This is a genomic window from Leclercia sp. M50 (assembly GCF_037150775.1).
Lineage (GTDB): Bacteria > Pseudomonadota > Gammaproteobacteria > Enterobacterales > Enterobacteriaceae > Enterobacter.
In genome coordinates, this window is record NZ_JBBCPK010000037.1 from 1 (window position 1) to 41,416 (window position 41,416).

Sequence of the window (41,416 nt, forward strand, 5' to 3'; positions counted from 1 at the left end):
GCTCGTAGTGACCCAGGTCCAGGTCGGTTTCAGCGCCGTCTTCAGTAACGAACACTTCCCCGTGTTGGATCGGGCTCATGGTACCTGGATCGACGTTGATGTACGGATCCATCTCTGATTCTGACGATTCTCGCAGGCGCCGCCACCTTTATCGGCGCCCTGCTCGGCGTGCTGGGCCAGAAGCCCTCGAACCGCGTGCTGGCATTTTCGCTCGGCTTTGCCGCCGGGATCATGTTGCTCATCTCCCTGATGGAGATGTTGCCCGCGGCACTCGGCACCGAAGGGATGTCGCCGGTGCTCGGCTACGGGATGTTTGTTTTTGGCCTGCTGGGCTACTTTGCGCTGGACAGAATGCTGCCCCACGCGCACCCGCAGGATCTGATGCAGAAAGGGAGTCAGCCGCTGCCCCGCAACCTGCGACGTACTGCGCTGCTGCTGACCCTGGGCATCAGCCTGCACAACTTCCCGGAAGGCGTTGCGACCTATGTGACCGCCAGTAACAACCTGGAGTTAGGATTCGGTATTGCGCTGGCGGTGGCGTTGCACAATATCCCGGAGGGGCTGGCGGTCGCAGGCCCGGTCTATGCGGCCACCGGTTCAAAACGTAAAGCGGTCTTCTGGGCGGGTATTTCCGGCATGGCGGAGATTGCAGGCGGCGTACTGGCGTGGCTGATCCTCGGCAGCCTGATCTCGCCGGTGGTGATGGCGGCGATTATGGCGGCAGTGGCAGGGATTATGGTGGCGCTGTCGGTGGATGAGCTGATGCCGCTCGCCAAAGAGATCGATCCCAATAACAATCCCAGCTACGGCGTGCTGTGCGGGATGTCGGTAATGGGGCTCAGTCTGGTGCTGCTCCAGACGGCAGGAATAGGGTAAAAAAAACGCCGGGTTAACCCGGCGTTTTTTATGCTGCGTTATCAGCTGGCTTTGCGCTCGTGCGCCTGGCGATACGCCACCAGATCTTCAATGGTGACCACAGCCATGTTGTGTTTCACCGCGAAGTCAATGCACTCCGGCGCGCGGGCCATAGAGCCATCATCATTGGTCAGTTCACACAGGACACCGGCGGGTTTGAAACCGGCCAGCGTTACCAGATCGATAGTGGCTTCGGTGTGGCCGCCGCGAGTCAACACGCCGCCCGGCTGCGCGCGCAGCGGGAAGACATGGCCCGGACGGTTCAGGTCAGAAGGTTTTGCACCGTCGGCAATGGCGGCACGCACGGTGGTGACGCGGTCAGCGGCAGAGACACCGGTGGTCACGCCGCTGGCGGCTTCGATGGTGACGGTAAAACCGGTGCCGAAGGCGCTGGTGTTGTTCTCTACCATCATAGGCAGTTCCAGCTGTTTACGGCGATCTTCGGTGATACACAGGCAAACAATACCGCTGCCGTGACGGATGGTCAGCGCCATCTGCTCAACGGTCATGGTTTCGGCGGCGAAAATCATATCGCCTTCGTTTTCACGGTCTTCATCGTCAAGCACCATCACGCCGCGGCCTTCGCGAAGCGCAGCAAGCGCCTGCTCAACACGGTCAGTAGAGGTACCGAAAGAGGAAAGGAGCGTCTGATTCATGGTAAAAAAACCTCATTAAAATTATGGTTACCAGAATCAGGGCAGTCTTAGGAGCGCCGGAGTACGGCAAAAAAATAACGTGAGCGGGCCTCGCCCGACTGGTTCGTTACTCTCTCCCATCCGGACTTTAACCGTCGGCCCCGGAATTACACCGGATCTGCTGACCTTTGAGTATGCACCCAAAGCGCTCGCGGGCTTTCAACATGGTGTTGATTTACCGCCGGTGGGGAATTTCGCCCCGCCCTGAGAATAAGCGGGATAACTATAACGCTAATGATAATGTTCGGCAACGCATAAGCTTCACACAATTCTGGTTTAAGGATCCCCGTAACGCGCTACAATGGTTCTAAACATCTTTACTTCAAGGGAACTATGATGATCGACCCAAAAAAAATTGAACAACTTGCTCGCCAGGTCCATGAATCCATGCCAAAAGGCGTACGTGAGTTTGGTGATGATGTTGAGAAGAAGATCCGCCAGGTGCTGCAGGCGCAGCTGATGCGTCTGGATCTGGTCAGCCGTGAAGAATTTGACGTGCAGACGCAGGTTCTGCTGCGCACCCGCGAAAAGATTGCCCTGCTGGAGCAGCGCCTCACCGAGCTGGAAAACCGCGGTGTTGTTGTTGATGAAGTGAAACCGGCCCCGGCGATCCCACCGGTAGACAACGTGGAATAATTCACAACTGTTACCGTAGGCCGGGTAAGGCGAAGCCGCCACCCGGCAAAAAAACGGGCCTTTCGGCCCGTTTTTTATTTCTCGCTATCTTTCTGGATCTTTTTGATGATGTTGGTGGTTGAACACCCGTCCTCAAAATTGAGCACCATCACTTCCCCGCCGTTGGCCCAGACCTCTTCGCTGCCCGCGATTTGCTCAGGCTTGTAGTCACCGCCTTTCACCAGCAGGTCCGGCAGGATCCCGGCAATCAGGCGCTGCGGGGTATCCTCTTCGAAGGAGACGACCCAGTCCACCGCTTCCAGCGCGCCAAGCACAATCATACGCTGCTCAAGCGGATTCACCGGACGGGTTTCACCCTTAAGACGTTTGGTGGAGGCATCGCTGTTCACCGCCACGATCAGGCGGTCGCCCAGCTTGCGCGCGTTGGCAAGATAGGAGACATGGCCCGCGTGCAGAATGTCGAACACGCCGTTGGTCATTACCACTTTCTCACCACGCTTACGCGCGGCGGCAACGGCCACTTTCAGCTCTTCTTCACTCATCACGCCAAAACCGGTATCAGCACGGCCACGCACCGCATTTTCCAGTTCGATAGGGGAGACGGTTGAGGTCCCCAGCTTGCCGACCACCACGCCTGCGGCAGCGTTGGCAAAGTAGCAGGCCTCTTCAAGGGTATTACCGGCCGCCAGCGTCGCCGCCAGCACGCCAATCACCGTATCGCCCGCACCGGTGACGTCATACACTTCCTGCGCCTGGGTTGGCATATGCAGCGGCGCTTTGCCCGGTTGCAGCAGGGTCATCCCCTGCTCGGAACGGGTCACCAGCAGCGCGGAGAGATCGAAATCGGCGATGATCTTCATGCCGCGCTCAACGATCTCATCCTCGGTTTTGCATTTGCCCGCCACCGCTTCAAACTCGGAGAGGTTAGGCGTCAGCAGCGTCGCGCCGCGATAGCGTTCGAAATCGGTGCCTTTCGGGTCGATCAGCACCGGCACACCGGAAGCGCGGGCCAGCTTAATCATCTGCTGGACGCTCGCCAGCGCCCCTTTGGCGTAGTCGGAGAGCACCAGCGCGCCGATGTTGCCCAGGGCCTGGTTGATGCGCTCGTGCAGCGGCTCCGGATCTACCCCTTCAAAGCCCTCTTCAAAGTCGAGGCGGATCAGCTGCTGATTGCGCGACAGCACGCGCAGCTTGGTAATGGTCGGGTGCGTTGGAACAGAAACGAAATCACATTTAACGTTCACATCCGCCAGCGTCTTGCTCAGCGCCCGCGCCGCATCGTCGATGCCGGTCAGACCGACCAGACGCGAATGTGCGCCGAGAGAAGCAATGTTCATCGCCACGTTTGCCGCGCCGCCAGGACGCTCTTCAATGGTATCCACCTTCACCACCGGGACCGGGGCTTCCGGGGAAATGCGGCTGGTTGGCCCATACCAGTAGCGATCCAGCATCACATCGCCAACTACCATAACTCCAGCACGTTCAAACTCTGGCAGTGTTACTTTCATTCCTGACTCCAGAAAGATTCACAATTTGCGCGCGATAATATCACACTTGTTTTGTTACGCACGGTTCCACCAGCCACTTCTGCCAGCAGGCGCGCACCAGCTCCCGCTCGGCGTTAAAGCAGTCGAGCGGCAGATGACCAGGCTGCTCCTGCAACGCCAGATGGTGCAGTTCATCGCGCAGCGTGGTGTAAGCGCGGGTGAGCGCCAGCGCCTCCTGCTCATCCATAATGTCGTTCTGCGCCAGCAGTTCCAGAATGCGCACGTTATCCGACCAGCGGGTCAGCTTCGGTTTGGCGTGGGCGTCACGCAGCACCAGATACTGGGTGATAAATTCGATGTCGGTAATACCGCCTTCGTCGGCTTTAATATCAAAGCGATCACGATGTTTATTTCCCAGATGGGCGCGCATTTTTTCACGCATCTCGCGCACCTCGGTCTGCAGCGTCTGGCCTTCACGCGTGGCGGTCAGCACGTCGCGCCGGATAGCATCGAACTGCGCCTTCAGCTGCGGATCGCCATAGACCACCCGGGCGCGCACCAGAGCCTGATGCTCCCAGGTCCAGGCTTCGTTCTTCTGATACTCGGCGAACGACTCGGTGGAGGTGACCAGCATGCCCGCCGCCCCGGACGGACGCAGGCGGGCATCCACTTCATACAGAATGCCCGACGACGTGCGGGTGCTGAACAGGTGCATGATGCGCTGGGCGAGGCGCAGGTAGAACTGACGCCCGTCGATCTCACGCTCGCCGTCGGTCATCACATCTACCGGGCAGTCGTGAAGGAAAATGAGATCCAGATCGGAGCTGTAGCCCAGCTCCCAGCCGCCCAGTTTGCCATATCCCACCACCGCAAAGCCGCGCCCTTCCCGATCGGCCAGGTGTTTCGGCTGGCCATAACGCGCCACCATCTGTACCCACGCCTGATGGACAACGGCATCAATAATCGCCTCCGCCAGCCAGGTTAAGTGATCGCTCACTTTCATCACCGGCAACGTTCCGGCGATATCGGCGGCAGCCACACGCAGCAGCTGCGCCTGTTTAAATTGACGCAGCGCCTCCAGTTGCTGCTCCTCATCCTCCTCCGGCACGCGCAGCAGATACTGGCGCAGCTCGTCCCGGTAGGCGTCGGTCGCCGTCGGCTGGTAAAGGGTATTGGGATCGAGCAGCTCGTCCAGCAGCAGCGGATAGCGCGCCAGCTTGCTGGCGATCATTGGCGAGGCGGCGCAAAGGGAAATCAGGTGCTTAAGCGCGCCCGGGAACTCGCTTAACAGCTCCAGATAGGTGGTGCGGGTGATGATCCCGCTGAGCAGCGGGGTCAGGCGCGACAGCGGCACCGGCGCATCGGCGCGGGAGCAGACGTCGCTGAGCAGGTGCGGCATCAGGTGATCGAGCACCTGACGTCCGCGCGGGCCAATGGCGCGCTTGTTCAGCTCCAGGCGGAAATCGGCAATCAGCGCCACCACCCGGTGACGGTCATCATTGCTGAGGTGGGCCAGCACCGGGGTAGTATCGTCCTCCTGCAGCGCATCCTGCCACAGCTCGCGCCAGTGCTCCGACAGCTCATCATCCTGTGATTCGCTCTCATCGTCGCCAATCAGGTCGTTAAAAATCCGCCGCACCGCGGCCATGTGCGCATCCAGCGCCTCGGTCAGCGCCTGCCAGTCGTCAAGGCGCATCCCCCAGGCGAGGCGGGCGCGATTAAGCTCATCCCCCGGCAGGGTCTGGGTTTGTTCGTCGTTAATGCTCTGCAGCAGGTTCTCCAGCCGACGCAAGAAGAGGTAGGCCTCACGCAGGATCTGCGCATCCCCTTCCGCCAAAAGGTTCAGCTGTGCAATTGCCGCAAGCGTTGGCAGCAGGGAGCGGGATTGCAGCGACGGCTCGCGCCCGCCGCGGATCAGCTGGAACACCTGGACGATAAACTCGATCTCCCGGATACCGCCCGCCCCCAGCTTGATGTTGTCTTTCAGGCCACGACGCCGCACTTCCCGGGCAATCATCCCTTTCATGTTGCGCAGCGACTGGATGACGCTGAAATCGATATAGCGGCGGAACACGAACGGGCGCAGCATGGCGCGCAGCTCGCTGGCATAGGCGCCGTCGTTATCGCCCATGATCCGCGCCTTCACCATCGCGTAGCGCTCCCAGTCGCGCCCCTGCTCCTGGTAGTAGTCCTCCAGCGCGGCGAAGCTCAGCACCAGCGGGCCGCTGTCGCCGAACGGACGCAGGCGCATATCCACGCGATAGACAAAGCCATCCTGGGTGGGTTGATCCAGGGCCTTAATCAGCCGCTGCCCCAGGCGGGTAAAGAACTGGGCGTTGTCCAGCTCACGGCGTCCGCCACGGGTGGCACCCTTCTCCGGCCAGGCGAAGATGAGATCGATGTCTGAGGAAAAGTTGAGCTCGCCGCCGCCGAGCTTGCCCATCCCTAAAATCAGCAGCGGCTGCGGGGTGCCCTCCTCACTGCATGGCGTCCCCCATTCACGACAGCAGGCGTCGTACAGCCAGTCGCGCGCGGTGACGATCAGCGTCTCCGCAAGGTGACTCAACTGCTGCAACGTGCTCTCTTCACTCACCAGCATCAGCGCCTGCGCCCAGGCGATGCGCACCATTACCCGGCGGCGGAAATGGCGCAGCTCGCGCATCAGCGCGGCTTCATCGCTGACATCTGCCAGCGCGTCGCGTAACCACTGCGCGTAGTGCTGCCACTCGTCCGCCTGCGGCGGCGCGGCCTCAAGCCCGGTCAGCCAGTCAGGATGTGCCGTAACGCTCTCCTGCACAAAGTCGCTAAACGCCAGCACCTGCCGGGCCTGCTCGCTTAATGACGAGGCGGGTAATGTTTCCGGCAGACGCTCACATACCGTCTGCCACTGCTGCTGTAAGGGTGAAGAAAGCGGCATCATTGGGGTTCCTTGCCTGCGTTAACGTTTTCCGCTGTGCAGCCAGAATGGCTCCTGCGAAATGGCTTCGTTACGGAAATGCTCAATTTCAATGTGCTGGCGCGTCTTAATGGCATGCAGCAGCCCTTGCCAGTTTTCCAGCCAGGCGCGGGCCACCGGGCCGTCATAGGCCCCTGCCAGCAGCAGCATGCTGTCGATGTTACGCGCCAGACGAATCAGCTGATCGCCATACTGATCCCCCAGCGGATGGGCGAAGGTGGTTTTCAGTTCAGCGGCGTGACGGGAGAGGTGAATATCGGCGAAGCGCTTAAAGTTATCCGCCATTTTGCTCTGCGCCTTCGCGTCGAGGAAGGTGCGCCAGCCGCGTGTCACCAGAAACTCGGTCAGCGCCAGTTTCGCGGTGGCGGTTTGCGGGCTGTAGACCGCCGTCTCGGCAGAGACATCCGACGCCATCAGGGTTTCGGTCTGGGTCAGCAGATCGCGTAAGTGAGCACTCGCTTTACGTGGCACAATGCCGCCGAACAGCGTCAGGCTGTGACGTACCAGCGCCATCGCCGCCAGTACCTCGGCTTTCGCCCCTTTCACACCGCGGACCCACAGCTCCTCGTGATACTGCCACTGGCTGAGGGCCAGCTCCAGCGAGGCTTCAAATCCCTGCTCGATGGAGGATTTCGGCGCGACGCGCATAATCTCCAGCGGTTTCAGGGTGCGCAGGGCATTGCCCTGGGCCAGATGATAGCCGCGGGCGGCTTTGCTCAGGCTCCCCTGACGCAGACCGCTCTGGGTCACCAGCTTACGCGCCAGCTTCAGCACGTCATCGGCGTGGCCTTCCAGCAGCTCAAGCTCCAGCTCGCAGATCGGCTCCTGGAACTCGCCCGCTTTTACCTCACCCCGGTCGAGGGCAATTTCAATGCGGCTTTTACCTTCGTTCACCAGCCACTTTTCACGCCAGAAATCGGTGCTGAACAGCGGGCTGGCGCTCTCTTCCAGGCCCTCGGGGAGTTGGCCTTCCGGCCACACTTCCGCCGGAAAGCGCGCCAGATCCAGCGCAGGCTGGTCAATATCAATGTTGTATTCCGGGCGCTGATGCAGACCGCCCACCACGCGACCACCAATTTTCATGGTCATCTCGTAGCGGCCATCAACGCCGCGGATGCGCAGCCCCCTGTCATGGCGACGCAGCCACAGGTCCTGAGTTTCGTAATAGATGTTGAGCAGTTGCACCGGCTCGTGATGTTCAGCTGTCAGCTGGTGCAGATGGTTTTTCAGCGCGTCGACGCTCTCATTTTCAACGATAAACTTTAATTCGATTTCCTGAGCCATGGCCTTGTTCTTTTGATTGCAGCACTGCGGGGTAAATTTAGGCGAACTTACTCGCCACTTTTTTGTCAGTAGATAGTATTTTGCGCCAGATTGCCACGCAATGAGCAATTTGACGGGCGTAAAGTTTGTTAAAGTGGCAAACCCTACACGGAGGATTCCGAATGCTGACGAATCCTTTGCGTGGAGAAGCCGTTACCACTACTATCGTTCCACTTTTTACGAAAATAACGACTGCCTGATGCTTAAATTACGCCTAATCGGACTGACATTACTTGCTTTTAGCGCCGCAACAGCGGTTCACGCTGAAGAGAAACGCTACGTTTCTGACGAACTGAATACCTGGGTACGTAGTGGTCCGGGTGACAATTATCGCCTCGTGGGTACGATTAATGCCGGCGAGGAAGTGGTGCTGTTACAGAGCAATGCCGACTCTAACTATGGCCAGGTGCGCGACAGCAGCGGCCGTACCGCCTGGATCCCGTTGAAAGAGCTTAGCACCAGCCCAAGCCTGCGCACCCGCGTGCCGGATCTGGAAAACCAGGTCAAAACCCTGACCGACAAACTGACCAATATCGACGCCACCTGGAACCAGCGCACGGCTGAAATGCAGCAGAAAGTGGCGCAGAGCGACGGGGTGATCAACGGTCTCAAAGACGAAAACCAGAAGCTGAAGAACGAGCTGATCGTCGCCCAGAAAAAGGTGAGCGCAGCCAACCTGCAGCTGGATGACAAACAGCGCACCATTATTATGCAGTGGTTTATGTATGGCGGCGGCGTGCTGGGTATGGGTCTGCTGCTGGGTCTGGTGCTGCCGCATCTGGTACCGAGCCGTAAGCGTAAAGACCGCTGGATGAACTAAATCGCTATCTCTGCCACACTTACGTATTATTGCCATTTTTAATACGGGAGAGTGTGGCGTGAAGATTTATCTGGTCGGTGGTGCGGTTCGTGATGCGTTTTTAGGTCTGCCGGTCAAAGATAAAGACTGGGTGGTGGTAGGCGCCACACCTCAGGAGATGCTCGATGCGGGCTACCAGCAGGTAGGCCGCGATTTTCCTGTCTTCCTGCATCCGCAAAGCCGCCACGAGTACGCGCTGGCGCGTACCGAGCGCAAATCCGGCGTCGGTTATACTGGCTTCACCTGTCATGCCGCCCCGGACGTCACCCTTGAAGAGGATTTGCAGCGCCGCGATCTGACCATTAACGCCCTCGCCCAGGATGAACACGGCCATATCATTGATGCCTATGGCGGCCAGTCGGATCTGCAGAACCGCATTCTGCGCCATGTTTCCCCCGCCTTCTCTGAAGATCCGCTCCGCGTGCTGCGCGTGGCGCGTTTTGCGGCCCGCTATGCCCACCTGAGTTTTCGCATCGCCGATGAAACGATGGCGCTGATGGCCGCCATGACCAGAGCGGGCGAGCTGGAACACCTTACCCCCGAACGCGTGTGGAAAGAGACCGAGAATGCGCTCACCACGCGTAATCCACAGGTTTACTTCCAGGTGCTGCGCGACTGCGGGGCGCTGAAGGTACTGTTCCCGGAAGTGGACGCCCTGTTTGGCGTGCCGGCCCCGGCGAAGTGGCACCCGGAAATCGATACCGGCATCCATACCCTGATGACCCTGAGCATGGCGGCGATGCTGAGCCCGGAGGTAGACGTCCGCTTTGCCACGCTCTGTCACGACCTCGGGAAGGGGTTAACGCCGCCCGAACTCTGGCCGCGCCACCACGGCCACGGTCCGGCGGGCGTGCGGCTGGTTGAACGCGTCTGCCAGCGGATGCGGGTCCCTAACGAGATCCGCGATCTGGCGAAGCTGGTTGCCGAGTTCCACGACCTGATCCACACCTTCCCGATCCTTAAACCGGCCACCATCATCAAGCTGTTCGACAGTATTGACGCCTGGCGCAAACCGCAGCGCGTGGAGCAGATCGCCTTAACCAGCGAAGCCGACGTGCGCGGGCGTACCGGGTTTGAAGCCAACGATTATCCGCAGGGGCGGTTGCTGCGTGAAGCCTGGGAAGTGGCGAAAGCGGTGCCGACAAAAGCGGTCGTCGAAGCTGGATTTAAAGGAGCAGAAATCCGGGAAGAGTTAACGAAACGGCGGATCCGGGCCGTCGCAGCCTGGAAGGAACAGCATTGCCCTCAGCCGAAAGACTGAGGGCGGGCAATCAGAAGAAGACCACGTATACCGCGGCCGCCACGATAAAGCGATAGATGGCGAACGGGATAAACGAGATGTGCTTGATCAGTTGCAGGAAGGTTTTGATGGCGATCAGCGCCACGATAAAGGCGGTGACAAAGCCCACGGCAAACATCGGGATGTCGCCCGCGGTCAGGAAGTGATAGCTCTTGTAGAGATCGAGCACCGTGGCGCCCATCATCATCGGCACCGCCAGCAGGAATGAGAACTCAGAGGCCGCATAGCGGCTCACGCCCATCAGCATCCCGCCTGAAATCGTCGCCCCGGAGCGAGAGAAGCCCGGCCACAGTGCCAGACACTGGAAGCAGCCAATCATAAACGCCTGACGGTAGGTCATGTCGTCCAGACCCGCCGCGCGGGGCTCTTTCGGCTTCAGCAGCTCGGCGGCAATTAGAAGGATACCGCCGACCACCAGGGCATACATGACGTTAATCGGGTTAAACAGCGACTTGATGGTGTCGTGGAGTAACAGACCCAGCACTACCGCCGGAATCATCCCGAGCAGAATGTGCAGCAGCGTTAAACGCCCTTTACCTGTGCCTTCATGCGGCGGATGACCAAAGTGGATGCCAATCAGGCCGAACAGGCGACGCCAGAACATCACCACCACCGCCAGAATGGATCCTAACTGGATCACTACCTCAAAGGTTTTCGCCGTTTCGCCTTCGAACCCCAGCAGATGGCCGACAATGATCATATGGCCTGTACTGGAAACCGGCAAAAACTCTGTCAATCCTTCGACCACACCCAGTATTGCTGCCACCAGCAGGGAGTGCATATCGCTCATCAATTAACCCCTAAAAGACAGAAAAAAGGGCTACCCAGGGGGTAACCGTAAAAGGAACAGCTCTAAGACTGATTTAACAGGAATTGGTTTAACTATTATACCTTTAAATGTTTCCTTTCAGATTTTGGCTACGTTCGATAATGACGCCCACATTGGCCGCCCGCGCAACCGCCCCCGGCTTGCTGACTTTGATACGCACCCATGGGGAGTTGAAGCGGCTGAGCAGCAGCTCCGCGACTTCTTCCGCCACGCGCTCCACCAGCGCAAAACGCTGGCCTTCCACGTGACTGATGACCGCGTCACTCACGTCGGCATAGCTCAGACAGTCGTTCACATCGTCGCTTTTTGCCGCGGCGAGATTATCCCAGCCCATTTCGATATCGAACACGAGTTTCTGCTCGATGGTCTGCTCCCAGTCATACACCCCGATAGTGGTGATTACCGAAAGTTGCTCTATAAATACTATATCCATCACGACCTGCCTGGTTTTTGGCTAAACCGGATACCACTCCCGGCGAATTATGCGTATTATCCACAGATGCTAAGTACAAAACGACATTTTCAAAACGGAACAGCGTTATGAGTGCAATCGCGCCTGGAATGATCCTCCTCGCCTACCTTTGCGGCTCAATTTCCAGCGCCATTCTGGTCTGCCGTATCGCCGGGTTGCCTGACCCACGCGAGAGCGGCTCCGGGAATCCGGGAGCGACCAATGTACTACGAATTGGCGGCAAAGGAGCAGCCGTAGCGGTTCTGATTTTTGACGTTCTGAAAGGAATGCTTCCCGTCTGGGGCGCGTATGCACTGGGCGTCACGCCGTTCTGGCTGGGGCTGATTGCCATTGCCGCCTGTCTGGGCCATATCTGGCCGGTTTTCTTTGGTTTTAAAGGTGGAAAAGGCGTCGCCACCGCGTTTGGCGCCATTGCCCCCATTGGCTGGGATCTGACCGGCGTGATGGCCGGCACCTGGCTGCTCAGCGTGTTGCTGAGCGGCTACTCTTCGCTTGGCGCCATTGTGAGCGCGCTGATTGCACCATTTTATGTCTGGTGGTTTAAGCCGCAGTTTACCTTTCCGGTGTCGATGCTCTCTTGTCTGATCCTGTTGCGTCACCATGACAATATTCAGCGGTTGTGGCGGCATCAGGAGACGAAGATCTGGGCGCGGTTGAAGCGGAAGAAGAAAGAGACGCGGTAGCTTATATTGAGTTTAGTGGAATAGTTCCGTTCACTTTACGACCAACAGAATATGACGTTCCGGAACCCGTGAACGTGATAAGGGGGCCACCGCGGCCCCCTTATCAATCCCCGCGGCCCCGCGACGAAATCGGTGCTTCGCACTGCGCTCACCTCACGACCTGCTGCCTGCGGTCGGCTCAACTCGACATCCTGTCTCGATTCGCCTCTGGCCGCCATCCCTGGCGTCCAGCCCTTGTCATCCGGTCTCCGGTTCGCCGATTTCAGCGGGGACTCAACACCCGTGCTACATTCCGGCAATAAAAAAATTTGCAGAGAAATGACGTTCTGTTTCATTCAGGCCGCAGCGAAGGCTGAGGGAGCGTGAGTCCGGCTGAAAATCGCTGAGGCGTTGACCGCAGGCCGGGGCGAGGCGCAGGGATGCGCCGAGAGGGCGTGACCTACATGGATGTAGGATCACGCCCGACCCGTTAGCCGGAGGGAATAAGCCGAAGGGACCGCGAAGCGGCGATTTTCTTTGCCGGGAGCCGGGATTGTTAAGGGGGCGGCGGCAGCCCCCTTAACACGTTCACCGCAGCGGGGCGTACATAACGCAGAGAAGTCATAGTGAACGGAACAATTCCACCATTCCAGAAAATAAGTGGGCGCTTAGCAACCCCCCCATCCATAAGCGACTCATATGACAGCCTTCATTTCCGCCAGGGCATACTAAAAAAACCCGACGGCGAGCAGATGGATAAAGCATGTCAGCAACTCAGGCGCATGAAAAAACAGTAAAAGGCTGGCAGGCATCCCTTGCCCTGCACTTTTCCCACTCGCCTGAGAAAACCCTCCTCCACTCTGCCCGCCACGTCGGGCCACTCACCGTGCAGCGCCCCTTTTATCCCGAAGGTGAAACCTGCCACCTCTATCTGCTGCATCCCCCAGGCGGGATTGTCGGCGGGGATGAGCTGGCGATTACCGTTCATCTTGCGGCCCATAGCCACGCGCTGATCACCATGCCCGGCGCCAGCAAGTTCTATCGCAGCAACGGCGCCCTGGCGCGGCTGGATCAGCACTTCACGCTGGACGAGAACGCCATGCTGGAGTGGCTGCCGCAGGACACCCTTTTCTTTCCCGGGGCACAGGCCGCCCTGCGCTCGGTGTTCCATCTGCAGCGCAGCAGTACGCTGCTGGCCTGGGAGCTGTTTTGCCTGGGCCGCCCGGTGATTAATGAGCCCTTCAGCCACGGTCGTATTGAGAGCCGTCTCGAAGTCTGGCTTGAGGGTGAGCCGCTGTTAATCGAGCGCCAGCACCTGGCCGACGGCGATCTGACCCCCGTGGCGGAACATCCGTGGATCGGCACCCTGCTGTTTTACCCGGCGAGCGAAACACAGCTGGAGGAGGCCCGCGAAGCCCTGGCACCGCTGGAGCATTTCGCTGGCGCGACCCTCACCGACGGCCTGCTGTCGGTGCGCTTCCTCGCGCACGACAACCTGATTTGCCAGCAGGCGATGCGTGAGATCTGGCAGCGCCTGCGTCCGCAGCTTACCGCCAAAGCCCCCTGTTCGCCCCGAATCTGGCACACCTGAGAGAAGCACGATGGAACTGACCCCCAGAGAAAAAGACAAGCTGTTGCTGTTTACCGCCGCGCTGGTCGCCGAGCGTCGTCTCGCCCGTGGCGTAAAACTCAATTACCCGGAATCGGTGGCCCTGATCAGCGCCTTCATTATGGAAGGGGCGCGCGATGGGCAGACGGTTGCGGAATTAATGGAAGCGGGCCGCCATGTCCTGACCCGCGCCCAGGTGATGGAGGGCGTACCGGAGATGATCCCGGACATTCAGGTGGAGGCCACCTTCCCGGACGGCTCCAAGCTCGTCACCGTTCACAATCCGATCCTGTAAGGGGGCAACATGATCCCAGGGGAATATCAGATACAACCCGGCCAGATCGTCATTAACGCGGATCGCGATACCCGGACGGTGATCGTCGAGAACCACGGCGACCGCCCGATCCAGGTCGGATCCCACTACCATTTTTTTGAGGTGAACCCGGCGCTTAAGTTCGATCGTGAGGCGACCCGAGGCTACCGGCTGAACATTGCCGCCGGTACCGCCGTGCGCTTTGAACCGGGGCAGAAGCGCGCCGTCACGCTGGTACAGGTGGCAGGCGCGCAGCGTATTGTGGGCTTTCGTGGCGAGGTGATGGGTGAGGTCAACCATGGCTGAGATTTCACGTCAGGCGTATGCCGACATGTTCGGCCCCACCACCGGGGATAAAGTCCGTCTCGCCGATACCGAGCTCTGGATCGAGGTGGAAAACGATCTGACTACCTACGGCGAAGAGGTCAAATTTGGCGGCGGAAAAGTGATCCGCGACGGCATGGGCCAGGGGCAGATGCTGGCACAGGACTGCGTGGATCTGGTGCTGACCAACGCGCTGATCGTCGATCACTGGGGGATCGTCAAAGCCGATATCGGCGTGAAGGAGGGCAGGATCTTCGCCATCGGCAAAGCGGGTAACCCGGACATTCAGCCCGGCGTAACCATCCCCATTGGCGCGGCCACCGAGGTGATCGCCGCCGAAGGGAAGATCGTCACCGCAGGCGGGGTCGATACCCATATCCACTGGATCTGTCCGCAGCAGGCGGAAGAGGCGCTGGTCTCCGGCGTCACCACCATGATTGGCGGCGGTACCGGACCGGCCGCAGGAACCAACGCCACCACCTGCACGCCAGGGCCGTGGTATATCGCCCGCATGTTGCAGGCGGTCGACACGCTGCCGGTGAATGTCGGCCTGCTGGGTAAAGGCAACGGCTCCAACCCGGATGCCCTGCGCGAGCAGGTTGCCGCGGGTGCGATTGGCCTGAAAATTCATGAGGACTGGGGTTCCACCCCTGCGGCGATCGACTGCGCCCTGACGGTGGCGGATGAGATGGATATCCAGGTGGCGCTGCACAGCGACACCCTTAACGAGGGCGGGTTTGTCGAGGACACCCTGGCGGCCATCGCCGGGCGCACCATCCACACCTTCCACACCGAGGGGGCGGGCGGCGGCCATGCGCCGGATATCATCACCGCCTGCGCGCACCCTAACATTCTGCCCTCCTCTACCAACCCCACGCTGCCCTACACGGTGAATACCATCGACGAACACCTGGACATGCTGATGGTCTGCCACCACCTCGACCCGGATATCGCCGAGGATGTGGCCTTTGCCGAATCGCGTATTCGCCGGGAGACCATTGCGGCAGAAGATGTGCTGCACGATATTGGCGCCTTCTCGCTCACCTCGTCCGATTCACAGGCGATGGGCCGGGTGGGAGAGGTGATCGTCCGCACCTGGCAGGTGGCGCACCGCATGAAGATACAGCGCGGCCCGCTGGCGGAGGAGTCGGGCGATAACGACAACCTGCGCGTAAAACGCTATATCGCCAAGTACACCATCAACCCGGCGCTGACCCACGGCATCGCCCATGAGGTCGGGTCGGTTGAGGCGGGGAAACTGGCGGACCTGGTGGTCTGGTCCCCCGCCTTCTTTGGCGTCAAGCCAGCCACCATCGTCAAAGGCGGGATGATCGCCTGCGCGCCGATGGGGGACATCAACGCCTCGATCCCCACGCCGCAGCCGGTGCATTACCGGCCCATGTTTGGCGCGCTGGGCGCCGCCCGCCACGCCACCCGTCTGACCTTTCTCTCGCAGGCTGCCGCCGATAACAACATTTCGCAGCAGCTGAACCTGCAGAGCGCCACTGCGGTAGTCAAAGGCTGCCGGACGGTGAAGAAGGCCGACATGATCCACAACGGCCTGCAGCCGAACATTACCGTCGATGCGCAAACCTATGAGGTGCGCATTGACGGGGAGTTGATTACCAGCGCACCGGCAGAGGTTCTGCCGATGGCGCAACGCTATTTCCTGTTCTGAGGAGGACTCATGATCACCTTAACCCAACGCCTTGATCATCCCCATCCCGTTACCGCACACGTCACGCTGCCCATTGATGTGCGGGTAAAGAGCCGCGCCCGCGTAGTGCTTAACGATGGCCGTGACGCCGGGCTGATGTTGCCCCGCGGTCTGTTGCTGCGGGGCGGCGACCTGCTTGCCAGTGACGATGGTCATGAAGTGGTGGAGGTCATTGCCGCCCCCGAGCCGCTGTCGGTGGTGCACTGCGCGGACCCGTTCCTGCTGGCCCGCGCCTGTTATCACCTGGGCAACCGCCACGTCCCGCTGCAGGTCATGCCCGGCGAATTGCGCTATCACCACGATCACGTGCTGGATGAAATGCTGCACCTGTTGGGCCTGGACGTCACTTTCGCCACCCTGCCCTTTGAACCGGAAGCGGGCGCTTATGCCAGCGAAGGGCACTCCCACTCTCACGCTCATTCACATTAAGGATTAATTATGCGTAAGTTGTTACCCCTGCTTCTGCTGGCCTTCTCCCTGCCCGCGCTGGCCCATCCGGGACACGGCAGCGACAGCTTTCAGGCGGGCTTTTTCCATCCCCTGACCGGGCTTGATCATCTGCTGATGTTGACCGGCGCAGGCGTGCTTGCCGCCCTGAGCGGCCGCAGGCTGCTGATGCCCTTTGCCACTCTCGGCATGATGCTCACCGGGGCGATTGCAGGCAGCCTGCTGGGGGGCTTTAGCGGCATGGAGATGCTGATTATCGCCTCGCTGGCGGTGTGTGGTGCCATGATGTTCAAAACCGAAAACCGCCTGCTGCTGGCGGTGCCCGCGCTGGCGATGTTCCACGGCTGGGCGCACGGGGTGGAGATGGCAGGCCACAGCTTCTGGCTGTTTACCAGCGGCTTTATGCTCGCCAGCGCCGCGGTGCTGTGCGCAAGCTTTGCGGCAGGCCTGCTGCTGCGCCGTCACGACGGGCTGCGTAAAACCCTCGGCGGCGGGCTGATCGCCTCTGCCCTGCTGGCGCTGATGAGCTGATGGAGCCGTCCCGCCAGTGGTTGCGCCTGATGCAACTCGCCAGCAGCAGTCTGCCGGTGGGCTCTTTTACCTGGTCGCAGGGGCTGGAGTGGGCGGTGGAAGCGGGCTGGGTCACTACCCCGGCGGCATTCAAAGCCTGGCAGTGTCAGCAGATGGAGCAAGGCTTTTTCCGCGTCGATCTGCCGCTCTTTTCCCGCCTGTACCGCGCCTGTGAACAGCAGGATCTGGCGAGCGCCGCGCACTGGACGGCGTACCTGCTGGCCTGCCGGGAGACCCGCGAGCTGCGGGAAGAGGAGCGCAACCGCGGGGCGGCGTTTACCCGGCTGATCAAAAGCTGGGAGGCGGATTGCCCACCTGACTGGCTGGCGCTGTTCCCGCAAAGCCAGCTATGCGGTATGGCGTGGCTCGGTGTGCACTGGGGCATCGGCCTGCGCGAGATGGCGCTGAGTCTTGGCTACAGCTGGATCGAGAGCGCGGTAATGGCGGGCGTCAAGCTGGTGCCCTTTGGGCAGCAGGCGGCCCAGCTGTTGATCATCGAACTCTGCGATCGCTTTACCGACGGGCTGGCGCAGGCGCTGTTGCTTTGCGATGACGAACTGGGGGCCGCCACGCCGCTGTCGGCCATCGCCTCGGCGCGCCACGAAACCCAATATTCACGATTATTCCGTTCCTGAGGAGTCTCTATGTCTGAGTACAAACACCCCCTGCGCGTGGGCGTGGGCGGCCCGGTGGGGTCGGGTAAAACCGCCCTGCTGGAAGCGCTGTGTAAAGCGATGCGCGACACCTATCACCTGGCCGTCGTCACCAACGATATCTACACCAAAGAGGATCAGCGCATCCTCACCGAGGCGGGCGCGCTGGAGCCGGAGCGCATTGTGGGGGTGGAGACCGGCGGCTGTCCGCACACCGCCATTCGTGAAGATGCCTCGATGAACCTGGCGGCGGTAGAAGCCCTGAGCGAGAAGTTCGGCAACCTGGATCTGATCTTTGTCGAGAGCGGCGGCGACAACCTGAGCGCCACCTTCAGCCCGGAGCTGGCAGATCTGACGATCTACGTGATCGACGTGGCGGAAGGGGAGAAGATCCCGCGCAAAGGCGGGCCGGGGATCACCAAATCCGATTTTCTGGTGATCAATAAAACCGATCTCGCCCCTTACGTGGGGGCCTCGCTGGAGGTGATGGAGCGCGACACCAACCGCATGCGCGGCGAGCGTCCGTGGACCTTTACTAACCTGAAAGCGGGTGACGGGCTGGCAAACATCATCGCGTTTCTGGAAGAGAAAGGCATGCTGAAGGTCTAAAAAAAGCCTGGCGTGACGCCAGGCTTGCCGATCATTTACAGGTGTTGTTCGACGCCCCCTCTTCACGCCATACGCCCCAATTGCTGAAGCCTTTGCCCGGCTCTTCCTGGCCCGGGTTGACGTACCACTGGTTAAACCAGATTTTACCGTTGTGGGACACTTTGGTGCATTTCACCGGATAGGCAATTTTTGGGTTATAGGCCGGAACGGTCTCTTTGGCTGGGGTTTCATCCTGGGCCGGAGTTTCATCCTGGGCCGGGGTTTCGTCCTGGGCCGGGGTCTCGTCCTGGGCCGGGGTCTCGTCCTGGGCCGGGGTCTCGTCCTGGGCCGGGGTCTCGTCCTGCGCCGGGATGGCCGGCTTGCTGACCTTAATAGTCATGCTGTCCTGCGCTGTGCGGCCGTCCGCGCCGGTGGTGGTCAGGGTAAAGACCGCATCGCCCTCGGTATTCGCCGGGATCACCGCGTAGGCATGGGCGCTGTTCACGCTGCTGCTCAGGGTACCGTTCAGGTTCTGCTGCACAAAGAAGGTGCCAGCGCCTTTGGTCACGCTCCAGTTATACGATTTTGCATTGAGGCTTTGGCTGCCGTCCAGCGGCCAGGTTTTCACCCCCGACGTGGGTGACTCCATGCTGTAATCCGCGCCCGCTGCTGCCGTCGGCGCCGGCAGGGTATCGCCCCCATCCTTCAGGGCCAATATTTTGGCCGCCGCCCGCGCCATATCCGGCTGGGTGCCGATGGTCTGCCCGGTGCCGCTGGCGGCCGGTGTTCCGGTCTCCTGGAGGATTTGACGCATCTGTAGCGGCGTCACGGTGATCCCATGCGCTTTGGCGATCCCAGACAGGCTGGCCACCACGCCCGCCACGATGGGCGTTGCGGATGAGGTGCCGTTGAAGCTGCTGGTATAGTTGGCGTTAGGGGCGTTATAAAGCGGGCCGTAACCGGTGGTGGTGACATCGTTGCAGCCCCAGGAGGAGCTGGTGACGCGCTTGCCGTAAGTACTGAAGTGGGCGCGTTTACCATCTTTGGCACAAAGCGCGCCGACGATAATCGCCCCGGAATCGCGAACGTTGGTATCCCACTTGCCGTTAAAGCCCGGCGCATCCAGGTTGATATTGCCGTTGCCTGCGGCGGTGACGACAAACACCCCTTTGTCAGTCAGGGCTTTGATAACATTGAAGTAGCTCTGATCGTTTTCAATCGGTATGTAGCAGTTTTTTTGACAGGTACCGGCCACTTCACCGCCGTAGGTCTGCATGTTCAGCGACACCACGTCCCCGGCTTTGAGCTGAGGGATCAGCTTATACAGATTGCTTGAAGGCCAACCGGCATAGCCCACCTTGCTCTTCCAGCTCAGCCCACGCACCCCGGCCCCGATATCCCGCCCGGCCAGAATACCCATGGAGGCTGTTCCATGTTCCCGCTCAGAGCAGGTGGCACTGGTGCTGGTGGCACTGCCCTGGCTGAACGCGATGGGCGGTAAATTGACATGTTGCGGGTTCCAGGCGCAGTTTTCTGAAGAGACAAGGGTAATATCTTCCCCCTCATTGCCTTTATAAAGGTTGACACTGTCGCGGTTAACCCCGCCCATAAAATAGCCCGCGCGCTTTTCATCCGGCGCTTTTAAATAATCCTGGAGATGGCGAAAATCCGGCACTGAAACCGCACCGAGGCTGCCGCTGGATGCTCTTAAGCCAGGTCTGACGGCGCTGTTCTCTCCCTGCTCCTCTTCCAGCGAAACGGGAAGTGATTCCGGATAGACCGCTTCAATATTTTGATTATGTTCCAGCTCGCTAATAATGCTGTTGATGTAGTTCTTATCCTGGTTCTTATCGCCCGGCAGATTAATACGCAAATAGCGATCGAAGCCGTAGCGCTTATTTATCGCCGCCATTTCGGTGGTATTTTTATCGGCGGGATACATGGCGGTGGCTGCCAGTGAAGGGTCGCTCAGGGTCAGCGAAGGCTGGGCGCCCGCGTCTGTCGACGGTTTCAGCTTAACAATGATCGCATCGTAGGCAACGCCCTCCTCCGCCAGGGTGGCCTGAGGTAAGGTATCGGCCCAGGCGGTGCTGGAGACGATCGCACAGATCAGTAACGATAAAATTCTTTTTTTCATTTTTGCCAACGTTCCTTAATGACATTTATTTATGTGAAATCCCTTTTTTCACAATGAAAGAAAATCATCATCCAGCCAATAAGAGCCTTCTTCTAATAAATAAGAACTGTCTCTACGTGTATTAGTTTCCCGATCTTTTTTGAACGCGAAAATGTCAACCGCAACGCAGAGTAAAAATAACCAAAATAATATGCATAACGCGAAAACAACAGGCACTCAGGCGAATAATACCAGCCGCCATAGCGCAAGACATTTCTAATATTAAAAATATCTTCCAAAGGATAATTAATACGCTCTCGCGGGGGTTAAAATTGGTTTTATAAATACGCTGGCCGTTATCGTCTCAGCGTTCAATGCTGGAGAATTACGATGCGATTAAATTTAACCATTGCCGATGAGCACCCGCTGATTCGCCGGGGCGTCCGGGCGATGATCGACGACATGAATAGCGCTGGCGCAGCGATTGCAATCAACGATGAAACGGAGTCGACATCCGATCTGCTGAAAACGCTGACCCGAGAGCTTCCCGATATCCTGCTGCTGGGCTACACGCTTAACGGCGCCCACAGCGCCGATCCGCTAAGCCGTATGGAGGGGCTGGCGCTGGTAAAAGGCCTGCGCCAGCGTTTTCCGGGGCTCAAAATACTTCTGCTGGCCCGCTACAAAAATCCGCAGCTTCTCCGTCTGGCCATTGAGACAGGAGCAAAGGGGTACGTTAGCCACAATATAAACGCGAAAACCCTTCGCGACGCGCTCACCTGCTTAATGAATGACGACGTCTACGTCGAACCGGCGCTGCTGGAGCTGCTCTTCCCCGGTGAAAAGCCGGCCGCGGAGACGCTCTCCGCCAGAGAAGTGGACGTGCTGCGTTTACTTTGTAAAGGAGGGAGCCTGACGGATATCTCGCGCCGCATGCACCTGAGCATTAAGACCGTGAGCGCGCATAAAATTCGGGCGATGGAGAAGCTGCGGGTGAAAAATGACTGCCAGCTCTACTGCCTGCTGGCCCGCACCCGGATGTTTGATATTACCTTTTAACATCCGGGCCGGGTGAAAGATCAGGCCGCAGGCAGTTCGGACAGTGGCCAGCGCGGGCGCACGGAGACGCTGAGATCCGCCGTGGCGTTCGATTTCAGACGCACCATACCGGCATAGGCGATCATCGCCCCGTTATCGGTACAAAATTCCGGGCGGGCATAGAAGACTTCACCGCGGCGTTTTTGCATCATCTCAGCGAGCTTCGCGCGCAGCGTGCGGTTGGCGCTAACGCCCCCCGCCATCACCAGGCGCTTAAAGCCGGTCTGATCCAGCGCGCGTTTGCACTTGATCATTAAAGTATCCACCACCGCATCTTCAAAGGCGCGGGCGATGTCAGCGCGTGTCTGCTCGTCGTCGTCATTATTCCGGATGGTATTGGCGGCAAAGGTCTTCAGACCGGAGAAGCTGAAATCCAGACCCGGACGGTCGGTCATTGGCCGCGGGAAGACAAAGCGCCCTTCGGTGCCCTGCGAGGCCATTTTCGACAGCATCGGGCCGCCAGGGTAATCGAGCCCCAGCAGCTTGGCGGTTTTGTCGAACGCTTCACCCGCCGCATCGTCAATGGACTCGCCCAGCAGTTCGTACTGGCCAATACCGGTGACGCTGATCAATTGCGTATGACCGCCGGAAACCAGCAGCGCCACAAACGGAAATTCAGGGGGATTCTCTTCCAGCATCGGCGCCAGCAGATGCCCTTCCATATGGTGAACCGCGATAGCCGGAACATCCCACGCGAACGCCAGCGAACGTCCGATAGTGGCGCCCACCAGCAGCGCCCCCACCAGACCCGGACCCGCCGTGTAGGCCACAGCGTCAATATCTTTTGCCGTAAAGCCAGCCTCTTTCAGCGCCGCCTGGATCAGGGGCACCGTTTTACGCACATGGTCGCGAGAGGCCAGTTCTGGCACGACGCCACCGTAGTCGGCATGCAATTTTACCTGACTATACAATTGGTTGGCGACCAGCCCTTTTTCATCGTCGTAGATCGCGATGCCGGTTTCATCGCAGGATGTTTCAATACCCAGTACACGCATGACTTGTTTTACCTCACTCAGATACCGCGCAGTGTAGAGCCTGGGCGGGTTGATGTAAAACTTTCCTCACCCCTGGAGTTCACTTCGTGTATACTCCTCACCCTTATAAAAGTCCCCTTTCAAAAACGGCCGCGGTGCTTTACAAAGCAGCAGCAATTGCAGTAAAATTCCGCACCATTTTGAAATAAGCTGGCGTTGATGCCAGCGGCAAACCGAATTTATAAAGGTGAGAGTTACATGCCGGTAATTAAAGTACGTGAAAACGAGCCGTTCGACGTAGCACTGCGTCGCTTCAAGCGTTCATGCGAGAAAGCAGGTGTTCTGGCTGAAGTTCGTCGTCGTGAGTTCTATGAAAAACCAACGACCGAACGTAAGCGCGCTAAAGCTTCTGCTGTGAAACGTCACGCGAAGAAACTGGCTCGCGAAAACGCACGCCGTACTCGTCTGTACTAATCTATTGAGGACGCACGTCCTCAGTCGTCAGACAGAGTAGTAGTCGTAAGGCCGTGCTTCCGGAAGGAATGCGCGGCTTGTTTTCGTTTATACGTTCCTAAAAATTTCTGGGGCCTATGGCTGGACGAATTCCACGCGTATTTATCAACGATCTGCTGGCAAGAACCGACATTGTCGATCTCATCGACGCGCGGGTAAAGCTGAAGAAGCAGGGCAAGAACTATCACGCGTGCTGTCCATTCCATAACGAAAAAACCCCCTCTTTCACCGTAAACGGTGAAAAGCAGTTCTACCACTGCTTCGGCTGTGGCGCGCACGGCAACGCCGTCGACTTTTTGATGAACTACGACAAGCTCGAGTTCGTTGAAACCGTCGAAGAGCTGGCTGCCATGCACAATCTTGAAGTGCCTTATGAAGCAGGCAGTGGCCCCAGCCAGATAGAGCGTCATCAACGACAAACGCTGTATCAGCTGATGGATGGCCTGAATTCGTTTTACCAACAGTCTCTCAAGCAACCTGCTGCTGAGCCTGCGCGTCAGTATCTGAACAAGCGCGGACTGAGCGACGATGTTATTGCGCGTTTCGCTATTGGTTACGCCCCGCCCGGCTGGGATAACGTGTTGAAGCGTTTTGGCGGCAATAGCGAAGATCGTAAATCACTCATCGACGCGGGCATGCTGGTCACTAACGACCAGGGACGTAGCTATGACCGCTTCCGCGAACGGGTGATGTTCCCTATTCGCGACAAGCGTGGCCGGGTAATTGGTTTTGGTGGCCGCGTGCTGGGCGATGCCCTGCCGAAATACCTCAACTCCCCGGAAACCGATATTTTCCATAAAGGCCGCCAGCTGTATGGCCTGTATGAAGCCCAGCAGAATAACGCTGAACCGCAGCGGCTGCTGGTGGTCGAAGGCTATATGGATGTGGTGGCGCTGGCGCAGTTCGACATTAACTATGCCGTGGCGTCGTTGGGTACCTCTACCACTGCCGACCATATCCAGCTGCTGTTCCGGGTGACCAACACGGTCGTCTGCTGTTACGACGGTGACCGGGCCGGACGCGAAGCCGCCTGGCGCGCGCTGGAAACGGCGCTGCCTTATATGACCGACGGGCGCCAGTTGCGCTTTATGTTCCTGCCCGACGGCGAAGACCCGGATACGCTGGTGCGTAAAGAGGGCAAAGCGGCATTTGAAGCGCGGATGGAGCAGGCTCAACCGCTCTCCACGTTTCTGTTTAACAGCCTGATGCCGCAGGTAGATTTGAGCACCCCGGATGGCCGCGCCCAGCTGAGCACGCTGGCGTTACCGCTGATTACTCAGGTGCCGGGCGAAACGTTGCGCATCTATCTGCGCCAGGAGCTGGGCAAGAAACTTGGCATTCTGGATGACAGCCAGCTTGAACGTTTAATGCCAAAACTGGCTGAAAGCGGAGCGGTTCGCCCCGCGCCTCAGCTAAAACGCACAACCATGCGTATACTGATAGGACTGTTGGTGCAAAACCCGGAGCTGGCCCCACGCGTGCCCTCTCTGGCGGGTTTAGACCACGAAAAGCTGCCCGGACTTGGCTTATTTGCAGAACTGGTCAACACTTGTTTGTCACAGCCAGGTCTGACCACCGGGCAACTTTTAGAGCACTATCGCGGAACAAAAGCGTCCGCAACCCTTGAAAAACTGTCGATGTGGGACGATATAGCAGATAAAGAAATTGCTGAAGAGACCTTCACCGACTCGCTCAACCATATGTTTGATTCGATGCTTGAACTGCGCCAGGAAGAGTTGATTGCTCGCGAGCGCACACACGGTTTAAGCAGCGAAGAACGCCGGGAGCTCTGGATGATTAGCCAGGAGCTGGCAAAGAAATAACAGAAAGACAAAAGTATTTAACGGCTTAAGTGCCGAATATCGATCGGGTAGATCCCGACAGCCGCACTGAGAGGCAGCGGCAAAAATACAAGTACGCCCTCGCTTTAAAGGTTGGCAGCCGTATCGCCGACACCAATCAAACGAATAAGTGTGGATACCGTCTTATGGAGCAAAACCCGCAGTCACAGCTGAAACTTCTTGTCCAACGTGGTAAGGAGCAAGGCTATCTGACCTATGCCGAGGTCAATGACCATCTGCCGGAAGATATCGTCGACTCCGATCAGATCGAAGACATCATCCAAATGATCAACGACATGGGTATTCAGGTGATGGAAGAAGCCCCTGATGCCGATGATCTGTTACTTGCTGAAAACTCAAACAACACCGACGAAGATGCAGAGGAAGCTGCTGCACAGGTTCTGTCGAGCGTTGAATCTGAAATCGGCCGCACCACCGACCCGGTTCGCATGTACATGCGCGAAATGGGTACCGTTGAACTGTTGACCCGCGAAGGCGAAATTGACATCGCTAAACGTATCGAAGACGGGATCAACCAGGTGCAGTGTTCCGTTGCCGAATACCCGGAAGCGATCACCTATCTGCTGGAGCAGTACGATCGCGTTGAGGCAGAAGAAGCCCGCCTCTCCGATCTGATCACCGGTTTTGTCGATCCGAACGCGGAAGAAGACATGGCCCCAACGGCGACGCACGTCGGTTCTGAACTCTCTCAGGAAGAGATGGATGATGACGAAGACGAAGACGACGAAGATGGCGATGACGACAGCAGCGATGATGACAACAGCATCGACCCTGAACTGGCTCGCGAGAAGTTCGCTGAACTGCGCGCGCAGTACGTTGTCACCCGTGACACCATTAAAGCCAAAGGCCGCAGCCACGCAGCCGCTCAGGAAGAGATCCTGAAGCTTTCTGAAGTGTTCAAACAGTTCCGTCTGGTGCCAAAACAGTTCGATTACCTGGTAAACAGCATGCGCGTGATGATGGATCGCGTACGTACCCAGGAACGCATCATCATGAAGGTGTGCGTTGAACAGTGCAAAATGCCGAAGAAGAACTTCATCACCCTCTTCACCGGCAACGAAACCAGCGAGACCTGGTTCAACGCCGCTATCGCGATGAACAAGCCGTGGTCTGAAAAACTGCGCGACGTGACTGAAGAGGTACATCGTGGCCTGCAGAAACTGCAGCAGATTGAAGAAGAGACCGGCCTGACCATCGAGCAGGTAAAAGACATCAACCGTCGTATGTCCATCGGTGAAGCGAAAGCCCGCCGTGCGAAGAAAGAGATGGTTGAGGCGAACTTGCGTCTGGTTATCTCTATCGCCAAGAAGTACACCAACCGCGGTCTGCAGTTCCTGGATCTGATTCAGGAAGGCAACATCGGTCTGATGAAAGCGGTTGATAAGTTCGAATACCGTCGTGGTTATAAGTTCTCCACCTACGCAACCTGGTGGATCCGTCAGGCGATCACCCGCTCTATCGCGGATCAGGCGCGCACCATCCGTATTCCGGTGCATATGATTGAGACCATCAACAAGCTCAACCGTATCTCCCGCCAGATGCTGCAGGAGATGGGCCGCGAGCCGACGCCGGAAGAGCTGGCCGAGCGCATGCTGATGCCGGAAGACAAGATCCGTAAGGTGCTGAAAATCGCTAAAGAGCCAATCTCCATGGAAACACCAATCGGTGATGATGAAGATTCGCATCTGGGTGATTTCATCGAGGATACCACCCTCGAGCTGCCGCTGGACTCTGCCACCACCGAGAGCCTGCGTGCCGCCACCCACGACGTACTGGCTGGCCTGACCGCCCGTGAAGCGAAAGTCCTGCGTATGCGTTTCGGTATCGATATGAACACCGACCACACGCTGGAAGAGGTGGGTAAACAGTTCGACGTTACCCGCGAACGTATCCGTCAGATCGAAGCGAAGGCGCTGCGTAAACTGCGCCACCCGAGCCGCTCTGAAGTGCTGCGTAGCTTCCTGGACGACTAATTCGTCCTGATGTTAAAAAAGCTCCCTACGGGGAGCTTTTTTATGGCTGACGCTTCAGAGCCTAAAGCCCCCGCACCACCAGCGCCTCGTCCAGCTCCCGGTACGCCTCCACCAGCTTCTCCAGCGTTGCCCGGTTCAGGCCGCTCGGATTGGGCAGCACCCACACCTGCGTTACGCCGATGGTGATCTTCTGCTTTCCCCACTGCACCCCACGCTGGCTAAAAGCCTGCTCATACGCCTGCTTGCCGAGGACCGCCAGCGCCGCGGGCTGATAGTCCTCAATCTTCTTAACTAACTCGCGCCCGCCGCTGCGTAGCTCATGCAGGTTTACCTCACTTGCCTGCACCGTGGGCCGCTCCACCAGCATGGTGATGCCGCAGCGGGTATCCAGCAGCTGCTGCTCCTCTTCCGGCTTGAGCAATTTATCGGTAAACCCGGCCTGGTAAATCACTTTCCAGAAGCGATTACCGGGATGCGCAAAGTGAAAACCAGTATGGGCGGAAGACTTGCCCGGATTGATGCCGCAGAACACCACCCGCAGGCCTGGCGCCAGGATATCGCTGATCATTATTACTCCTGCTTATTGATTCAGGCTTTAAGTATAAAAGATTGAAAATGCATTGTTTATAAAAACAGCAGGCAGGTGCGTATGGCTGGATTGCCGCGAGCAGTTACTTTATAATCCTCCGCCACGGCCCCTTAGCTCAGTGGTTAGAGCAGGCGACTCATAATCGCTTGGTCGCTGGTTCAAGTCCAGCAGGGGCCACCAAGTTTATCAAGGACTTAGACAGGAAACTGGCTAAGTCCTTTTTGTTTGGGTGAAATACAGGTGACGTAATGGGTGACGTTACTTCACCGTCACTTCCTATCGAGAATAGAAGGCTGTATGGATTTTTCAGAAATACTGGGTAAAAAGGTTCAGCAGCAAATTCAGCGTAACAAGCCGGGACCAAAAGACTGCGTCAGTCTGTATAATATTTTGCGCTCGGCCAAACATCACTACACACTCGCCACATATGCAGATCTTTCTTCAGCCCTCCTGACACTTCTGTCCGGTAAATTTGATATAAAATTCTTTATAATTAACAAGGACACAATCGTAGATACAGAGGTGATAAACTTTGGTCAATGTCTCGAATTGGATTACAAAAAAGGAAAACTGACATCTCCAGAGTTGGCGAATTATGTTGCCATCACTCCTACCCTGCTTCTGTCAGGGATCAATGAGTCTCTGTCAAATGAATCACTTCATACGCATGGCTTCTTACGTAACGAGATAGCGCCACTCCTTGATTTCGAACTTATGAATGTGGCTGAAGATAAAACGAATGATAAAGAAAAATATAGCCAAAGACTGGCAGAACGTGAGATTCAAAACCCTCCTCCGCTGAAAGGGGAAAACTATGCTATCAAGCGAGAAGAGTTACTGATCGCAGCTCTGGCGATTATTGGTCAAAATAAAAAAGACGGCAAAAAAATTATTGTCCCAACGATTACAGACCTTCTTGATGAGATCGAAAAACAAGCTAAAAAGTTTTGGCCTTCCACAGAGACATTACCTATGTCCCGCAAAGAAGCAGCTGAACAGCTCGGTTTTGCACTGAATCTATTTGCACGCCAGATTCAAGACCTTGAAAGCCTTAGGGCAATGAAAAAACAAAAAAGAAAAAATTAGGATAAAGAAAGAGTTGCGTAAGATCCTCGATGACCTTTCAGAAGGTGCGGAAGTAAACTCAATCTTAATCTGATTAACTCCTGATGATTTCAATACACTTCATTGGGAGTTAGCAGTTTGAAAAACAAATCATCCATGTCTGACAGAGTTATTGCCCTACACCAACCTCAGCGCCTGATTCGCATCAATGCAATGCTTGAACTTCTCGATTGCAGCCGTACCACCCTCTATCGTTGGGTAAAGTCTGGATATTTTCCTAAGCCACTGATGCGGAGCGGTAAAACGCTCGGCTGGCCCGCTAGTTTGTATGAAAACTGGCTTGCACAGAACGATAAATGAGCATTGTGTCAAAGGGCTGGAGTTTCCAGCCTTTCTTTTGCCTGTTGATGCAACCAGTTGAAACAATAAGCGCATCAATTCAGAACGGTGCAGCGAATCGAGCCTTAATGTAACTCCATGATAAATAATAAAACTCCTAGCAGAGATCCTATTCCTCAGAACCCGGTAATTAATAATATTACCCGGAGCTCTGCTTATCCTGTCATCAGACCTGGTGGGGAGTTTCTCTATGACAATGTCCTCTGGCCAGTCATGCCTGAAGAGAGCCAGCAGAATACTAAAATCATGAATTCACTGTTCCGGACCGTTGATAAAACTTACCGCAGCTGCTCTCGTTTTCTGGCAGTACGCTATGACTTTCACCTGCCTCAGTATAGCCCTGACAATAATGTTATTACGGAGTTTCATCAGCTGCTGATTCCCGCCCTCAGGAAGATCTATCCCAAAAGTTTCATGCGGGTATTTTGGGTAAGAGAGCAGAATAAGGCCCCCGCTCAGCATTACCATTATCTTCTGATGATGGATGGCAACGCTGTCCGCCATCCTCACAAAATTAACCAACTGGTGAAGTGCTATTGGAAACACGCTACTGGCGGTAGGGTCTGGCTACCTAAGCATGGATACTATCTGGTTAACCGGGACGATACCGAAGCTTTAACGGCATTGCTTCTAAGGGTTAGCTACTTTGCCAAGCGCTACTCAAAAACGCATGTCGCTGACAATATTGGCCTTTCCGGAACTCAACACTACTCATGCCTGAAAAAAGCCAGGCGCATTAAACCAGCTCAATTACAGATTAATCCTGCTTCTTCTGTGCCTGCACAGGAACATTGCCCTTTGCCCGGTAAGCTGGATTCTCTTTTTGCTGAAAAGGAAAACAGGGCTCAATTCAGTCAAATTGAAAACGAAACGCCAGAGGCCCTGCTCGCATATGTAACGATGCTGGTGGATAAAAAATCATTTCGTAGTAAAGCTCTTTTAAGAGCACTACGGCGACTGCATGCGTTTAAGAAAATCAGTCCGTTAATCACACCGTCCAGCACCATTAATTCAAGCACTAGTCCACATTGGCTGCGTCACTTTGAGCGCTACTATCGTGAATACTGGCCTTGCAATATTAGCGTTACGCAATATTGTCACTGGTATTACCTTAATCCAGGGACTGCAAGTCGTTACCTATGTAATTACCCAACGAATTTAATCAACCCATGGTTATTGAAAGCTTGGCTGTAGCAAATCACTAAAAATCAGGAGGGGTAAATGGATACTGAGAATAATAATGAATATGACTGGGGTCTTATCGAAAAAAACATACGCCGTATATATGGAAACAAAGCATATCGACGTATTACAGAGGATGAATGGTGGAGATGTAAATATTTAGAACGCCGAAAAAAGCTTAAAAAACAATTAGCACTAAAAAGAGACTTTGTTGTTAAGCCGTTGTTATTTCCTTCTTTTTACGATAATCCAAACACTATGGTGAAGAAAAATCGGCGAAACGGTCAACGCGGTCGGTGGAATATCGATAGGTTTTCCAGAAGAATTTATATTAAAGATTTGGGATCGCTTGATACCGTGGCGCATTTATTGACAAAAATGTCATGGCATCCCCACCACTCATATATTTTTGCTTTAGCACTCTATCCCGGCGTAACCAGCCAACAATTAGCAGATCACCTCGGAATGACCAGCTCAAACCACAGAATGGTATTTCGACGTTTGAACAATGACCTCTATCTCGTTGGCTGGCAATTTGTTTCATGTCAGATGGGTGCTCAAAACAAACCATGGGGCTGGTATCTGGAGAAATTTGAGGCGTGAACAGCGGATGAGATCAGGTATATCTGATCTCATCCGCTTTGCCTGTTCTGATACGTCTGATTAGGGTGGCCCTATAAATCACCAGACACTTCGCCTCTCTGAAAATAAGAGGTAGTCTTGGACCTATGTTTAACACCAGTCAGAATAATAAGATGGTTGAAGTTTTATCAGGAGCTGAACGGCGTCGCCGCCGTGCACCGCAGGAAAAAATAACCATTATTCAGCAGACAATGGAACCCGGTATCCGCACCATGCTCGACGGCAGCAACATCGGTTCATCCCCGCAGATGCGGGGAACGCTTACACCCTCACAGCGCCGTTAGCGCCGAAATCGAAAACCATTGGTTTTCATCCACAGGGAAAACAACTAAGAGTAAATTACACCAGCAGTAAAATTTGATATGAGCCGACGCGCCCAAAACATGCAAATTCCTTGATTTTAGTGATGAATGCTCAGTGGCTAAGATAAGCAAACTAAGCCTCATAAAGGCTAAATTACAGTTGATAGCAAAGTTATCGGAAGATAATTGAAAGTTTTCCCGCTAACGACCTATAAACCTGGGGACCGGATAAATGAACGTAGAGCAGAACAGGCAAGATGAGTGGCGCGCCATAGAGGAAAAATTATTGTTAAGCCATTGGTATTCCCCTCTATTTTTGCCGACCACAAAACTAAAGTGAAGAACAATCGACAAAACGGGCAACGCGGTTGGTGGTTTATAGATAACTTTTCCAGAAGAATTGACATTGAAAATTTGGGACCTATTGATAGCGTGGCACAACTGGTAAGGAAAATGTCCTAGCATCCCCATCACATCTATATTTGGGCTGTGGCCACTTACCCCGGTGTAACTAGTCAACAGTTAACAGATTGCCTGGGAATGGCCAGTTCAAACCACAGAATGGTATTTCGGCGTTTAAACAATGACCTCTATCTGGTGGGCTGGCAGTTTGTCTCATGTCAGGTGGGTGCTCAAAACAAACCATGGGGCTGGTATCTGGAAAAAATCTAAGAAGTGATCACCTGAAATGATCAAGTTCATCGGATCACTTCAACTTTGCATGCGCTGATACCTCTGATCACCTATCCCCAGAAGGCTATCATCGTTCAAAGCCGCACCCTGACAGAAGTTGGTAATGATTTTGGTGATTTGATCAGAGAAGTAAACGACACATAAACCTTTTGATCAAAACGCGGAAAAAATTTCGCTTGTCTCGTTACGGGTGATCAAAACAGTGATCAAATGATCACTCTGACGATACTCCTGGTTCTGAAATGGCTGCGAACAGTAAAGTCACAGGTTGCAGCAAGAATGACGGGTAAACCTGCTAATGGGAAATAGCAGCCCGACCCAGCGAGATTTGCATAAATCTCCTGCTGGTGATATTCCACTCAATATGGCAGTCCAAGACAGAAATGGCCATTCGTGTATGGAACCTGATAGAACTCATCTGGGGCTCCGCAAAGGCTCGGGTATTTTGTCACCGGCAGAATCAGACACGATACTTACACTAACATGATGCCATTGAAGGGATCCAAACGTTCTTGTCCGCTTTGACAAGCTCGCCATGACTTTATATGGCTGGCACGAAGTAATGCAGGAAATGAAATCCCGGTGAAAGGACAAGATGGAAAAAGTTTCATACATTCAGCTATGAACCAGCCCTGTCCAGCTCTGGCGGCAATCAATTGCTTGCGGGTAGTATCATCAAGACTTAAATCATCCTTTAGTGCCTGAATATCCCTTACCTCTTCAGAACAGGTCGAGAACAACGGCGAGGTACGCCCAGCGCTTACCTGTCAAGATATAGGTCACATCACCGCACCACACCTGGTTTGGCTCTGTTACAGCGAACTGTCGCTCAAGATGATTCGGGATAGCTACGTGCTCATGACCGCCACGCTTATACCGGTGAGTCGGCTGCTGGCAACTGACCAGCCCCAGCTCTTTCATGAGCCTGCCAGCAAGCCAGCGCCCCATCTGGTAGCCTCTCTGGGTTGCCATTGTGGCGATGCTTCTTGCTCCGGCCGAACCGTGGCTGATGCCATGTAGCTCAAGTACCTGACTGCGTAATACAGCCCGTCTGCCGTCTGGTTTTTCAGGACGGTTTTTCCAGTATCTGTAGCTACTGCGGTGAACCCCGAACACGTGGCAGAGAGTGGTCACAGGATAACGCGCCCTGAGTTTCCCGATTATCGAGAACTGTTCAGGGAGTCCGACATCAAGAGCGCGGTAGCCTTTTTTAATATATCGTTTTCCATTTCAATGCGTTGTAGCTTTTTCTTCAGCTCACGTATTTCAATCTGTTCTGGGGTTATAGGGGAGGCTTTAGGTATTTTGCCCTGTCGTTCATCCCGCAACTGCTTTACCCATCGCGTCATGGTAGAAGGACCCACATCCATAGCACTGGCCGCAGCTGCAACGGTGTAGTTCTGATCAAGGACCAACTGAGCGGATTCGCGTTTAAACTCTGCTCTGAAATTTCTTTTTTTCATTGAGGCACCTGTAATGTTCTGAGGTGAGCATATCACCTCTGTTCAGGTGGCCAAATTCAGTAAACCACTTCAGTGCCGGTTCGGTTATCTGTTGGTGGTCAACCAGAAAAAGCTAATGCTTTTACGTAATAACCTGTAAAAGCCGTTTTGCTTTATCACTTACTGCCCTGGCAGGGGCAGTAAATAACTGTCGTGATAAAGTAATTCGGAAACAACCAGAGGTTTTTCTCTGCCATTGTACATTCATAGCTGCCGGTAGGCAGGCCATTCGGCAATCTCGCCTGCCTGTTACCTGAATGGTTCGCTGGTAGTCCATCAAAGTGAACATAAAACGCAGTACTTTCTTTAAGGTGAGCAACGTCCGCTCCTGGCACAAAACGGACTGTCATTGTCAGGCATTTTGTCAGCGGTCAGTTAATCCAGTCTCCCTGCGTGAGGCCAGGCAACTGCTCAAACGCCCTAATATGGTCGTTACCAGCACGATGCCGGCGCCAATGGTATGCCCGGCGATCGCCGGGCCGTTCAGACCAATCGGCATCCGCGTCGCTATTCAAAAATACTCAGTTATTACTGATGCCGAAACTGCAGCGTTGCGGGCAGGTAGCGTTGTAGCGTTTCGGGCGTATCGCCCTCGATCAGCTGGCTTATCAGATCGTAGCAGTGCCAGGCCAGCTGGCGATTATCCTGCTGGACAGTGTCGATACGCAGCGACAGCGAATCATAAAGATAGTGATCGTCAAAGCTCGTCAGATGAATATCGGAGTCGAGTAAATGGTGCTGGCTCATATAGCGCAGAACCCCTTCGAGCAGCCCGCAGGCGGCGGTGAATAGCGCCTTGGGCGGCCGCCCAAGGCGCGCGCAGAGTGCGGCAAACATCTCATAGCCGGAGCTGGGGTGGTAATTGCCGTTGATCACCCATTCCGGGCGCAGGGCAATACCCGCCTGAGCCAAACCCTGCGTGAACCCGGTCAGACGATCGCGGGAGGGCGACAGACGCGCCTGACCGCCTAAAAACCAGAACTCATCGCTATGCTGAGGCGCGATGCGGGAAATCAGTTCCGCCGTTGGGGTAATCGAATCGGTCATTACCAGCGGCAGCGCGCTTTCATTGGGGCACCGGTCAAACAGCACCACTGGCAGCTGTTGGCTGAGTTTGAGATAGTCGGCATCGTTGTGCATACAGGAAGCGACGATCATCCCGTCGACCTGGCGGGCAATCATATTATTGACCACCACGCTCTCCTGACCGGGGTTTTCATCAGTACAAGAGATCAACAGCTGGACGCCCGCCTCGCGGCACAGCATCTCCAGCTCATGGGCAAAGACCGCAAAGCCGTGGTTGGTAATCTCCGGCACCACCAGCCCGATGGTGTGGCTGCGGTTGTTGCGCAGCGAGCGGGCATGAATGCTTGGCTGATAGTGATGCTTACGGGCAATCGACAGTACGCGCTCACGCGTTTCCTGCGCCACGCGCAGCTCCTTGCCACGACCATTCAGTACCAGGCTGGCGGTCGCTTTGGAGACGCCAGCCTGTTCGGCTATATCTTTAATGGTTACGCGTTTGGTTTTCATTACGACGCCATGAGCCTGAAGCAAAACGCTTATTCTACCATGCAAGTTCGCAGCGGCCAGTAGCAGAATGCGTCCGGCGTGATGCCGGAGAATGTTAGCTGACCGGAGCAGGCCGGGAAGTAGCGGCTGCTCATCACCCCTTCACCGCCGTTTATGAAAATCTCCACGCTCGACTGGTCGATGAAAACGCGCAGCGAGCGGACGTTTCCGCGCCAGTAACGATAATGCATCTCGTCGCTGGCGAGACTGCGTCGGGCCAGGCGGAGTCCGCTGGCATCGCACTCAAGGGTTAATACGCCGCCAAAATCGAGGCTCAACATATCGTCCCCGCGGGTTTGCAAATCGATTTCCATCGGTGCCAGCGGCAGGGCGTTCCCCGACCAGCCGTTCGCTTCACCGCGCAGGGCGCTCAGTTCCCGTAGCGGACGCTGATAGAGCTGACCGTTGATAAACTCCAGCTCACGCAGGCAGGTCATCTGATGGATCCAGCCGTTGATGAGGGTCGGCTGAAGCATCTCTTCGCCCTCCGGCACGCCCATCCAGCCGACCAGCAGACGACGGCCATCACTGGTAAGCATGGTTTGCGGGGCGTAGAACTCAAAGCCGGCGTCCAGTTCGTGCAGTTCGCCATGGCTGAAAGCGCCACTAGCGTAATCAAACTCGCCCGCCATCCATACTGCCGGGTAGGTGTTCAGGTAACACTTTTCCTCGCGGGCAATCCCCTGCGGACAGCAGATTAGAATATGCTGGTCGCCGAGAGGAAAAAGATCCGGACACTCCCACATATAGCCGACGTCGTCGAGGCCATTGATGCCGTGGCCGGCGATTTCACTCATACTCGTCCACTGATGGAGATCCGCAGAGCTGAACAGCAGCACCTTGCCGCGCTTTTGCCGATCCTGCGCACCCAGCACCATGTACCACAGGTCTTCGTGTCGCCAGACTTTTGGGTCGCGCACGTGGCCGGTGTAGCCCTCCGGCAGCGGCAGGACCGGGCCGATTTTGCGGAAGGTGCCGTCGGCGCTTTCCCTTGCCAGGCATTGCCAGGCGGTTCGCCCTCCGTCGGCAAACTTCACGTTGCCGGTATAGCACAGGGTAAGCGTACCGTTGTTATCCACCGCGCTGCCGGAGTAGCAGCCGTTACGGTCATACTCTTCGTCCGGCATCAGCGCAATGGGCTCATGCTGCCAGTGTAGCAGATCGGGGGAGCTCCAGTGCGCCCAGCACTTAAACGTATGATCGCAGGCGAGCGGGTTCCACTGATAAAACAAGTGATAGCGTCCGGCAAATTCGACAAAGCCGTTGGGGTCGTTCATCAGCCCGGTGACCGGCGCAAGGTGCCAGCGCGGATAGTGGCTATCGGCCAGCGCACGTGGCTGGCCCTGTATTACTGCCTGCAAAATCGCAGGCAGTCGTGATGGAAGAGACATTATTCAGCGTCCGTTTTGTATTTCAAAACCAGGGAGACCGTAAAGGCGACGCCAAAGGCGATAACCATCCCGATAATGTAGTTCAACAGCGAACTGGCCTGCACGATGGCCATGCCGGGGATCGCTGTCAGGCCGACCGCGGTCATGTAGACGTGTACAGATACCACCCATGCGCCGCCCGCCGCACCACCAATCAGCGCCGCAATAAATGGCTTCACAAAGCGCAGGTTGATACCAAAAATCGCCGCCTCGGTGATGCCCAGCATGGCGGAAAACGCCGAGGGCAGAGTAATGGCTTTAATTTTTGCATCTTTGGTTTTGAACCACACCGCCAGACAGGCTCCGCCCTGAGCGACGTTGGCCATCGCCCAAATCGGCAGCAGGAAGTTGACGCCGATGAAGGGATTGCCCAGCAACCCGGCTTCAACCGCGTGGAAGCTGTGATGAATACCGGTAATGACGATAACTGAATAGAGACCGCCAAACAGTAACCCGGCGAGCCAGCCGGCGTGGCTAATCAGGGTGCTGAGGACAAACGAGATACCGTCGCCCAGTGCGCGACCGGCCGGGCCGATAATCAACAGGGCGATAAAACCGGATATAATCACCGTCAGGAACGGCGTCAGGATCAAATCCAGGGCATCGGGGATTGCGCGACGCAACTGCTTCTCAACGATGCTCATAAACCATACTGCCAGCAGTACCGGGAACACCGTACCCTGATAGCCGATCATGGCAATTTCGAAGCCGAAAAAGTTCATGGTGTGGAAACCCGCGGCCACGCCCCAGGCGTTAGTCAGCGCTGGATGAGTCAGAATGCCGCCAAGCGTCGCGCCGAGATAAGGATTACCGCCGAATTCGCGGGCGGCGGTAAAGCCAATCAGAATCGGCAGAATGATAAATGCCGCCGAGCTGCACATATCCAGCATGATGTAGATGGCGTTGCCCGGGTCAACCCAGCCGTATGTTTTGACCATTCCCAGCAGACCCATCAGCAGACCAGAGGCGACGATGGCAGGGATTATCGGCACGAAGATGTTTGATAGCAGGCGGGCGATGCGCTGGAACGGATTGAGCTTTTTTGCCGCGATGTCGGCGGCTTCCGATTTGCTGGATTCGCTAATACCCGCCGCCTGAGTAAAGGCAGCGTAGACCTTATTTACCACCCCGGTGCCGAAAATAATCTGCATCTGTCCGGCATTACGAAAACAGCCCTTCACCCCTTCAACTTTGCCGATGGCCTGCTGGTCGGCCAGCGAATCATCGACCAGCACCAGGCGCAGGCGCGTGGCGCAGTGCGCGGCGCTGGCGATATTTTCTTTGCCTCCAAGAAGCGGAAGCAGCGAGCAGGAAATCTGTTCAAAATCCATAGTACCCTCTTAAGGCTTAAACATTTTTATGTTGTCGTCCCGCGTTCACGGGAGCGCTTTTTCTGCGTCTTAGTTGAGTCCGGGGTGACAAAGATGCTCTGACCCCCGGCTATTCCTGTCATCAGGCGTAAGCCGTCAGAACCAGGTTTCCATCTGCATACCGAAAGACCATTCGCCGCCCGAGTTAAAACCGTCACTGCCCAGGGCGTCGTCGCTGGCGTAATTATTCAGTTTTTTGCTCCAGTCCATCCAGGAGCTATAGAAACGAATCTCCGGGCGACTGAAGAAATCACCGATACTGCCGACCTTAAATGTCGGGGCGAAGGTGAGCTTGTAGAAGCTACCGTTCACCGCCTGACGATCGTTATAACCTTCGGGTTTAAGATCCATGTACTGGTAGCTGCCTTCGTAGGCGAGAGCGAAATTCTGATTGATTGCCTGAATCAGACGCAGGTTGAATGTTGCCCACTGATAGCTGTCGCCATCGGCATAGCGGTCTTTACTGCGTTGCGCCAGCATTGCCGGGGCAACAGACCAGTTTTCGCTGAGCGGCGTGGTGCCGTAACTGGCAATGCGCCATGTGTCGGCTCCCGGACGAAGTGCGCCATCAGATCCGATACCTTTAACCTCTGCGCCCAGACCATGACCATAAAGCAGAGCGGTTTTACTGCTACCGTCGCGCAGGCCGTAGAAACTGTCGTTATGCAGGCCGAGCAGCGCATGCACGCCGGTGTTTGCCGCATCGCCTTTTACCAGATTGCCGTTGCTATCTTTACGCTCGTCGTTATCCTTCGCCCGCAGACCGCTGACCATCATCTGCAGCGGACCTGCGAAGTGATTCATGGTGAGGATATAGTTCTGCACGCTGTTGCTGGAATCATCAATGTCGCCGAAGTTACGCCCGTACAGGGAGAAATTACTCCGCAGGCCGTCGTTCCACTTCACGTCATAGATACCACCACCGGTACCGGCGAGGAACACGACATCAGAGTCAATCCAGTGAATATCGAAATTGTCGCGGTCGAAACGTTTCCCGGCCCACAGGGTGGAGCCCTTAAATGGCCCAGCGAACGTCGGCAGGTTACCCAATTCGACAAAGGCCTGACGAACGTTCAGATCGCTGGTGCTTGCAGTCCAGTCGTTATAAGAGGTTTGCCCGTCGGCGACCATCACCTTAAAGCGGGTCGTGGCCCCATTATCCAGGGTCTGCTTATGTTCAAGATTCATTTCAACATAGGTATCGGCCTGATTTCCCAGACGGCCGATAGCTCCGCCGGTTTCACCTGCCGGCGTTATGTAGGCTCCGGGTTTGGTGCTGGCGCCGGAATCATTCATTATCACGCCGGAGCGGGCGTAACCGTGAAACTCAAAGCCGCTTTTGTCATCGGCTTTTTTCTCAAGTCTGGCGGTACGCTGAGCCACTTCATGAGTCGAGTTCTGGTTTTTTTGCTGCTGCGCGGTGAGTTGCTGAACTTTTTTCTCCGCCGCCCCGGCGCGGTTTTCCGCCATTTGCGCCCTGTTTTCTGCCTCCTGCAGGCGTTTTTCCAGCGTGTTGAGTCGGGCTTCAATGGTGCTTATATCCGTTTGCGCATGGGCTGAGGCAGCGCTGGTTAGCAAAGCGATAAGCATAGCAAGTGTGCTTTTTCTGTACATGCTGTTGGCATCCCAAAAGTAAAAATGGAAAATGATAATTTTTGCTAAACCGGTTTAGTTGTTATGTTAAGCCCGACCTTTATTTTTCTTAAAACAAATATGCTAAACCGGTTTAATAAATGTGATGCATGCAACAAAGTGAGCCGCGCAAAGCGGCTTTAAGGATTAAAACTGACGGTTGAGATCGCGCTGATAGGGCAAGGCGGTCATCGCACCTTTGGCTGTGGTGGCCAGGGCGCCGCAGGTCTGTGCAAGCGTGAGTGTCGGTTCCAGTGCGGTTATGTCCGTTGGCATCCCGTTAGCCGCAAGGCTGGCGAGCAGTCCGGCGACAAATGCGTCTCCCGCGCCGGTGGTGTCCACGCTGGCCACAGGCCGGGCGTTGAAATGGGTAAACTTCTGCTGAAACGCGGCAAGCACCCCCGCTTTGCCCCGGGTCACCAGTAGCAATTCCGGCTGATAGCGCTCCGTTACGCTGGCGATTCCGTATGCTAAATCATTACTGCTGCTGATGAAGACCAGCTCCTCTTCCGATAGCTTTACCACGTTGGCCATGTGCAAAGCGCGATCGAGGCAGGCTAGCAGCAAGGCCTGATCCTGCCAGAGATCGGGACGAATATTAGGGTCAAAGCTGACCCGACCGCCGGCAGACCTGATGCTCTCCATCGCCGCGAAGGTAGTGCTACGGCTGGGCTCGGCGCTGAGCGCGATGGAGCAGACGTGCAACCACTGTCCGGCGGCAAACTGTGGCAGGTCTTCTTCAACCAGGAACAGATCCGCGCTGGGGCGTACCATAAAGGTAAAGGTGCGTTCCCCCTGGTCGTCAAGGTCGACGACCACAGTGGACGTGCGGTGCTGATCGTCGAGATACATATGGCTGACGTCGACCTGCTCCTGTTGCAGGGTATGACGCATGTAGCGGCCAAACGGGTCACCGCCGACGCGGCCGATAAATCCGCTGTTGCCGCCAAGGCGGGCAACCCCTACCGCCACGTTAGCCGGCGCGCCTCCAGGGCACTGCAGCAGGCGCCCTTCGCTCTCTGGCAGCAGGTCCACCACCGCGTCGCCCAGAACCCAAACTTTTGCATTCATGCTAAAACCCTCCAAAGCTAAACTTAATTAAACCGGTTTAGCATATTAAATCACAGTGACCGAGTGGGTGGAACGTTCCAGCCGGAAAAGCGCGGCTTATGACATAAAAACGTGAGCCGCCTTATGAAATAGCGTTGATTTGACAGCTGTGAAGACTGACGTCCTGGACACAAAACGTTACTGAGCGAAGAAGGCCAGACGTTATCAGGTCGGTCATGTATGACTGCGGGCACTGCCTGCCAGAGCCGTTCCCGGATGAACTGGCGGATGAATTCAGAATGTGAATCGCCACGGATAATCTAGACACTTCCGAGCCGTTGATAATACTGGTTTTCATATTCTGTCGGTGACATCTGATCGCTAGAACCATGCCGACGCTTACTGTTATAAAACATTTCGATGTAATCAAAAATATCGCTGCGGGCTTCTTCCCGCGTTCCGTAGAACTTTTTCTTTATCCGTTCGCGTTTCAACAACTGGAAAAAGCTTTCTGCAACCGCATTATCGTGGCAGTTACCGCGACGGCTCATGCTGCCCTCCAGTCCGTGTGATTTCAGGAACGACTGCCACTCATGGCTTGTGTACTGACTGCCCTGATCCGAATGAACCAGCACCTGTTTTTGGGGATTACGCCGCCATACAGCCATCAGCAGTGCGTTCAGGAAAATGTCCTTTGTCATCCGGGATTGCATGGACCAGCCGATAATTTTGCGTGAGAACAGATCAACAACCACAGCAAGATACAGCCAGCCTTCGTGGGTCCTGATATAGGTTATGTCGGTTACCCAACGCTCATCCGGAGCATCCGGATTGAACTGTCGCTGGAGCCTGTTGGGCGACACAATACTGGCCTCGCCTTTACGAGCCCGCGGGCTCCGGTATCCGACCTGAGCCTTTATCCCGACACGTTTCATCAGTCGCCAGACTCTGTTGACTCCGCACTGTTGCCCGCTGTCCCGCAGATTCAGATGGATCTTGCGATAACCATAGACGCATCCCGATTCCAGCCAGAACTGTTTAATCTGTCCTGTCAGTCTCAGGTCTGCCCGATGGCGTTGTGAATGCGGCTGCTGAAG

39 protein-coding genes, 1 tRNA gene, 1 pseudogene and 1 riboswitch are annotated in these 41,416 nt (G+C 56.1%); of the genes and pseudogenes, 23 read left to right on the forward strand and 18 right to left on the reverse strand.

Features of this window, described 5'->3' with window-relative positions:
* Positions 1-112, reverse strand: a 112-nt coding sequence (locus tag WFM46_RS11045) for a hypothetical protein (RefSeq protein WP_336997637.1), incomplete at its 3' end; no start/stop codon positions are given.
* 2 nt (positions 113-114) lie between these two features.
* Here WFM46_RS11045 and zupT point away from each other — a divergent pair.
* Positions 115-876 carry a zinc transporter ZupT gene (gene zupT, locus WFM46_RS11050; protein WP_336997638.1) on the forward strand — a complete coding sequence of 254 codons (762 nt, stop codon included), beginning with the start codon at positions 115-117 and terminating at the stop codon, positions 874-876.
* Positions 877-917: 41 nt separating this feature from the next.
* Here the strand turns inward: zupT and ribB are convergent, their stop codons facing one another.
* Positions 918-1,571, reverse strand: coding sequence for a 3,4-dihydroxy-2-butanone-4-phosphate synthase (ribB, locus tag WFM46_RS11055; RefSeq protein WP_103176994.1), 654 nt, complete (start codon positions 1,569-1,571; stop codon positions 918-920).
* A gap of 104 nt (positions 1,572-1,675) precedes the next feature.
* Positions 1,676-1,826, reverse strand: a riboswitch (FMN riboswitch).
* A 120-nt stretch (positions 1,827-1,946) separates the two neighbouring features.
* Between ribB and ubiK the strand changes: the two genes are divergently transcribed.
* Positions 1,947-2,246 carry a ubiquinone biosynthesis accessory factor UbiK gene (gene ubiK / locus WFM46_RS11060; RefSeq protein ID WP_103176995.1) on the forward strand — a complete coding sequence of 100 codons (300 nt, stop codon included), beginning with the start codon at positions 1,947-1,949 and terminating at the stop codon, positions 2,244-2,246.
* A gap of 74 nt (positions 2,247-2,320) precedes the next feature.
* Here the strand turns inward: ubiK and hldE are convergent, their stop codons facing one another.
* From hldE to WFM46_RS11075, 3 genes are read right to left on the reverse strand one after another with little or no spacing between them, the layout of a single operon-like run.
* Positions 2,321-3,754 (reverse strand): bifunctional D-glycero-beta-D-manno-heptose-7-phosphate kinase/D-glycero-beta-D-manno-heptose 1-phosphate adenylyltransferase HldE, encoded by a 1,434-nt coding sequence (gene hldE, locus WFM46_RS11065; protein WP_103176996.1) that lies wholly within the window; start codon positions 3,752-3,754, stop codon positions 2,321-2,323.
* A 40-nt stretch (positions 3,755-3,794) separates the two neighbouring features.
* On the reverse strand, positions 3,795-6,653 hold the full coding sequence (gene glnE, locus WFM46_RS11070) for a bifunctional [glutamate--ammonia ligase]-adenylyl-L-tyrosine phosphorylase/[glutamate--ammonia-ligase] adenylyltransferase (RefSeq protein WP_336997627.1): 2,859 nt from the start codon (positions 6,651-6,653) through the stop codon (positions 3,795-3,797).
* A gap of 18 nt (positions 6,654-6,671) precedes the next feature.
* Entirely contained in the window at positions 6,672-7,973 is a 1,302-nt protein-coding gene (locus WFM46_RS11075; protein ID WP_336997628.1) for a CYTH domain-containing protein, read from the reverse strand.
* A gap of 238 nt (positions 7,974-8,211) precedes the next feature.
* On the opposite strand from WFM46_RS11075, the gene WFM46_RS11080 reads away from it, so the two are divergent.
* Positions 8,212-8,832 (forward strand): TIGR04211 family SH3 domain-containing protein, encoded by a 621-nt coding sequence (locus WFM46_RS11080; protein WP_103176999.1) that lies wholly within the window; start codon positions 8,212-8,214, stop codon positions 8,830-8,832.
* 58 nt (positions 8,833-8,890) lie between these two features.
* A complete protein-coding gene (locus tag WFM46_RS11085) occupies positions 8,891-10,132 on the forward strand; it encodes a multifunctional CCA addition/repair protein (RefSeq protein ID WP_336997629.1) in 1,242 nt (413 codons plus the stop codon).
* 10 nt (positions 10,133-10,142) lie between these two features.
* Here the strand turns inward: WFM46_RS11085 and bacA are convergent, their stop codons facing one another.
* Positions 10,143-10,961 (reverse strand): undecaprenyl-diphosphate phosphatase, encoded by an 819-nt coding sequence (gene bacA / locus WFM46_RS11090; protein WP_336997630.1) that lies wholly within the window; start codon positions 10,959-10,961, stop codon positions 10,143-10,145.
* A 103-nt stretch (positions 10,962-11,064) separates the two neighbouring features.
* A complete protein-coding gene (gene folB / locus WFM46_RS11095; RefSeq protein WP_103177002.1) occupies positions 11,065-11,433 on the reverse strand; it encodes a bifunctional dihydroneopterin aldolase/7,8-dihydroneopterin epimerase in 369 nt (122 codons plus the stop codon).
* Positions 11,434-11,540: 107 nt separating this feature from the next.
* Here folB and plsY point away from each other — a divergent pair, with 107 nt between their 5' ends.
* From plsY to ureG, 9 genes are all read left to right on the forward strand, one after another.
* Positions 11,541-12,155: a glycerol-3-phosphate 1-O-acyltransferase PlsY gene (plsY, locus tag WFM46_RS11100; RefSeq protein ID WP_114316766.1), complete on the forward strand. Its 615-nt coding sequence runs from the start codon at positions 11,541-11,543 to the stop codon at positions 12,153-12,155.
* A gap of 742 nt (positions 12,156-12,897) precedes the next feature.
* The gene (locus WFM46_RS11105) at positions 12,898-13,725 is read left to right on the forward strand and encodes an urease accessory protein UreD (RefSeq protein WP_180210925.1); all 828 of its coding nucleotides are present in this window, start codon (positions 12,898-12,900) and stop codon (positions 13,723-13,725) included.
* 10 nt (positions 13,726-13,735) lie between these two features.
* Complete coding sequence (locus WFM46_RS11110) at positions 13,736-14,038, forward strand: urease subunit gamma (RefSeq protein WP_039031754.1); 303 nt, start codon at positions 13,736-13,738, stop codon at positions 14,036-14,038.
* A 9-nt stretch (positions 14,039-14,047) separates the two neighbouring features.
* Positions 14,048-14,362 (forward strand): urease subunit beta, encoded by a 315-nt coding sequence (locus WFM46_RS11115; protein WP_336997631.1) that lies wholly within the window; start codon positions 14,048-14,050, stop codon positions 14,360-14,362.
* On the forward strand, positions 14,355-16,058 hold the full coding sequence (ureC, locus tag WFM46_RS11120) for an urease subunit alpha (RefSeq protein WP_336997632.1): 1,704 nt from the start codon (positions 14,355-14,357) through the stop codon (positions 16,056-16,058). Before WFM46_RS11115 ends, ureC begins: the two co-directional genes overlap by 8 nt.
* 9 nt (positions 16,059-16,067) lie before the next feature.
* Positions 16,068-16,526: an urease accessory protein UreE gene (ureE, locus tag WFM46_RS11125; RefSeq protein ID WP_103177007.1), complete on the forward strand. Its 459-nt coding sequence runs from the start codon at positions 16,068-16,070 to the stop codon at positions 16,524-16,526.
* Between the two features lie 9 nt (positions 16,527-16,535).
* Positions 16,536-17,075 carry a HupE/UreJ family protein gene (locus WFM46_RS11130; protein WP_103177008.1) on the forward strand — a complete coding sequence of 180 codons (540 nt, stop codon included), beginning with the start codon at positions 16,536-16,538 and terminating at the stop codon, positions 17,073-17,075.
* The gene (locus WFM46_RS11135) at positions 17,075-17,749 is read left to right on the forward strand and encodes an urease accessory protein UreF (protein ID WP_336997633.1); all 675 of its coding nucleotides are present in this window, start codon (positions 17,075-17,077) and stop codon (positions 17,747-17,749) included. The genes WFM46_RS11130 and WFM46_RS11135 overlap by 1 nt, the downstream gene beginning before the upstream one ends.
* Positions 17,750-17,758: 9 nt before the next feature.
* The gene (ureG, locus tag WFM46_RS11140) at positions 17,759-18,376 is read left to right on the forward strand and encodes an urease accessory protein UreG (RefSeq protein WP_103177010.1); all 618 of its coding nucleotides are present in this window, start codon (positions 17,759-17,761) and stop codon (positions 18,374-18,376) included.
* A 31-nt stretch (positions 18,377-18,407) separates the two neighbouring features.
* On the opposite strand, the gene WFM46_RS11145 is transcribed toward ureG, so the two are convergent.
* A complete protein-coding gene (locus WFM46_RS11145) occupies positions 18,408-20,492 on the reverse strand; it encodes a S8 family peptidase (protein WP_336997634.1) in 2,085 nt (694 codons plus the stop codon).
* A gap of 369 nt (positions 20,493-20,861) precedes the next feature.
* On the opposite strand from WFM46_RS11145, the gene WFM46_RS11150 reads away from it, so the two are divergent.
* Positions 20,862-21,530 (forward strand): response regulator transcription factor, encoded by a 669-nt coding sequence (locus WFM46_RS11150; RefSeq protein WP_103177012.1) that lies wholly within the window; start codon positions 20,862-20,864, stop codon positions 21,528-21,530.
* Between the two features lie 20 nt (positions 21,531-21,550).
* Here the strand turns inward: WFM46_RS11150 and tsaD are convergent, their stop codons facing one another.
* The gene (gene tsaD / locus WFM46_RS11155) at positions 21,551-22,564 is read right to left on the reverse strand and encodes a tRNA (adenosine(37)-N6)-threonylcarbamoyltransferase complex transferase subunit TsaD (RefSeq protein ID WP_103177013.1); all 1,014 of its coding nucleotides are present in this window, start codon (positions 22,562-22,564) and stop codon (positions 21,551-21,553) included.
* A gap of 237 nt (positions 22,565-22,801) precedes the next feature.
* Between tsaD and rpsU the strand changes: the two genes are divergently transcribed.
* The 3 genes from rpsU (at position 22,802) to rpoD (ending at position 26,891) form a co-directional block, all read left to right on the forward strand.
* Positions 22,802-23,017, forward strand: a complete 216-nt coding sequence (rpsU, locus tag WFM46_RS11160) for a 30S ribosomal protein S21 (protein WP_001144069.1) — start codon at positions 22,802-22,804, stop codon at positions 23,015-23,017.
* Positions 23,018-23,133: 116 nt separating this feature from the next.
* On the forward strand, positions 23,134-24,879 hold the full coding sequence (dnaG, locus tag WFM46_RS11165) for a DNA primase (RefSeq protein ID WP_103177014.1): 1,746 nt from the start codon (positions 23,134-23,136) through the stop codon (positions 24,877-24,879).
* A 122-nt stretch (positions 24,880-25,001) separates the two neighbouring features.
* Positions 25,002-26,891 (forward strand): RNA polymerase sigma factor RpoD, encoded by a 1,890-nt coding sequence (gene rpoD / locus WFM46_RS11170; protein ID WP_255410825.1) that lies wholly within the window; start codon positions 25,002-25,004, stop codon positions 26,889-26,891.
* Positions 26,892-26,952: 61 nt separating this feature from the next.
* Here the strand turns inward: rpoD and mug are convergent, their stop codons facing one another.
* Positions 26,953-27,459, reverse strand: a complete 507-nt coding sequence (mug, locus tag WFM46_RS11175) for a G/U mismatch-specific DNA glycosylase (protein ID WP_114316751.1) — start codon at positions 27,457-27,459, stop codon at positions 26,953-26,955.
* Between the two features lie 125 nt (positions 27,460-27,584).
* Here mug and WFM46_RS11180 point away from each other — a divergent pair.
* The 6 genes from WFM46_RS11180 to WFM46_RS11205 all read left to right on the forward strand — a co-directional run bounded on the left by WFM46_RS11180 (position 27,585) and on the right by WFM46_RS11205 (position 31,052).
* A tRNA-Ile gene (locus WFM46_RS11180) sits at positions 27,585-27,660 on the forward strand.
* 117 nt (positions 27,661-27,777) lie between these two features.
* Positions 27,778-28,566: a hypothetical protein gene (locus WFM46_RS11185; protein ID WP_114316749.1), complete on the forward strand. Its 789-nt coding sequence runs from the start codon at positions 27,778-27,780 to the stop codon at positions 28,564-28,566.
* A 135-nt stretch (positions 28,567-28,701) separates the two neighbouring features.
* On the forward strand, positions 28,702-28,905 hold the full coding sequence (locus WFM46_RS11190) for a helix-turn-helix transcriptional regulator (RefSeq protein ID WP_077226360.1): 204 nt from the start codon (positions 28,702-28,704) through the stop codon (positions 28,903-28,905).
* 117 nt (positions 28,906-29,022) lie between these two features.
* Positions 29,023-30,138 carry a YagK/YfjJ domain-containing protein gene (locus WFM46_RS11195; RefSeq protein ID WP_114316748.1) on the forward strand — a complete coding sequence of 372 codons (1,116 nt, stop codon included), beginning with the start codon at positions 29,023-29,025 and terminating at the stop codon, positions 30,136-30,138.
* Between the two features lie 27 nt (positions 30,139-30,165).
* Positions 30,166-30,729, forward strand: a complete 564-nt coding sequence (locus WFM46_RS11200) for a hypothetical protein (protein ID WP_336997635.1) — start codon at positions 30,166-30,168, stop codon at positions 30,727-30,729.
* A gap of 152 nt (positions 30,730-30,881) precedes the next feature.
* Positions 30,882-31,052, forward strand: coding sequence for a hypothetical protein (locus tag WFM46_RS11205; protein ID WP_175637237.1), 171 nt, complete (start codon positions 30,882-30,884; stop codon positions 31,050-31,052).
* A 1,184-nt stretch (positions 31,053-32,236) separates the two neighbouring features.
* Here the strand turns inward: WFM46_RS11205 and WFM46_RS11210 are convergent.
* From WFM46_RS11210 to WFM46_RS11245, 8 genes and pseudogenes are all read right to left on the reverse strand, one after another.
* On the reverse strand, positions 32,237-32,374 hold the full coding sequence (locus tag WFM46_RS11210) for an HNH endonuclease signature motif containing protein (RefSeq protein ID WP_327061316.1): 138 nt from the start codon (positions 32,372-32,374) through the stop codon (positions 32,237-32,239).
* Between the two features lie 112 nt (positions 32,375-32,486).
* Positions 32,487-33,226, reverse strand: a pseudogene (locus tag WFM46_RS11215) (IS3 family transposase); the annotation flags it as partial.
* 567 nt (positions 33,227-33,793) lie between these two features.
* The gene (locus WFM46_RS11220; RefSeq protein WP_000851062.1) at positions 33,794-34,798 is read right to left on the reverse strand and encodes a LacI family DNA-binding transcriptional regulator; all 1,005 of its coding nucleotides are present in this window, start codon (positions 34,796-34,798) and stop codon (positions 33,794-33,796) included.
* Between the two features lie 29 nt (positions 34,799-34,827).
* Positions 34,828-36,228 carry a sucrose-6-phosphate hydrolase gene (locus WFM46_RS11225; RefSeq protein ID WP_062779778.1) on the reverse strand — a complete coding sequence of 467 codons (1,401 nt, stop codon included), beginning with the start codon at positions 36,226-36,228 and terminating at the stop codon, positions 34,828-34,830.
* Positions 36,228-37,598, reverse strand: coding sequence for a sucrose-specific PTS transporter subunit IIBC (locus WFM46_RS11230; protein ID WP_114316744.1), 1,371 nt, complete (start codon positions 37,596-37,598; stop codon positions 36,228-36,230). The genes WFM46_RS11225 and WFM46_RS11230 overlap by 1 nt, the downstream gene beginning before the upstream one ends.
* 135 nt (positions 37,599-37,733) lie before the next feature.
* A complete protein-coding gene (locus WFM46_RS11235; protein ID WP_114316742.1) occupies positions 37,734-39,251 on the reverse strand; it encodes a carbohydrate porin in 1,518 nt (505 codons plus the stop codon).
* A 165-nt stretch (positions 39,252-39,416) separates the two neighbouring features.
* A complete protein-coding gene (locus tag WFM46_RS11240; protein WP_114316740.1) occupies positions 39,417-40,340 on the reverse strand; it encodes an aminoimidazole riboside kinase in 924 nt (307 codons plus the stop codon).
* Between the two features lie 299 nt (positions 40,341-40,639).
* A partial coding sequence (locus tag WFM46_RS11245; protein ID WP_336997636.1) for an IS3 family transposase occupies positions 40,640-41,416 on the reverse strand: 777 nt, incomplete at its 5' end.

What these genes read in the sequence shown, in the direction of transcription:
- WFM46_RS11145 (WP_336997634.1), bottom strand. Translation starts at nt 20,492, where the DNA reads ATGAAAAAAAGAATTTTATCGTTACTGATCTGTGCGATCGTCTCCAGC.
- WFM46_RS11115 (WP_336997631.1), top strand. Translation starts at nt 14,048, where the DNA reads ATGATCCCAGGGGAATATCAGATACAACCCGGCCAGATCGTCATTAAC.
- folB (WP_103177002.1), bottom strand. Translation starts at nt 11,433, where the DNA reads ATGGATATAGTATTTATAGAGCAACTTTCGGTAATCACCACTATCGGG.
- WFM46_RS11185 (WP_114316749.1), top strand. Translation starts at nt 27,778, where the DNA reads ATGGATTTTTCAGAAATACTGGGTAAAAAGGTTCAGCAGCAAATTCAG.
- tsaD (WP_103177013.1), bottom strand. Translation starts at nt 22,564, where the DNA reads ATGCGTGTACTGGGTATTGAAACATCCTGCGATGAAACCGGCATCGCG.
- WFM46_RS11220 (WP_000851062.1), bottom strand. Translation starts at nt 34,798, where the DNA reads ATGAAAACCAAACGCGTAACCATTAAAGATATAGCCGAACAGGCTGGC.
- WFM46_RS11225 (WP_062779778.1), bottom strand. Translation starts at nt 36,228, where the DNA reads ATGTCTCTTCCATCACGACTGCCTGCGATTTTGCAGGCAGTAATACAG.
- WFM46_RS11110 (WP_039031754.1), top strand. Translation starts at nt 13,736, where the DNA reads ATGGAACTGACCCCCAGAGAAAAAGACAAGCTGTTGCTGTTTACCGCC.
- WFM46_RS11235 (WP_114316742.1), bottom strand. Translation starts at nt 39,251, where the DNA reads ATGTACAGAAAAAGCACACTTGCTATGCTTATCGCTTTGCTAACCAGC.
- WFM46_RS11230 (WP_114316744.1), bottom strand. Translation starts at nt 37,598, where the DNA reads ATGGATTTTGAACAGATTTCCTGCTCGCTGCTTCCGCTTCTTGGAGGC.
- bacA (WP_336997630.1), bottom strand. Translation starts at nt 10,961, where the DNA reads ATGAGCGATATGCACTCCCTGCTGGTGGCAGCAATACTGGGTGTGGTC.
- WFM46_RS11150 (WP_103177012.1), top strand. Translation starts at nt 20,862, where the DNA reads ATGCGATTAAATTTAACCATTGCCGATGAGCACCCGCTGATTCGCCGG.
- WFM46_RS11130 (WP_103177008.1), top strand. Translation starts at nt 16,536, where the DNA reads ATGCGTAAGTTGTTACCCCTGCTTCTGCTGGCCTTCTCCCTGCCCGCG.
- WFM46_RS11105 (WP_180210925.1), top strand. Translation starts at nt 12,898, where the DNA reads ATGTCAGCAACTCAGGCGCATGAAAAAACAGTAAAAGGCTGGCAGGCA.
- WFM46_RS11205 (WP_175637237.1), top strand. Translation starts at nt 30,882, where the DNA reads ATGGTTGAAGTTTTATCAGGAGCTGAACGGCGTCGCCGCCGTGCACCG.
- dnaG (WP_103177014.1), top strand. Translation starts at nt 23,134, where the DNA reads ATGGCTGGACGAATTCCACGCGTATTTATCAACGATCTGCTGGCAAGA.
- ribB (WP_103176994.1), bottom strand. Translation starts at nt 1,571, where the DNA reads ATGAATCAGACGCTCCTTTCCTCTTTCGGTACCTCTACTGACCGTGTT.
- WFM46_RS11240 (WP_114316740.1), bottom strand. Translation starts at nt 40,340, where the DNA reads ATGAATGCAAAAGTTTGGGTTCTGGGCGACGCGGTGGTGGACCTGCTG.
- mug (WP_114316751.1), bottom strand. Translation starts at nt 27,459, where the DNA reads ATGATCAGCGATATCCTGGCGCCAGGCCTGCGGGTGGTGTTCTGCGGC.
- ureG (WP_103177010.1), top strand. Translation starts at nt 17,759, where the DNA reads ATGTCTGAGTACAAACACCCCCTGCGCGTGGGCGTGGGCGGCCCGGTG.
- rpsU (WP_001144069.1), top strand. Translation starts at nt 22,802, where the DNA reads ATGCCGGTAATTAAAGTACGTGAAAACGAGCCGTTCGACGTAGCACTG.
- plsY (WP_114316766.1), top strand. Translation starts at nt 11,541, where the DNA reads ATGAGTGCAATCGCGCCTGGAATGATCCTCCTCGCCTACCTTTGCGGC.
- ureC (WP_336997632.1), top strand. Translation starts at nt 14,355, where the DNA reads ATGGCTGAGATTTCACGTCAGGCGTATGCCGACATGTTCGGCCCCACC.
- WFM46_RS11200 (WP_336997635.1), top strand. Translation starts at nt 30,166, where the DNA reads ATGGATACTGAGAATAATAATGAATATGACTGGGGTCTTATCGAAAAA.
- WFM46_RS11135 (WP_336997633.1), top strand. Translation starts at nt 17,075, where the DNA reads ATGGAGCCGTCCCGCCAGTGGTTGCGCCTGATGCAACTCGCCAGCAGC.
- WFM46_RS11195 (WP_114316748.1), top strand. Translation starts at nt 29,023, where the DNA reads ATGATAAATAATAAAACTCCTAGCAGAGATCCTATTCCTCAGAACCCG.
- WFM46_RS11080 (WP_103176999.1), top strand. Translation starts at nt 8,212, where the DNA reads ATGCTTAAATTACGCCTAATCGGACTGACATTACTTGCTTTTAGCGCC.
- WFM46_RS11190 (WP_077226360.1), top strand. Translation starts at nt 28,702, where the DNA reads ATGTCTGACAGAGTTATTGCCCTACACCAACCTCAGCGCCTGATTCGC.
- glnE (WP_336997627.1), bottom strand. Translation starts at nt 6,653, where the DNA reads ATGATGCCGCTTTCTTCACCCTTACAGCAGCAGTGGCAGACGGTATGT.
- hldE (WP_103176996.1), bottom strand. Translation starts at nt 3,754, where the DNA reads ATGAAAGTAACACTGCCAGAGTTTGAACGTGCTGGAGTTATGGTAGTT.
- ubiK (WP_103176995.1), top strand. Translation starts at nt 1,947, where the DNA reads ATGATCGACCCAAAAAAAATTGAACAACTTGCTCGCCAGGTCCATGAA.
- WFM46_RS11075 (WP_336997628.1), bottom strand. Translation starts at nt 7,973, where the DNA reads ATGGCTCAGGAAATCGAATTAAAGTTTATCGTTGAAAATGAGAGCGTC.
- WFM46_RS11210 (WP_327061316.1), bottom strand. Translation starts at nt 32,374, where the DNA reads ATGAAACTTTTTCCATCTTGTCCTTTCACCGGGATTTCATTTCCTGCA.
- ureE (WP_103177007.1), top strand. Translation starts at nt 16,068, where the DNA reads ATGATCACCTTAACCCAACGCCTTGATCATCCCCATCCCGTTACCGCA.